This is a genomic window from Leptospira noguchii serovar Panama str. CZ214 (assembly GCF_000306255.2).
In the GTDB taxonomy this organism is placed as follows: Bacteria; Spirochaetota; Leptospiria; order Leptospirales; family Leptospiraceae; genus Leptospira; species Leptospira noguchii.
The window spans coordinates 185,515-227,896 of the sequence record NZ_AKWY02000024.1 but is presented as its reverse complement, the minus strand read 5'-3'; the positions used below and the strand labels follow the sequence as shown (position 1 = coordinate 227,896).

Sequence of the window (42,382 nt, the reverse complement as noted above, 5' to 3'; positions counted from 1 at the left end):
GACTAAAAAGCCTGTTTCAAAACCTCAAAAAATTTGTATGATCATTCTTTAGAAGTTTTTAATAAAATGCAATAGCTCCTACAAAAATTATCACATTTGGAAATTTTGGGATAAATTCTAATTACCCCAGTCAAATTGAAAAGACATCAAAAAAAGTGAATATTATCAAACCGAAAAAGAAACCTAAGAAAAGAGAACTTACCGCTACACAAAAAGCAAAGAATACAAGAATTAGTAAAAAAAGGATTTTCGTAGAAAATGCTTTTGCCGGTATTAAAAGATTTAGAATTACATCGGATGTCATTAGATGTTTTAGAAAAGACTTTAAACATCTCGTTTTTGTTTTAGCCGCAGGGCTTTGGAACCTTCATTTATTTTTTAATAAACGTTTTAATTACTAATTTTTCAACAACTCTAATGCTTGTAAGCTGCCTCTTCACTTGAGCCGCAACTTGGCCGCATTTTTAGTTTATACTAAAATTTCTGGTTAGTTTTAATTTTATTTGTTTATTAACTCAATGAGTTACTCCCTGAATGCCGATCCTTAGAGAGGCATTCGCTAAGCTTCCTGGATCGTAACTCATCTCCATACAACTTCATAAAGTTGTAATGGTTCTTGTTTGCCTTTAACTTTTACTCTAGGCATTCGATTGAGAGTGTATTTGCCGCCTAACAACTCCATAGTTTCTTTAGAAATCAAAAACGATTTTTTTAAAACCTTACAAATGGATTCGATTCTAGAAGCCGTATTGACTGCATCACCGATGACTGAATATTCTCTATGAAGATCGTTGCCTATGTTTCCTGCAAAAACTTCTCCAGTATGAATACCGATACCGATTGAGATAGAAATTTTACCTTCCGATTTTCTCAGTAGATTCCATTCTGAGAGTCTTTTTTGCATGATGACCCCACAGCCTACCGCATTTCTTGCATCCACTTCGGCGGAAGGAGAAGGGTGAGGGGTTCCGAACGTAGCCATCACTGCGTCTCCAATATATTTATCTAATGTGCCGTTGTGTTCAAAAATACATTCCATCATAATTTTACGAAATTCTGATAGAAAGGCGCTCAGCTCTTCAGGGTCCATGTTTTCAGACATTGCGGTAAAGTTACGAATGTCTAAAAAAAGAATACTCACGATTTGGCGATTTCCATTTTGAAGGGCTCCAGGATTTTCCACCATTTCGTTTACTATCTTTGGGGAAAAATATCTAGAGAGTTCCGTTTTTTGACCTTCTGCAATTCCGATTCTTCTTACCATAGAAATGGTTCGAAAGATTCCCATAGAAATCATCATTGCAAAACAAAAATACATGCCCGGTTTACCCGCAACGATGTCTTCGATCAGAACATCTGGTCCGTTGATATAATGTCCCCAGTTCTTAGTATAAGTAAGTTGATTTGTCGAAATCGCGATCCAAAGAATTGAAAAGTAAATTACGTAAAAAAGAAAAAGCCCAATAAAAACAAAACGAATCTTAAATTGTAAAAGAGAATAAATGATCGGGAAAAGAAAGAAAAGATTGATCGTATGTTTTAGAGTAAATCCTAAATTCACATCCTTTATAGTAAAAGTATAAAAAATGATAACACCTAAAATCAGAAGATATTCCGCAAATAAAGTAAAGTAATTGAAAACGGTTACGATAGAAATTGGACAAACTCGAATAACGATCGTATGCGAAAGAGTTAAAAAAAGATAAATCGAAAACGCGATGAAATTGAATTTACTGTTTCCATTATCTACGTTGACTGCTATTTGAACCAAAAAGAAAAGTGCAATCAGATAACGAAAATAATTGGTGATTATAATTCCGCTTCTTTCTTCTTTTTGGAGTACATCTAAAACGGAATCTGGCATGGACTTTCTGTCTAGAGTATGAAACATTTTCTGGATGGATTGGAAAGGATTCACAAAGTTCAAGTTAGAAATTTATGGATTCGAAATCAATTCTTTCCGAAAAGAAGGATCGATTTTGAAAAAAATTCTTTCATAAAAAAAGAAGAGAAACATTCTTTTATCAATCTTTTTAGGAGAAATTGATACATGTCTCAAAAAATTGCTTTGATCGCGGGCGCGACCGGATTGATCGGAAAATATCTTTTGGAAGAATTATCCAAATCCTCTTACTACCAAAAAGTTTATGCTCTTGTTCGAAAGCCTGGAAATACCACCGGGACCGAAGAAATCGTTTCCGACTACGAATCGTTAGTTGCTTCTTCTCTTCCCAAAGAAATCACAGATGTTTTTTGCTGTTTGGGAACTACAATTTCCAAAGCGGGAAGCCAAGAAAATTTTAGAAAAGTAGATCATGAATATGTTTTGAAGCTCGCAAAACTTGCAAAAGAAAAAGGAGCTAGATCCTTTCTGGTAGTCAGCGCTTTAGGTGCCGATCCGAAATCTTTCGTATTTTACAACCGAGTCAAAGGAGAAATGGAAAAGGATTTAGAAAAGATTGGTTTTTCTTTTTTAGGAATTTTTAGACCTTCTTTACTTGAAGGAGAAAGGGAAGAGATTCGTCCGGGTGAAGTTGTAGGTCATCTTGTTGCAAAGGTCGTAAATCCGTTTCTTTGGGGAGGGATTCGAAAGTATAGATCGATTCATGGAAGAACGGTCGCAAAGGCGATGATCCATATCGCAGAAAAAGAACCCAAAGGAATTAGAATTTTGGAATCGGATCGAATTGCGGATTTTTGGTCAGCTCTATAAAACCCAAAAAGAACAGTCTTAAAATAAAATTTTTTCGTAAAATTGTCACTCTACGATTGCCAATCAATTTTCTTACATCGAATTCACATTTTTTAAAATGTAGGAACTTTGAAAATCGAGATTTAGAGTTAAATTTTAAAAATATAGAAGTTCTTATTTATAAGTTTGTTTTGCAACATTGAGAAAAATGAATATCTAAATTAGAATATTTGTATTTTATTTTATACTGATTGATAGATACTACTCTGGTACATAAAAATAATACTTACAAAAAATCAAGGTTGAACTTCATTTTTTGAATGGCTTCCATATCTGTGGTAAAAATCGATTGTTAATTTTTGGTGCTGTTTTATACGTTCGAGTGGTGGTAATAAGTTAAATTTTATTTAAAATTTAGCACTCGCGGTAAATAGAAATTGTCTGGGTGGGCCTGGAGTTGGATTTGGGATAGAAGATATAAAAAATTTTTTATTGGATATATTGTTACAATTGATCTGGAAATGAAAGTGTTTATATTGATAATATAGGGATACGTCGTAGATTCCATAGGGTGGAATCGAAAAAGAATTTGCGTTATCACCTGCAATCGAATCTATATAACGTCCACCTAAACCAAATCCAAGACTGGAAGTAAAAGTATAAGTAGTCCAAAGATTGGCTGTGTTTCTGGGAACGTTAATCGGTCTATTCCCTTTGTAATCGATTTCATTCCCTTTTGAATCTACAAAACGAAAAGATTCCCACTCTGCAATTGTATGTGCATATCCGGACTTTAGATTCCATCTTTTGGTTAAACGTAGATTTATATCGAATTCGTAACCGTTGGTTCTAAGTTCCCCTGCCTGATCATACAAATCGGGTTTCGAATTGATTCTAACTGCGACGTCATATTTTTTTGCGGCAAAAAGTGCGCTCGTTAACTGAATCCTTCCTTTTGCAAATTCGATTCTTTGGCCTAACTCTATTTGTTCTCCCATTTCTGGTTTAAGCTGATTGCCTTTTATATTGATGAAAGTAACAGGAATAAACGCAGTAGAATAACCAAGGTAAGCGGTATAATAGTAAATAGGTTGATAGACCAGTCCTAGTCTGTAAGTAAACACTTTGGCATCAAATCGATTCGTGGTTCTGTCCTCTGGTTTAGAAACATATTTATCATTCCAATCGGATAGTTTTTCTGTTACGTTTTCTCTTGTCCAACTATCATATCTGCCTCCTAAAACGAACTTTATAAATTTTGAAAGTTCCATTAGATCTTGAAAATATAAAGAGTGCATTTGTTGGTATAAAATTTTTCTATCTCTAAAGTTTACTGGTAAAGGTTGGGCTGTATCTACTTGGGGATACAGAAGGTTTATATTTGTACTACCTACTGGAAAATATCTTTGTCTATGTCTACTTACCATCCAGTGATATTCATAACCAGATAGAAGATTGTGTTTAAACCCTGTTTTAAAAATACATTGTAATTCTATTGTACCTTGTAGAGGGGATCTTTTTGTTTCAAAATGAAGATGATCTCGTTCGATTGTATTTTCATTTGTGGAAGAAAGAATCAAATCTTCTGCTGAAAAATAATAGTAAGTCTGAGGTAAGTAAGAAATAAAAGATCTCATCGAAAACTTATTAGAAAACTTACTGTCCAGTTGAATTTTAAAATTACCATTTTCGTTTTTAAGATAATCTTCCTTTGTATTGTAATTATTGTTTAGGTGTATTCCGGGCGTAACCAAGTCTATATTAGGATTTTTTGATTTTGGAAGTCCCGCGTCTGGTTTTGTAAAATCGAAAGTTTTTCCTGAAAGAATGGATAGGGTATGTTTTACGGAAATATCCCATTCAAAAGAAGTGGATATGTTATTTAAGTTGTAAGAATTTTTTCTGAAACCTTGGTACCTAGAAGTGGCTGCGTCTATTCTGTATCTTAAAGATTCGGTTCCAATAGGTCCGGTAGCCCCTACGTAAGCTCTTTTAGTATCAAAACTTCCTTTTGTAAGTGAAAGTTCATATCCAGCTTTTTTTTGGGGTTTTTTAGTGATAATGTGGATCACACCCGCCATGGCCCCTTGTCCATATAAAACTGAATTGGGTCCTTTCAGAATTTCAATTCTTTCAACGTTTGTTAGGTTGCTCATAGGAGAGCTGTTTTGAATGAGAAATGTATCGTCTCTTGCACCGTCTTTGAGTAGAAGAGTATTACGAGAATCTAATCCTCGAATTGTAAGAGTGTTAAATCCTCCATAATTTTGTATAACAAATATACCAGGAACATAAGATATAGCTGAAAGCCATTGATCCGCTGCACGGGCCTTTAGTTCTTTGTCGTCTATTATGTTTATGGTGGCCGGAATATCTTTTAGGCGTACGTTTTGTTTCATTCCAGTAAATCCCTTATCTGTATAACCTTTTACGAATATACCTTCTGGTCGTTTTTTACCCTCAGTCAATTCTTCCGTTTTTAAATTTTTGGTCTCTGTTGATTTTTTTTCGAATTGTAGATGTTCTTGAGAAAAAATCCGGATTGGAGAAAGGAAAATTCCTAAAGATAAAAAACTTAAAAAAAAGTAAAAGATAGTGTGACTTTTTAATGAGCTAAAAGCAATGAATGGTTCGATTTTTTCCATAATACGGTAACCTCTAAAAAAGAACGTTAACCGGAAGATGGCCCAACATAAACCGCAACCACTCAAGCTTGATTCATTTAACAAAATGATCTAATGAAACAATTCAAAAGAAATGAATAGAAAGCGAAAACACACCTTATCCTCGAGAGTGTTTTTAAAGAGGAGTATCCGACTTAGAGAATTCTAATACGATTGAAAGAATTCAAACATTACGGTTGCGGGCCAGCACTGGATTTGCACCAGTATTCCTCCGAATACAGTGTGTCATACTAGTAAAACGTAATAATACATGCAAGTTTTTTTATGTATTTTTAACTGGCCTTTCAATTGAGAAAAGAGATTTAATTACTAAAGTGTTATAATTTTAATAACAATAGACAACGCCTGAAAACAAAAAATTTTCGTAAAATACTTAACATGAGTTCGACGTAAAAAAAATTGGGCGAATACAAAATTCAATGCAACAATTTTCTAGGGACGTCGTTGTAGCTCGCATATTTCAAAGCTAAAATGGTTCGCGACCTGAAACGCGATCCGTAGAGAGCGTTTCACTGAGTTTCAAACACTTTCGTAGAGAGCGTTTCACTGAGTTCTTTTCGCTCCAATTCTTTCAGAATTTCCAAACTTAAATGCTGCTCTCTATGGATCGCAGCATAATAATCGCTTTCACATTAGTTATACTGAACTCACCTTACTTAAGGAATTAGAAGTGGGATTTTAATTTTGTATAGAGTTTAGGTATTACGTGTTATAAATAGTCTGAAGAAGATTTTATGCTTCCTAAGGAAATAAAGTATTATTTTGTAAAAGTTCATCTTAGTATAAGAAATAAAAATGAATGCGAAAATTCTCGTTTTAGTTTTCAGAAACTATAACATTAAAGTAGGCTTGCTCTATCACAGTTATAACAATTGCTACTTTAAAAAAATCTAATTTTTTTGCATCAAACACGTATTAGTTGAGAATTTTTCTAAGATCTATTTCTTTACAGTTCGATATTTGGATATCTTTGAGAAAGGTTTCTGTTTTGGTACTTTCTCTTAAAAAAGTTTCAAATATACCTTTAAATTCAACGATATAATCTAATTCGTAAAATTGTCTTTCTTTTCCGCGAGAAAAAGAAAAGTCACTTTTCCAATTGATTTTGATTCTAACTGGTGAGTTTGGACTTAGGCTGGCTATTTGAAAAGATTGTCTTTTAGGAACGCCCCAATTTGTTCCATTAAAAAATAAATTTACTTGATCCGAAGTCATTTTTTCAAATTCAAAAATATCAAATTTGAATCTACTTAAATTTGAAGAGTTGAATGAAACTTCGTCAAGATCGGCATAGAACTGGTTCTTGGGAATTTTAGTCTCTGGATGATAATCTAAAGCAACGAAAAATTCGGAATTTGCAAAAGATTCTGTTGTACTAAAATCTAGACTGGAAATAAATCGAACACAACTGTCTTCTATTTTAGCTGTGGAAGATTCAATATGATTCGGCCATTTCAGAACGGGTCTATTTTGAAAACCACGGTCTTCTTTTGATAAGACGAGCCTGCTTTTGTAGATTTGAATTGCTATTTTAGGTTTCAAATTGTAAGTTCCTTTTTGAGTAAATTCAAACTGAATTTTTTTATAGAGAAATAGTTTATCAAAGTGTTATCATATAACGAGTGTTAAGTTTGATTTACTATGCAAACGTTAGATCTATTTGACGGTTTTCGATTATAATTTGATTTGAAAGAAGGATGGCTTTTGATTCGAGATTATATTCCCTGGCGAGAATTTCTCTTTTTTTCTTTGTTTCACCGTTGAGTTTGAAAGTTCCTTTTTCTAAAAGCAATCCTATCAAAACTCTCGCAGTAGATTGAACTACTTCTAAAGCGACTTCGTCTCTCAAAGATGAGTTTGAGATCGAAGAATACAACTCTACTATTTTTGTCAAAGAATCCTTATTTTCGTTTAACAAAATAGAACCGCCGCCAATCTTAAAAAACTCTTCCTCAAAATACTGGCGTAAATGACCTTTGGGAGACATACCCGATACAATTCCTCCGATTGCTGCAACAACTTGAAGTTGGGTTGTTCCTTCGTAGATATTTGTAATTCGAACGTCTCTGTAAATCCTAGAAATGTCGTAGTCGTAGGTAAAACCCGCTCCTCCGTGAATTTGAAGTGCGTCGTAAGCTATTTTATTTGCAATTTCTGTAATATAATATTTTGATAATGGAGTGAAAAGATTGGCCAGTTTTTCCCATTTGCGGATTGTTTCGTCCTTTTTAATTACTCTTTCATCAATTTTTTGTTCTTTCATTCTTTCTGATTTCCAATGGTAGAGATCGATAGAACGAGAAGCTTCCAGTAAAATCGCTCTCATTCCTGCAATTTCTCTATCCATAAAAGATAACATTTTACGAACCGCAGGAATGTTTTGAATTGTTTTTCCAAATTGCTCCCTTTTAGAAGCGTATTTTTTAGCTTCCATATATGCGGCGGTTGCGATTCCCATTGCCTGTGCGGCGATTGAAAGTCTGGCACCGTTCATCATCGCCATAGAATAACGGACTAAGCCGTATCCTTCATCACCGATTAAGATTCCAGGGGTGTTTTCATAAACTACTTCACAGGTAGGGGAACAGTGAAGCCCCATTTTTTTTTCGATTCCGGCTATAAAAACGTCCGAACTTTTTACTAAGAAAAAAGAAAGACCACGGGCTCCGCTCGTAGGAGTTCCAGTTCTTGCGAGAGTTAGAATTACGGCTGGAATATTAGAAAATCCGCATCCATGTGTAATAAAACGTTTGGTTCCAGTGAGTTTCCACGTTCCGTTTTCGTCTTTTACTGCTTTGGTTTGTAGATTTGGAAGATCAGAGCCGTAGTTCGGTTCGGTCAAAGCCATGGCTCCAAAGATTTCTCCATTTGCCATTTTAAGAACGTATTCCTCTATCATTTCTTTTGAACCAAACCGTTCTATTGTTTCCGCCAAGTTGAGACATCCAAGAGCAATCGCAAAAGAACCATCTGCTCTGGAAAATAATTCTAACATCATAAATTGAATGGTTGCAGGAACTCCAAGTCCACCGTGTTTTCTTCCTATGCTGTAAGGAAGGATTCCGGCGTTTTTTACTTGTTCTATCCCCTTGATCATCGTTTCTGGAAAAGTAACTTTTCCTGAGGAATATTTTAAACCCTCCACATCCATATCTTTTGCAATAGATGCAATTTGTTTACCGGCTATTTCACCTCCGGATTCTAAAATAGATTTATAATATTCTAATGCTTCATCATAAGAACTGGGAGCCATGGATAGAGATTCGTTTCCGTTTTTTTTAAAGATTTTATGATCTGCAAAATTGTCTTCAAAACCATCTATGATCTCTTTCCAATCTATGATAAATTGAAAATTTTCCTGTAAGTCTTGGTTTTCTAAAAAATAATTATTTTCGATCATGTTAAACTCTTTTTGAATATTTTATAATTTCAGAATCTTTTTATGGTTTATAAAATTGAAATTTTTCTGGGACGAATTCAATTCTACACTCAAAATCGATATGGCTGCAAGTAGATTTAATGATGTTTTGTAGGAAATCTACAAATACAAATAAGATCTATTTTCAAAAATAGAGTCATGAATTCTCCATCTGCTTATGGAAACGGTCAATTGAAGCAGTTTTGTTGATCGGCACTATGAAATTTTTCAACAACTCTAGGATACTTTAAAAAGTTTCGATCGATTCTTTAAAACAAAGATGAAGCGTATTTTTTTAAAAGGGAAAATCGGAAATAAAAACTCAAAAGTAGTTTTTAGAAAAATCTAATGTTCGAGACTATAAAAGAATATCGAATATTTTACAACAAAAGTCTAAGAATATAGGAGAGATTGAACTTCTGTAGAGAATCGCAACTTTGTGATAGATTAAATTAAGAATTCATTTTATAAAGGTTTTTTGAAATAAAAAAGCCACCGAAAGGTGGCTTTTTACCTAAAAAACTGTTTTAAACAGATTACTTAGTCGCGTCAGAAGCGGCTTTTTTCAAAGACTCTTCGGCAGCGATAGCTTGTTTTTGCAATTCTTCAGGATTTGAGTGAATCAGCGGGCTCACACCTGGAATACCTGGTGGGAAAAGCAGACCAACAGATGCAACGAAAGATCCTTTCACTTCACCTGGTTTATAGGTAGTGAAAGAAATTCTGTAAAGACCTCTTACTAAAAGTTTTTTAGTATCGATGTTTTTCAGATCGTCAAAAGATTTTGGAGGATTTGGGATCTTGATTCTAGTAAGAGAGTTGTACTTATTGTGTCTCTCTTCTTTGTAAGTATCGTCACCGTCATCATCATCGTCCAATTTTTGAACGGGTTTTGCTTTCGCAGCTTTTGCGATTTGGTCAGGCATAATCGCAGACATTCTTTCTACACGGATCCAAGTATCAAACCAATGTGGCATTGATTTTTCTTCTGGGGTTGCCGCTTTGAAAGCGTCGCTTACTAAGTCTCCATCGCCTGGCTCACCGATTTCGCCTGTTGGGGAAATCATACGAACTCCCATTTCAGCGATTACGGCAGGAATCCAAACATAGAGATAGTATGCTTTTTTGTTTCCATCGACTAAACCGTCCGGCGCTTGTCCTGGCTTTACGTATCCGTAATAGTTGATCACAGATCCGTAGGGAAGTAACGTTTTTACGGTTTCGTTTGTCCCTGGGATTGTGTCCTCGCTCAGAACAAAAGAGCTTTTTAGGCTTGGCAGACCACCGAAAGCACCACAAGCGGTAATGCTTGCAAAGAGTGCAACGGAGATAGCCAAAATCGAAAGTTTTTTCATAGACTCTCCTTAGTTAGGAAAATCACGGTATGAACTTAGGAATTTTTTGTAAATCAATATTGAATAATTTTTTACCTGAAAGATTATAATTTAAGTATGAAACGAAAATTATAATAGTCTTAGAGAAAAATGGGAGATGATTTCTAAGTTTAAAATTTATAGACGACTAAACATCAGAAATTCTTAAAAAACTCTCAAACGAGTGTTTTCAAATCTCAGACACAAATTGATTATTTTTTTTGAAAAAATCGTTTCAACCAATCTAACAAATCTAAAATCCATGCGAAAATTCTTCCGAAGAGGGTGGTATAAGAGTATCTCTTCAATAATTCTCTGACTCTTTCTTGTTCTTCTGAAGTAAATTCTAGACGAATATTGTTTTCCTCCGCTTCCATCTGAACTCTTTCTTTTTTGTTTCGAATGTCTACGATTCGAACGTCTACGTATTCCCAACCTAAAATTTTTACGCTTTCCAGTCTTCTTTCTCCAGAGATCAAAGTATTTTCTAAATCAATTAGAATCGGATGCAGAAGTCCTAATTTTTGAATGGATTCTTTGAGAGGTTGAAGGTCGCCTAAATCTTTACGAATCCTATTTTTTACTTTGATGTCCGAAACTCGAATTTTCATGGTTTCTCAAAAATATCCTGGATGTATATGCTTCAATTCAATTCTGATTTCAGACGTTCAATTTGTTCAAAAGGAACATAGTTTGGATCTTCTTGACACCGAGGCAATCCGCAGGTTTTTGGGATCAAAGCGGGAACTTCTCGTTAATTTTTCACCTATCAGGAAGAACAGATGTCTTTAAAAGATTTTATTTTTACTTCGGAATCGGTTGGCGAAGGTCATCCAGACAAGGTCTGTGATCAGATCTCCGATGCGATTTTAGATGCTTATCTTGAACAGGATCCTAAATCTAGAGTTGCTTGTGAGACCTTAGTGACCACAAATCTAGTCGTGATTGCAGGTGAAATTACAAGCAAGGGAAAAGTAGACGCACAAGAAATTGCAAGAAATGTAATTCGAGATATAGGTTATAATGATATTACGATGGGATTTGATGCTGATTTTGCTGTAGTTTCTGCGCATGTTCACGCACAAAGTCCTGATATTTCTCAAGGTGTAACTGAGGGAGAAGGTCTTTTTAAAGAGCAAGGTGCAGGTGACCAAGGTTTGATGTTCGGTTTTGCGATCAATGAAACTCCGGAACTGATGCCTATGCCGATTTACTATTCTCATGAATTGGTCAAACATTTAGCTGGACTAAGACATAGTAACAAACTGAAATTTTTAAGACCAGACGCAAAGTCTCAAGTTACGGTAGAATACAAAGATGGAAAACCGGTTCGTATAGACACAGTAGTCATTTCTACACAACATTCTCCGGATGTAACTCATAAACAAATCGAAGAGGCTTTGATCGAAGATTGTATCAAGAAAGTAATTCCTTCCAATCTTTTGAACAATACGAAATACTTTATCAATCCTACCGGTCAGTTTATCATTGGGGGGCCTCACGGAGACGCGGGGTTAACTGGTAGAAAGATCATTGTAGATACCTACGGTGGATATGGAAGACACGGAGGAGGAGCATTTTCCGGTAAGGATCCTTCTAAGGTGGATCGTTCCGCAGCATATATGGGACGTTATATTGCAAAGAACGTAGTAGCTTCGGGTCTTGCGGACAAATGTGAAGTACAACTTGCTTATGCGATTGGAGTTGCAGAACCTGTTTCTGTTCATGTGGACACCTTCGGAACCGGAAAAATTTCCGAAGAAGAATTGGTAAAAAGGATTCGAGCCAACTTCAAACTGACTCCAAGAGGGATCATTGAATCTCTCAAACTTCTCGAAAAAGGAAGAAAGTATAGAGAGACAGCTTCTTATGGACATTTCGGAAGAAAGGGTTCTACTTTTACTTGGGAAGAAACTGACAAAGCTTCTGCTTTGAAAGGATAATATAATGGGGGCTCCAAGTACATCGACTACAACTGAAAAGGCTACTCGTGACGGTTATGGAGACGCGCTGCATGAATTAGGTGTTTCTCGTTCGGATGTGGTCGTTTTAGATGCGGATCTTTCTGGATCTACAAAAACAAATAAGTTTGCAAAGTCTTTTCCGGATCGTTTTTTTAATGTAGGTGTCGCCGAACAGAACTTAGTTGGTCATGCGGCTGGTCTGGCGCTTTCTGGACTCGTTCCATTTGCTTCTTCTTTTGCAATGTTTCTTTCCGGCAGAGCTTGGGAAATCGTTCGCAATAGTGTGGTTTATCCTTTTTTAAACGTAAAGTTAATTGCGTCTCATGGAGGAATTACCGTAGGTGAGGACGGGGCTTCTCATCAATGTATCGAAGACTTTGCGATCATGAGGGTTATTCCTGAAATGACAGTGATCTGTCCTTCGGATTACAACGAGTGTAAACAGGTAATTCATACAATTGCCGATTATAAAGGTCCGGTTTATGTTCGAGTGGGGCGTCCCAATGTTCCTGTAATCGAAAGAGAAAATTATAAGTTTCAAATTGGAAAAGCAGAGGTGATGAAAGAAGGTAAGGATGTACTCATCATCGCGAATGGGGTTCTTGTAAACGAGGCTGTCAAAGCATCGGAAGAATTATCCAAAGAAGGAATTCAGGTGACCCTTTTGAACATGGCTACGATCAAACCAATCGACAAAGAAACGATTTTAAAATACGCGAAAGAATGCGGAGTAGTAGTCACTTGCGAGGAGCATAACGTGGTTGGCGGACTTGGTTCTGCTGTTAGTGAGTTTTTATCGGAAGAATATCCGGTTCACGTTTTAAAGGTGGGTATGAAAGATCAGTTTGGAAAGTCCGGAACTTGGAAGGAACTTTTAGATTATTTCGGTCTTCGTTCTAAAAATATAGTTGAAACCGTAAAGAAGGCGAAGGCTCTCAAAAAATAAAAATTTAGATGAGTGGAAATGAAATTTTGTTTCATCTTTTTTCTTTTTCAAAGGGGGAAGATTTTTGTGAGAAAAGAAATTTTTCTTCCACTCATTTCTTGGTAAGATTTTTGGCGAGATGGCGAGTACACAAACTCCAGACTTAACTGAAATTACTGAGGAGTCCACGAAATTAACGGGAGGGCCTTGGAAAGTTGTACTTTGGGACGACAACGAACATACTTATGAATATGTAATTGAAATGCTCGTTGAAATCTGTATGATGACTGTAGAAAAAGCGTTTTTACATGCGGTTCAGGTAGATAAAGAAAAAAGAACCGTCGTTTTTTCGGGAGAATTGGAACACGCAGAACATGTTCAAGAGAGAATTTTGAATTACGGAGCCGATCCTAGAATGTCGAATTCGAAAGGTTCCATGAGCGCGACACTCGAAAAATGAGATTGCGGGAGTTCCCACAATCTCGATAAATGCCGATCCTAAGGGCTTGTGCCTGATTCGTGTTGGGAGGTGGATTTAGTGGGGAACCCCGGCAAATTTTCTTGGCCTACAGGTTCAAATTTATTTTTCCAAAAGGACCGCACGGTTTCTTTCGAACCAAATCTGAGTCAAAAATATAACGTCTTCGTGATTTTCCTTTTTGTCCCAAGTTTAGGAGATACTCAACTGAATTAGGCGAGAAGTCCTGAGCTCGTTCATGAAAGAAAAATAGATAATTTAAAATATTATAAAATTATACTTTTATAAATAATTGCTTCACTTGAAAATTCTCGTTGCACCTCCTGCCAAAAAAATAGGGCCTGTAAAGATCCTAAATCGAGTAAAGTGTTCCTGAATGACTTGCAGATGTAAAAAACGGAGGATCAGGATCGAATCGTAATCTGCAAAGTTGAGATCGATCTAAGACATCGGATCAAAATCGATCCATTTTTACGACGAGCTTGATCGCCGATTTGAATCTGGCTTTGGCAGTTTTGTGGAAAGGGACAGATTTTGATCACGATTTTTTTTGTTTAATTTTCTTTTCGGAAATCTTTTTAACGTAAGTTCGACGTAAGAAAATGAGAAAAGGTTTTCCAAAAATGTGAGTTTCTACAATTTTAGAATTAGTTCGTAAAATCGCGATTTGTGGTGGTTCTTACAAATTAAGTCACATTATTAAAAATTTTTAAATATTCCTTTTTGTATGAGTTCTCACAACTTAGGAATTGATCCATAAAATCCAACTTTTTTCAGAAAAATAAATTAAACCCACGTTTTTTTAGGACATGTTTTTTGGCTTACTTTTCAGATCTTATAGTATTATAAAAATATAAATAAAAAATTTATAATTTATTTATATAGAATATAAACGCATAGCTTTAACTCCTTTTCTAGGAAGAGATTTTAATACAAAATTATTTATTTCTTAAGTTCGTGATCAAAGGATTTTTTTTCAGGGCTTATGAAAGATTGGAATACAGAGTCACGGATTCTCCACAATTTTGAGTTTTTCGAATCGTTATCCAAGTGAAAAATTTTAAAATTTGGAAAAAATACAGATTAGAACTTAGAGTTTGCCTCAAAACCTCAAAGAATTTTATAAGATAGTTCTTTAGAAATTTTTAATAAAATACAGTAGTTCCTACAAATTAAGTCACAATTGGCAATTTGTAAACTTTCGAGCGGGTCTAGTCTCGTTAAATTTTTGTAGTTCTCACATTTTTTGGACAAGCTCTTAATATAATTCAAATTTAAGTCTAAAATAAACAAGTTATCAGTTTATTATGGTATTCTAAAGAATGAAAGTATTATTTTATTTGAAAATAAATAAGAAAAATCAAAGTGAAAATATATTTAGTGAATTGAATCGGTTGTTTGGATTGTTCGGGTATGAGAAATATAGTATCTAAAATTCTAAACTATAATCAATAGTTACTCTTACAATCTATTCTTTATAAATTAGAGGTTACTATGACATTGAGTGTTATAGTAACCTTTTACTCAATTGTAACAATTTGATTTTTAAGAGAACGAGTTTGTGTAAGTTGTAGCGTTTGTTTTAAAGACATATTATGGTTATTTAATTTTATAAAAGGAAAGAATGATGCGTAAATGGAAAGTGCTTTCGTTAGTTTTATTAATTTTTATTAGAGTTGAGCACTCTTATGGGGAGAATCCTACATTTACACCTATTTCATTGGGTGTTACTGGTTCGATTGTTCAAAAACCTACTGATCAGCCAAAAGACAAGTCGATCCAAGTAGTTGTGAGCGACGGAGGTAAGTTTTGCTATGGTCCCATTTTTAGCGGAGGTGAAAGTTATATTATAATTGAACAGTGTTGGGAACGGCACGTTATGAATGCAAGATACGACGTGTTTCAAAGAATTTCTTATTATATTGAAGACACGTGGTTATTTATTACAGCTCCAGAGACAGTCATTCATGCAGAGAAAAATTGGGACTATGTTCATCTTAGACCTTGTGCGATCAATGATCCTTTACAGAGATGGATTGTAAAAGACAATTCCTTTTGGACTGCAGATGGACTTTATCGTTTAAAAGATACAAATTGGTATGGTTATATTTCTAGAAACTCTGGAGATAAATCTGATCATACATTAGATTCTTCGATGGATGATTGGGTTAAAACAGTAGCCACTCCTGGAAACATCAGTATCAAAACTTCCATTGCTTGGGATTTACAAACTACTCAAGGAAATCAACGTTACTTCGTTCGTTGGGGAGGTTCGGATAAAAATACTACGCCTCTCTACTACAATCCTGAAAGTGGGCATATTGCACAGTATTATCCTTCAAGTGGTTCTCTCTATTGTATGTATTCTAAGATGGATGATAATGATCAATGGGACTGGGTGAAGTGATGCACCTATTAAAAAAGATAATCCAGCTTTTTGGAATGTATTTTTTGAAACCGACAAAGAAGGGACGATCACAGACTACAAAGGCAATGTGCTCAGAGTTACCAGATACGGATCTAATTGGGGTGTTGTCTATGCAGCCAAACCTTCTTATTTAGAAAAGGATATTACCCATAGTCCCACTTCTTTGTTTATAGTCGATAAAAGCTTACTGGATTGGACACGTTATGCCTCTTCTAATCTTGGCAAGACGGAACAGCATTGTCCGGCTGGTAATCAAGAAAGTCTTGGACGCAAAAGAGTAGTAAGAACCTTACCGCCTGATTTTCAATTGACTGAGGCTTGGATTCGAAGACTTTATCAGATAGCGATTTCAACTATAGATACGGCTGAGGGAAGTGGGATATGTGGTGTTTGTACGCTTCAAGCTTTCCAAATGTTAGCTGAACTTCAAGAGTATCATTCTCAAGAGCCTTTTCAGAGGGGAGGATATTTCTTCGATACAGCTCCGAATATTGATCCTTTTATCTCGTTTAGACAACGTTACCAATTTTTGGATAGATTGCTGACAGATATACCAAGAACGTATAGTAATCTTAATATTGTTCCTCCCGATGACAGAAACAGACTGATGACATTTGCATCTGCTAGGACTATTCTACCTCAGTACAATTGGGCTATATCTGCTGAATTCACTACTCGTTCCGAGATATTATCACACGTTAGTTCACTCATCAATTCTCCCCATGGAAGTCTTTGGATTGCGGCACTGGGACGAAGACGTCCAGATGGAACTTTCGGTTGGCATGCGGCTCCCATTCTTAGAACCTCTCAAGGATTAGTGGTAATGACTACTCGCTTAAGTAGTTCTACGCCACTTAGTCTTTACAGACAATCTTTAGCATCCACTATAGATCCTGCCCAAATAGTTGATAATCGCCTGGGAAGACCAGATAGAGTTCTTATGAGGCTTATAACAATACAGTTAGGAGGATATTATCAAAACTTTTTTGATAATATGATTTCTAACAGGAATTGCACTGGAGAAGGAGAGGACAGAAGAGGAACAGGAGAATATCCAACCAGTTCATTAGTAAATCAGTGTTTAGGAGGTAGATGTATTCTACAATGATTGAATTTGGAAAAATAAACCCTTACGTTGAATTAAAAAAAGAGCCGTTGACTGTAAGTTCAAATTTACGTTGTCAAGGCTCTTATATCGGATCGATATTTCAAGCTGTAGAAAGTTTATGTTTTAGTTCTAAAAAAATTAACCTTTTTTCTTAACTAGAATCTTTCTTTCGATTTCGAAAATTTTCTCTGCGAGTTTTTCTTTTCCGTGTTTTTTCTTATCGTTTTCTTTTAGAAATAGATCTTCGCCGAACTTTTCGAAAGCGTCATTTGCCTTGATGTTCTTCAAACCTATGATTTGAAGGTGAACCGCTCCCGCAGGAATTCCGAAATCGTTTCCACGATCTTCCACCGTAAGAACTCGCGTGATTGCAGTGACAGTATCTCCGCTGAAAGAAGGTTGTGTGTGATAACCTTCGGTGAATCCTAGATCCCAGATCATGTTTTCCGTAATATCTCTGGAAGCCATTCCGCATAACCACGCAAAGACGAGTCCACCGTAAACCACTGGTTCGCCTCCCATGGGTCCGGAAATTCCTGCTGAATACAATTTATCGTAGTGCAAAGGATGAGTGTTTCCAACTCTATAAGTCCAAGGAAAATGTTCGTCTGTGATTGTTCTTCCGTTTTGATGGATGTAGATTTGACCTGGTTGAAAATTTTCGAAATAAGTATCTGGCCAAGTAGAGGCTTTGAACTCTATCGGAAATTTAAGAGATGGAAGTTCGATTACTGGAGAATCCGTTTCTGGAAAAAAAGCGTCTTTGATTACCGGTTTTGGATTTCCTTTTGGTTTTCCATTAGAACGATAGATCATAATTTTTCTTTCATATTGTAGAACTAATTCTTTGTTTTGGTTCAAACAGATTGTACGAACGCTTACGATTCCAGGTTTCTCTGAACCTTTATCGTCTACTTTCAGAATTTTAGTTTTTGCAGAAAGTGTGTCACCTGGATAAACCGGTTTTAAGAATTGAACGTTGTAGTATCCTAAGTTTGCGAGCGCCTTTTCGGAATCGTTTTGTACCCCAAGAGAAAGAGCAATGTTAAAAACTTGAAGAGAGGAAACCAACATATCTTGGAACCCGTGTGCTTTTGCGTAAGGTGCAGATAAAAAAAGAGGATTTGCATCCATAAACGTCGTAGCAAATTCTTGAGCAAAGGCTCTATCAATTGTGATATCTCTAGGATGTTCGAAAATTTCTCCTTCTGTAAATTCTTCTAAATATCTTCCGTAAATATTCCGTTTTACTTGATCTTTAGAAACTGCGGTGTTTGGAGCCAACTCTGCAAAAGGTTTATTTGGAACTTTGGTCATATAAGCCTCGATTTTCCCAGTATTTTGTAGATAACCACATAGAAAAGTTTTTTATTATCGAACAATATAAGAAGAGAGACGGCCGAATTAAATCAGCGTTCTATATAGTAAAGCGTAGACTCTTTGCGTAGCAAATGAGTTTATTCTACGTTGCGACAACAGAAAACAACACACTGAGTTTTCAGAATTGTGAGATATGGATCGCGTTGAATAAATTGAAGTCTCTTGGCAAAGCTAATTCTATTTTTCTAAATAAAAAGAGTCTAACTTTTCTCTACTTCCGGTTCGGAGTTCAACAGAATTTAATTTTTTTTCGGAAAGTTCAGGGTTCATATTCGTTTCTGAGAACATATGATTCCACGTGTTTATAAATAAAACCGGTTTACCTTCTTCTTTCATAATTTGTTCTGATTTTAAAACGGAATCAAAATGGTGTACCGGGTCTGCTGTAAATCTTTGTTCTCCTGAGTAAACGTTTTTAAGATAAATATTGAGTAGTTCTCCTTTTTTTGAAAACTCAAGAAGAAGTGTTTCAATATCCTTATGTCTTCCGTATTTAAAACCTCTATAAATCCGATAGATCTTATCTTTCCAAATCGATGGATGTCTTTCGTCTTGAAAAACAAGACTCAGTTCAATTCTTTTTCCCAAAAGAGTTTCCATTTTGCTGCAATAAATAATTTCTAAACGGTTCCCAGCTTCAACGTCTTGGGCGGGTTGGATAAAAAGAGGAATTTCCTCTTTAGAACATTCTAAGTTAGAGGAAAAGTAAGGAAGTTCTTTCTTTATAGGAGAACATTCGCCTAATAAAAAAAACAAAAATCCATAAAAAAAAATAGCAAAGGCAAACATAGATTCGTGTTTTATAATTGAACACCTTATCGTCAAACTCGAAAAAAAATCTATGGATCAAGAATTCAATTTTATTTTTTAAACTGTTGAGATTAAATTCAAAATTGAGAGTCAATACTCAATTGATTTTATATGACTAGGACTATGTAAAAGAATTATACAGTCCAATCGTTTAGAGTCATTGAAAAATTCCATAATGGCGATTAAAAAAACTGCTTCAATTGATCGTTTTCGTTTTCACGAAACAGAAACAAATCTAGGATTCATTTTTCAAAAATGTTTAGAGTTTTTAAATGAAGGACTTGATCACGATTCTATTTTTGTATAAGCCAAAAAAATGGATGAAGTTTCGAAGGTGGGAAAGATATTGGAAGTATGTTTCCAGAATTCGAAGCAGATAAAGTAGCACTCACTAAAAACGAGATTTTAGAAAAAATCAAAAAGATTCGAAAAGAAATTCCAGTTTTACTTTCTCAAAAAGAAAGAACTTACGAGAACGTTATTCGTCCTTTGGACGATCTAGTGCAAGACATGCAGGTAGAGTTTACCGTTCTTGCTCATCTAAATAGTGTAAAAAATTCTAAGGAAATCCAAACGTATTATACGGAAATACTTCCGGAGATTACCGCTTTTTATTCCGATTTAGGACAAAACGAAGAACTAAATTCTGTATATCAGGAAATTCTAAAGAACGAAGAAAATACTCTGAGTATTCCTCGAAAAAAAAGTCTTCAAGATTCCATTCTACAATTTCGATTGAGCGGTATCGGTTTAAAACCGGAAATTAAAAAAAGAATCCAGGAGATTCAAATTCGGCTTTCCGATTTAAATAATCAGTTTTCTCAAAATCTTTTGGACGCCACGAACACATTTGAATTGATTTTGGATCGTCAAGAAGACGTTGAAGGTATTCCCGAATCCGATCTAAACGTTGCTAAAACAGAGGACGGTAAATATCGTTTTACTCTTCAGATGCCTAGTTATACGGCCTATATGACTCATGGTCCAAATCGGAATATTCGAGAATTATTATATAAGGCTTATACTACACGCGCTCCTCAAAACGGAAAACTGATTTCGGAAATACTTTCTTTAAGAAACGAACTTGCAAAATTTTTAGACTATTTTAGTTATGCGGAGCTTTCTTTAGCTACTAAAGTGGCCAATTCCGTTCCTAGGGTTTTAAAATTTTTAAGAGATCTGGCTAAACAAGTTAAACCGATTGCAGAAAAAGAATTTGAAGATCTTTCTAATTTTGCAAAAACTTTGGGAATAGATTCTGTTAAGGCGTATGATACTGCGTTTGTAAGCGAAAAGATGATGAAATCCAAATTCGATTTTGACGAAGAAGAAACCCGTCCGTATTTTGAAAAGAACAGTGTAATTTCCGGAACATTTCAATTTTTGAATATGCTTTTTGGAATTGAATTTCGCAAATCTTCCGCTAAAGTCTGGGAAGAAAAGGTTCAAGTATACGATCTATACAAAGAAAAAAAACTGATTTCTCGTTTATATTTGGATTTAGAAGCGCGTAAAGACAAACAAGGCGGGGCTTGGATGCACAACTGGCATTCCAGAAATAGAATTAAGGGTTGTGACGTTCTTCCGACCGCGTTTGTGGTCTGTAATTTTCCTGTTTCTACAAAAGATTCTGTTTCTCTTTTAAAACATAGGGACGTGGTCACTTTTTTTCATGAAATGGGGCACGCTTTACATCATCTTTGTACTAAAATTGAAGAACCTCCTGTAAGTGGTATTAATGGAGTAGAGTGGGATGCAGTAGAATTTCCTTCCCAGTTTTTGGAAAATTTTGCGACTGAAGCGAACGTTCTAAAGATATTCGGAAAACATTATAAAACCGGAGAAACAATTCCAGATTCTATGATTGTGAAACTCAAAGAGACTAAAAACTTTCTTTCTGCAATGGGAATCGTAAGGCAGTTAGAGTTTTCACTTTTTGATATTTTTATTCACTTAAAAAGTCATACGGAAGAAGAAGTACATTCTGTTCTTCATGAAATTCGTAAAGAGGTCGCGGTTGTGATTCCTCCGGAATACAATCGTTTTCAAAACGGATTTTCTCATATTTTTTCGGGAGGTTATGCCGCGGGATATTATAGTTATAAGTGGGCGGAAGTGATGAGCGCAGATGCATTTTTCGCTTTTGTGGAAAGAGGGATTTTTGATTCTAAACTTAGCGAAGTATACTTTAAAGAAATTTTAGAAAAAGGCGGAAGTGAAAATGCGATGATACTTTTTAAAAGATTTTTAGGAAGAGAACCAAAGATAGAATCTCTACTGAAATTGTACGGATTGGAACAAGTGGCTTAAACGTTGATTAGGAAAGACTTTTTCTGAAATTTTGGAGTAAAGATTCTTTTCCGGCTAAAAGTACTTCTACTTGATCCTGGTCTATGTTATAGACAACGTTACTTTTAAGAGCGTCTTTGAATTCGCTTTGGTCGATCGTTTTTTGATCGTAGCTTTCTTTTAGAAAATTATACCAACCTGCCAAAAGAACTTTGAGATGAGGCAGTTCCCGGATCGGGATGGAAATTACTTTTTCTGGTTCCATAAAGACCACAGTAGGCTATTTTATTGATTTAGAGAGTCAAATCAATTTTAAAATCAACCTAAGAATTTCCGTTGTTATTCGATTTTTGTTTTGGTTCTTGCTAAAATTTTCTTAAGTGTTTGTTTCTCTTTTTCTACAAGTGCAGGACCTGTTTTTGTTTTCATGAATGTAAAGTATTCTTTCCAACCATTTAACAGATCTAAGGGATGATTGTCCGGATAAAAGGGACGTAGTTCTTCGTCTAACACGGATAGGTGGGCAAAACCAGAACAGTCCGCCATCGTAAAAACTTCTCCCGCTATGTAAGGTGAAAATCGAACCACTCTTTGAAGCGCTTTGATTCCTTTGACTAAGATTGGATGAACCTCTTCTACTATTTCCGGAGATACTTCTTTTCCTCTAGTTGCAAGTAGATAGATTCTTCTGGCGGGTATATCTAAATAGGTTTCTATTATCGTAGAAATTTCCCTAACCCTAGCCGCTTCCCAGGAATCTTCCGGGATCAGTTTAGGGGTTTGTGGAAAAATCGTATCTAAAAATTCTAAAATAGCTCCTGACTCGAATATAAATTTTCCATCCATTTCCAGAACCGGAATTTTTCCCATAGGGCTGATCTTTAGAAATTCCTCTTCTTGAGAAGGTGCGATCCGAACTTGTTCATATTCTAAACCTTTTTCTAAAATGCCTAGTTTTACTTTATTAACATAATTACTGATACTTGCGCCGTGAAGTTTGATCATGAAAAAGAAAAATACAAATCTTACGTTTTTTAGGAAATCATTTTTCGATACAATTTTATAATTTGTTAGAAAAATAGGATTTCATCTAAAATGAAAACGTAATGTTCAATTGGCCCTGCAAAAAAAGTCTTTCACTCTTTTTTTATGGAATTAATTTCGACCGCAAAGGAAATGAAAAATGACAAAAACGGCAATCATTACGGGTGGTACGGTGGGGATTGGCTACGAGCTGAGTAAACTGATCGCAGCGGACGGTTACGATTTGATTTTAGTCGCTAGAAACGAAAAAACCTTAAAAAAGGTAAAAAAAGAAATTGAATCGTTAAACAAAGTAAAGGTGGACATTCTTTCTCTGGATTTGGCAGATCCTAAGTCTCCCAAGAAAATCTTTGACTTCGCAAAAAAAACAAAAGCAGTTGTGGAAGTTTTAGTGAACAATGCAGGTTTCGGAACGAACGGAAAATTCGATCGAATGGATCTCAAAGAAGAGCTTCAGATGATTCAAGTAAACGTGGCTTCTTTAGTAGAATTGACTCATCTTTTTTTACAAGGTATGGTAGAACGTAAGAATGGAAAAATTTTGAACGTGGCTTCCATTGCTGGATTTCAACCGGGACCGAATATGGCGAATTATTATGCGACAAAGGCCTATGTGTTATCTTTTACGGAAGCGGTTTACGAAGACGTAAAAAAAGACGGAGTAACCGTAACTGCACTTTGTCCAGGACCTACCAAGACCGAATTTTTTGAAAGGGCAGAGATTACAAAATCAAAACTTTTGGACAATCCGATGGCACCGATTATGGACGCAAAAGAAGTGGCTGAAATAGGATACGACGCTTTGAAAAAAGGAAAATCAGTCGTAATTGCCGGAACTTTGAATAAAATATTAGCTCAGAGTGTTAGGATCACTCCTAGATTTATTACACGTAAGATTACAAAATTTTTCAATCAAAACGGTTAAAACAAAATGCAAGGATCCGTTTTAGATCTAGCCGTACCATTTTTTCTAATATTGATCGGACTCGAGGTTTTGTATTCTAAGATCTCTGGAAAGATCGTATATCGATGGAACGATACGGTGGCGGATTTAAGCACGGGGGTTTTATTTTCTCTGACGGGGATTTTTGTAACAATCGTTTCTCTTTGGATATATGAGAAGTTTAGAATATTCTGTTCTTTGCAGACTTTATTTGGAGTTTCTGAGCTACCGCTCGGAGTTCCTGTTTGGCTGGATTCCATAGGTTGGCATATCGATTTTAAAAGTTTAGCTGGATGGATCTTTGTATTTTTGGCTGTGGATTTTGTGTATTACTGGTTTCATAGGGCAACACACGAAATTAATTTTTTATGGGCTTGTCACGTTACTCACCATTCTAGCGAAGAATTCAATCTTTCCGTTGCCCTGAGACAGTCTAGTTTTCAAAGAATTTTCGAATATATGTTTAATCTTTCGATCGCATTCTGTGGAGTTCCTTGGCAGGCGTTTTTGTTGGCTCATGGAATTTTAAAAATTTATCAGTTTGGGGTACATACTCGGTTGATCGGAAAGTTAGGATTTTTAGAAGAAATTCTAATCACACCTTCCCATCATCGTGTACATCATGGAAGAGATCCAAAATATATAGATAAAAATCACGGAGGAATTTTAGTATTTTGGGATCGAATTTTTGGTTCCTTTGCAAGAGAAGAAGAGGAACCGATTTACGGACTTACAAAACCGGTAACTACGTTTGATCCGATTTACACAAACATCCATGTTTACGAAGAAATTTTTTCATTGGCACAAAATACAAGTCGTTGGAAAGAAAAAATTTTACTATTCTTAAAACCTCCTGGATGGAGGCCTGAAAGTTTAGGACCATCGGTTTATGCCGAAGAAGTGGATCGAAGTAGATATATAAAATACGATCCGATTGTATCCAAACAAAGAATTGTTTTAGGTATTTTGGAATTTTTGGTTTTGACTGTTTTTTCTTTATTATTACTAAAATATTTTAAATCCGGGATTTTTGAACTATGGAAAATTTTCCCCGCGATTGTATTTTTCTTTTACGGATTTAGACATACCGGATTTGTTTTGGATGGAGATACAGTTGGAAAAGTTCGCACCGTTTTACTTCTTTTAGGAGGAGCGGTACTTTACTGGATTTTATTTTTTGTCTAAAGGTCTGTTTCAAAAATTCATACGAGATATTTTGTAAAAGATATTTAAAAATCTGCATATTGCTTCTCGTAAAAAGAATAGAGTTGTTGAAAAATGAATCGCCACTTCGTTTCTGTTTTATGGAAACGGTTGATTGAAGAGTTTTATTGATCGTTACTATGAAATTTTTTATCAACTCTAATATTTTCATTTTGTGTTATACATATTTGAGCTTTTTTAAAATTTCTTATAGGTTGGAGATTTTCAGATGGATGCGACCGTTTGACGAATTTCAACATTCCGTTTTTTTGTCAAATAGCTGCCTAAGAAACCGGATCGACTTTGACGGTCCAGATAAAAAATAAAAATTGAATATTCTAAAAAAAGAATTTAGAATTTCTGAGCAATTCCAAAAAAGAGGGTAGTAGTCAAAACCTGGAATTCCAATTTACGGGAAAATTGATTTGTGACGAGCATTGAAGTTTGATTGTCCGATTCGGTAAGAGGGGTAACACTTCCATTTTCTCTCAGATAAAAACTTGCAGATTCTCCGTTAAAGGTTCCGGATAAGGAAGGGATATTGATCCAGGAAAATGCAATTCCCACTTGAATACTTGCGGATTCTGTAATTCTTCTGCTGACAGTACCTTCTAAACGAAATTCAATACCGGTTCCATTGAGTGACCCTTCTTGGCGAAAGGTTTCTTTTCCGGAAGTCGCATAACCTTCCGAGTCCCAATATACTTGAGACATTCCGGCTCCTAATCCACCTTGGAAAATCCAACGTTTGTAATTCCATTCGTGCCAATACATAAGAAGTGCGTAAGGATTGGAAATTTTAAATTTTAAATCCGTATAAAAGGGTTCCGAAGAAAATTGTTTCAAGCCGAACCTTTGCCATTCTCTGTAACCTCCAATGAATCCTATCTGACTTTCGGAAGCGATTTTTTTACGAATGAAAAGTTCTACTTGAGAGGTTTGTTTGGGTGGATCTAGTTCTGTTTTAGAGGCAACTCCAGGATCGTATGTGTGTGTAAAACCTCTCAAAAAAGAATTCAATCTATCTTCTCCCTTATAACCGATGCCTGCTCTAAAACCCAATTCCCAGTTTTCTTCTTCTTGGTTTGGGATTTCCAGCGCTGGTTTAAAAGAATAGGTTTTTGTTTTAGTAGATTCTGCCTTTAAAATGGAATAAGGGCAAAGTAAAAAAAATAAAACACTCGATAAGATCCTGAAAATTTTGCTGGTAGCCCTCATAATTACAGGATTTATAGCAAGGACTTCTATAAAAAGCTGATTTTCTTTCCTACAGGTGGGCCATGTTGCAATTTCATTTTTTTCAATTCTTGGATTGGGATTTGCTCAAATTCTTTTTCTATTTTTTAAGTTTTATCGGAGTTTTTTTAACGATTCGTCTTCGATTTCCACAGCTTAGATTTTTGTTTTTAGCGATAAAAATTTTTTCGGGCAATATGGACTATAAAGGTTCTAGAGGAAGATTGGTTCATTCGCAGGCTTTTTTTTCCGGAACCGCTTCTTCTCTTCTTCCAGGTGCAGTGATCGGTTCTGCTTTGGCGCTGATGATCGGAGGTCCGGGAGTTTTATTTTGGATTTGGATTTCTTCTTTTTTTATCATGCCGCTTCGATTTGTTTCTTCCACACTTGCGATACGTTTTAGAACTAAAACCGTTTCTGGAAGGTATCTTTCTGGTCCTATGTATTTTATAGAAAGTGCTCTCAAAGCGAGATGGCTCGCGGTAGGTTTTGCAGCCATAGGACTTCTTACTGTGCTTGTAATGGGTGGCGTGGTTCCGATGTTATATGTGACTCATATCGCAAATCGGGTTTTTGAAATCAATGGAATGACGGTTCCTTTTTTATTGTCCGTAATCCTCGTATTTATTGTGTTAGGTGGAATAAGAAGAGTAGGAAAAATTTCCGCGTATCTGGCTCCGATTGGAATTTTTTTGTTTTTTATGGGATATTTCTTTTTATTCAAAGGTTCTCTCATGAACTTCAAGGATTTTATTTGGTTATCTTTTAAAGAAGCGTTTCAACCTACGGCGGCGATTACGGGGGGAGGTTTTGCTCTTGCAAGGATTTATAGTATGGCCTCTGGGATTTTTTTTGTTTCTACGGAAACCGGTATCGGTAAAAGCGCAGGTTTGTCAGGAGTTGTAAGAACGGATTATCCCGCCAAACAGGGATTAGTAAGTATGCTCGCCACTTTTTTTGAAGGATTTATCATATCTACTTTAGTGGTTTATGTACTTTCTTCTTACGGTGCTTTTAAAATGGAGGAACAACTCGTATTTTTAAACGCTTTGTTTCAGGGGAATACGAATCCAGTAAATATCGCTTTTTTCGGATCCTTTTTATTGTTTGGAGTGGTTTCTATTACCGGTTGGTTTTATACGGGAGAACAAAAAGCTCTTTATGTTTTCGGAGAAAAGTTTGCGAACTTTTTTAGGATACTTTTTCTATTTACGATTCTGGCTGTCGCATATCTTTACGTGAAAAATGGAGAACAGATTCTTTTTGAAGCTTTTGGATTGGGTTATTCTCTTTCGATTATAACTGCGGTGCCTGTTTTGATTTCTTTGGTTTTACTTGAGAAGATCGCCAGAACCGAGTTGAAACGTTTTTTAACCGAGAGTGGAGCGAGATACGAAGTATTAAAAGATTTTTATCTTCTAATATTGTCCATCGTTCCTAAAAATTTACTTTCGCGTTTATTTGGACTACTTGCTTCTTCCAGGCTTCCACGTTTTATTTTGATTCCGATTTTAAAAGCTTTTGCAAGAGCATATAAGATCAATGTAGACGAAGCTGAATTAGAAATTCAGGAATACAATTCTCTTAACGAATTTTTTACAAGAGCCTTAAAGGCCGAAGCTAGAATTATCGATTCCGCAGACGACGAAATGGTATCTCCAGTAGACGCAAAAATTACCGGATACGGAGACATCAATCAAAGAATCATCATCCAAGCCAAAGGAGTAGATTACAATTTAAAAGAACTTTTAGGCGGATCAAAATATTTAGAAGATTTTACGAACGGAAAATACATCACTTTTTATCTATCTCCTCAGGACTATCATAGAATTCATTCTCCGGCGTATGGAAAAATATTAGGATATTATTATGAACCTGGAAAGTTGTTTCCGGTGAACGAACTTGCCGTTTTTGGGATTCGAGGCCTTTTTCCAAAAAACGAAAGATTGATTACTTATCTTCAAACAGAATACGGAAAAGTCGCGGTTATAAAAGTGGGTGCTTCGAACGTTGGACGAATTCGAGTGACTTACGACAATAAGATTGTAACAAATACTCTCATCCGAACTACAAGGACGGTAGAATATAAGGAAGTTTCGATCATGATTGATAAGGGAGCTGAGTTAGGTAGATTTGAAATGGGATCTACTGTAATTTTACTGATGGAAAAGGATACTTTTCAGTTTAGTTCTCTTGTGGTGAATGAAAAAATTACTTATGGAACTACGATCGGAAAATTTAAAAAGAAAAAATGCAAACTTCCTAAATAATTAAAAATGATTTCAGAGATTATCTATTCGTTCTTGAAACATCGTTGTATTTAAATTATAGTTTTAATAGGATCAAATCAAATTTTTTCCGTCTTTGTTGAACGAAAATATTTGGAAATCTGAACTATGATTTTGAAATTATTTTTACTATTCATAACTATATAATAAAGTGCTTAATATTTTGTATGTAACCGGCGTTTTGTGATAAAGTTAACGGTGCTCAATTTTATAGAGATCAGTAATAGATAGTGTATATTAATGTATTAGAAGTTCAAATTTTACTTTCAGAAAATATGATCAATAACCGTTGAAAAATGCGAACTATAATTTTGAAATTACCTTTACGAAAATGGGAAAATAAAAAATGACTCAACTCAGTTTAAAAGCGACTACACCCGACCAAATTGACTTCGATGAAAATCATCTGAAAATCACATGGAAAGACGGTGTAACTTCTATTTTCGATTTATTAGATCTTAGAAAACGTTGTCCTTGTGTAGTTTGTAAGGGTGGGCACGGAGGAAAGATAGGAACTACTACTGGAACAATCCAATCAATTCGACTTTATTCAGTCAATAAAGTCGGAAGATATGCGATCAATTTGGTTTGGAGCGATAATCATCAAACTGGGATTTATTCTTATGATTCTCTGAGAATGTTTGCAGAAGGTCTCGGAGGGGAATTAAGCTAAAAGTAAGGCTTTGAAAGATCTTTGGTGAAATCCCAGAAATTTCTATATAATTTAAAAATACTAATTAGAGTTGTTGAAAAATTCCATAACAAAACTGCTTTAGCCGACAGTTTCCATAAAACAGAAACAAATGTAGAATTAATTTTTCAACAACTCTATTTTCAAATTAAATTTCTGTCTGGGATTCTGGGTGAATTAAAAAAAAGGTTGCTTATATTTTAATATTATAAAATTAAATTTTATTGAACTGATGGATTAACCTTGATGTTCGGTTTGTGGTTTTGAGTGAAGTCGTAATTGTTTGAATTTAAGTTATTCTTTGCAATTTTTTTTAAAATCAGTAGGTTCATTTTATTTGTTTGAATACGTTCGTATTCCCATGAAGTCTGTGTTTTTGCGAAAATGTAGGAACTACTGCAAAATTTGTATTCTCTCTGTTTCCAAAAAAAAGATTGTTTTCACTTAAAAATTGGGTGAAAACAGACTGGAAAGAAAAAAAGAGGTGACAAAAACTCTTTTCTTATGTCTCATTAACTAAAACTCCCGGAGAGTTCCCAAAATGGGTGAAGGTTCCCTATCACAGGAAGAAATAGACGCATTACTCGCCGGAGCAAGCGATTCGTTTGATCCGGGAAGTGTGGCGCCTGCAGCCGCACAAAAAGAAGTTCCAGGAATGTCCCCCGTGGATCGGGATATTTTATCAGATCTTTTAGCTTCTTGTTTTCAAGTAGCAGGAAATACGTTAGGCGCTGTTCTTTCTCGTTCTTCTGCATTTTTAAATCCAAATGTAGAAACCAAAGCCCGAAAAGATATAGAATCCGAATTAAAATCTGGATCTTTTCTTTTGTATTCTACGCTTTCCGGAAGCGTAAATGGAAGAGTCGTTTTAGCAATGTCCGCAGAGAATGCGGTAAAAATTTCCAATTCAATGATGGGCGGGTTCGATTCTGGGGAACTGGACGAAGCTCAGATGCAAACACTCCGAGACTCTCTAACTCCTGTAATGGGGGCTTTGATCTCTCAAATCAGTACAAAAACGGGCGGAGGAGTCAACGGCTCTCCTTCGGAAACTAGAAACGTAACCTCTCCTGCTGCCTTAGTTTTGCCGGACGGGGAAACTCTGATTCGAATTTTCTTTAATCTTACCATCGAAAACATACCTTCTTTTAGAGTTCAATTTTTACTCTCACTTTCTACTGCCTCGGATCTTTTGAATCTTTACCGCCGCTCCGGAAGCGCAGGTGGTGATATGAGTGGAATGGGAATGGGGGGCATGGGTGGAATGGGAATGTCCCCAGGTTCTATGTCCGTCAAGTCGGTTGCTTTCCCCAACTTAGGAACTGCGAGTGGTGCTTCTAATACCCCCAATTTAAATCTATTGATGGACGTTCAGATGAGCGTTACCGTGGAATTAGGAAGAACTAAGATGTATATCAAAGACATTTTAGGTTTAGGGGAAGGTTCTATCATAGAGTTGGATAAGCTCGCGGGTGAACCGGTAGATCTTTTAGTAAACGGTAAACTGATCGCAAAAGGTGAAGTCGTAGTCATCGACGAAAATTTCGGAGTGCGCGTAACTGATATAGTAAGTCCTATCGATCGAATCAAGCCGGAGGGGAAGTGAAATTTTTAGAAACTTCCCAAAGTAACGGAAAGAAAACGATTTCCGTTCTTTCTTTTTTGATTATATTCAATTTTACTGTTATTTCTTTATCGGCTCAATCTGAAAGAGAATTGATGGACGAGGCTCTCAAGAAAGAATTGGGGGATTTTTCCCAAAAGAAAAATTCAGACGGGTCCACTGGGAATTCTTCTACAGAAATTAAATCAACTCAAAGTGGAACTCCTCAATCAAACTCTTCTGAAACACAACAGGAATCCAATCCGGTAGAAGAAAGATATCGTCCCAAAGACGAAGGCCCCGGAATTGCAGGGACTCTCCTTAGGGTAGTTTTTATACTAGGGCTGCTTTGTGTAGCACTTTATTATATTCTAAAATACGTATCTAAAAATCGGGAAGGTAGACTTCCGGTTCGAGGTGAAATGAGCGTTCTTTCCAGTCTGATTCTTGGGCCAAACAAACAACTTCAGATTGTAGAAGTTTCGGAAAGATTGTTGGTTCTCGGAGTTGCTGACAATGGAATTAATTTGATCACAGAGATTTCGGACCCAGAAATAAAACATAGGATTTTACAAAAGAAAGAAAACTTTCAACCTCCAGAAGGTGGGTTTTTAGTTACTGTACTGGAACAAATTAAGGATTTAAATTCTAGAATTTCTGGAAACACAGAGGGACCTCCGGAAAGTGGGGGCGGGTCCACTCGGGAAGAAAAACGAAAACAGGCCCGAAAAAAATTAGAAGAACTCAAAGAAAAAACAAGCTCGCTCGAAGGCGGGCTTTTCGATTTGAGATAACCTTAGTTATTATGAGAGAATTTGTTTCTTAGGTGAAAATGAGACATAAAAAGTTTATCAAGAACATAACCTGGGTTTTCTTACTTTGGGTGAATTTATCTTTGGGTTCTACTTTTTTTCCCTTAGAAGCTCAGTCTGTAGGAACTAGAATTCCGATTCCGAATTTAAACATCAATGTAAATGAGGCCAAGAGTCCGAGAGAGACAAGTCTTTCTCTGATGGTTTTATTTTTAGTTACGATTCTTTCTTTGGCGCCAGCGATCGTGATGTCTTTGACCTCGTTTACTAAGATCGTGATCGTTTTGGATTTTGTAAGAAGGGCTCTATCGATTCAGAATCTTCCACCTAACCAGGTAATGATGGGGCTAGCTCTATTTATGACTTTTTTTATCATGGCTCCTACGTTAAACACTGTCAACGAGAAGGCTCTTGGTCCTTATTTAGAAGGTAAGATCGATACGAATTCTTTTTTTGAAAAAGGAATGATTCCTATTCGCGAATTTATGATGCGCCAGATTGGAACCTCTGGTGCAAAAGACGTGGCTCTTTTTTTAAAAATTGGAAAGGTAGAAAAAGTAGAATCTTTTGACGATGTTCCTTCTTACGTTTTGATTCCAGCTTTTATGTTAAGCGAAATCAAAAAAGCGTTTTGGATCGGTATAGTCATTTTTATTCCGTTTATCGTAATCGATTTAGTAGTGGCTTCGGCACTTCTTTCTATGGGTCTTATGATGTTGCCTCCGGTGATGGTCAGTCTTCCGTTTAAATTGATCTTATTCGTTCTTGTGGACGGTTGGAATTTAATCGTCTATGAACTCGTAAGGAGTTATAAATGACGGAATTAGACGTTATGACTTTAATTAGAGATTCTTTATATATTACTCTGAAAATTTCATCTCCTATACTTTTTACAGCTTTGGTTGTGGGTTTGATCGTAGGGATATTACAAACGACCACTTCGATTCAAGAACCTACGATCGCGTTTGTTCCTAAGCTTTTGGCAATTTTTATCGTAATCGTAATTTTTTCTTCCTGGATGATCCAGACGATGACAGATTATACCCGAAACCTTTTTTTGATGATCGAGAAATTTTAGTATATTATGGAATACTTTATCAATCATTTTCAGGTTTTTTTACTGATCCTTTCGAGGTTGATGGGATTGTTATCCGTTGCGCCTGTTTTTTCGTATCCTTCAATTAGTGTTCCCCAAAAGATGATTTTTTCCTTTTTAGTTTCAGTGATTTTATTTCCGGTGATTGCAGGTTTTTTACCTCCGGTTCCGGGAGACATGGGGAACTACGGACTTACGGTAATCGCGGAAGCCTTGATCGGAATCCTTTTGGGTTTTTTGATCAGTTTGATTTTTGCGGCCTTTCAGATGGCGGGTGAATTTTTTAACGTTCAATTGGGTTTTGGGTATGCGGAAATTTTAGATCCAGTGACTCAGACCAGTTTACCCGTGATCAGTACTTTAAAAAATCTTTTGGGGATGTTGCTTTTTTTGACGTTAGGCGCTTATCGAATCATGTTCGAAAGTCTTGCCTATTCTTTTGAAAAGATTCAGGTTTTACGATTTGTTCCGGAAATTCAAAACGGAATTTATAAGGCTATGGAGGACGCGGTGGGCGCGATGTTTTTTGTAGCGTTTCGTTTATCTCTTCCGGTTTTGGGAATCATACTACTCGTAACCGTTTCTGAAGCCTTGATGGGTAAGGCTGCTCCACAACTCAACATTTTGCAATTATCGTTTCCGATCAAAGTTACAATTGGTCTGATCGTGATGATTTTTATCACTCCTTACCTGGTCTCTCAGATGGGAGCAGCTTTTGATTTATCCTTTGATAAGATAAATCTAATGTTGCAGGAGTGGCCGAAATGAAAGAGACAATTTGGTTGAGAAAGAAAAAATTCAAGGCTGTTTTAGTGCAAAACCCTGAGATATTTTTTGTAAGAATTTTCTACACGTGTCTTTTTCTGATTTCTTGGATTTATGAATTGAATCCTGTTTCTTTCGCAAAGTCAGTGTTAGGCGTATTTTATCGTTTAGGGTTTTCTTGGAAACGTTTTGCAGAGTTTATCTTTGGGAAATTTTATAATATTTTTCCGGGGATCTATTTTGCTGAGAAACGTGGTAGTTCTCACAATTTTGTAAGATCACAAACTTTGTATGAGTTCCCACAATTCCATAAGATTATAAATTTTGTAAGAGTTCCCACAATTTACGTAAGATCGCAAGCTTTGTGTGAGTTCCTACAAATTATAGAAAATCACAAACTTTGTAAGAGTTCCCACAATTTACAGAACGTCGTAGAATCAGAATCCAACGATGATCACTTTTCTAATCTAAACGTTGTTTCTTTACAAAACAAAAAGGAACGTTTTATAAAACAAACTGGTATATCTAGGACATCTTTCATTCTGCAAACTTGGTGGGGACAAAACTCAACATCTTACACTCGATGGATGGCGGGAAAAATCAGTAGATTTTTTTCGATTTCACAAAGACTTTTTTTTAAAGAGAGATTTTCAGAAATTCTTTTTGTCGGAACTTTTTTATTTTATAAAAAAATTGTAAAAATGTTTCGAGATTATTCGGAGCCAATTGATTCTAAACGAATCGAATTTTTTAATTCCAATTTGTTTTTTTACTTTTTGCAAATTGATTTTATAAATTCAACGATTGAGGTCGTTCGAAACATCTGTCGATTTAACATTCTACCACCTAATATGTGTTTATCGACCGAGGTCGCCGATTTCAAAATTGATCTGCAGTTATTTGCCGCCGAAGACGAGGGAAGAACAGAACCCGGGTCAGAAAGAAGAAGAAGAGAAGAAAGAGAAAAAGGAAACGTCCCTAAGTCTCCTGAACTTCCCGCGGCGGTAGTGTTACTTGCCGGAGTCATTTTAGTGTATCTCATGGGAGAATATTTTTTCATGAGAACGTATTATATTTTACGCAAATACATTCACGGAGTAGGTCTTAGAACCGACATAAGTTCCGAGTCCGTGACAGAACTTTTAAAAAATGCTTCCACGGATTTATTTACACTTCTTTGGCCATTACTTGGGATCACATTAGTTGGTGCAATCATTGGAAACGTAGCACAGGTGGGTTTTATATTCACACCTCGTGCATTGAGTTTTAACTTCAGTAGAATCAGACCCAATTTTAAGAAAGTGTTACCTACACGTCAGACGCTTTTCAATTTGGGTAAGTCTCTGGCAAAAGTAGGACTAATTGCCTGGGTTTCTTATATCATTATCAGCAAAGATTTTTTTCCAATTCTTCTTTCGGGAGAAATGGGATTAGAACAAGCAGTCGCGCTTGTAATGAACAGTTCTTTTAAAATATTTTTAATCGTTGGGATTATACTACTCGCGATCAGTATCGTGGATTATTTATATCAAAGATATGAATATGAAGAATCTTTAAAGATGACTCCTTCCGAAGCAAAAAGAGAAGCCAAGGAATCCGACGGGGATCGTTCTCTTCAAGCCAGGAGAAGACAACTTGCTCGAGATATGATGAATAAAAGAAAAATGTTAGCTAAGGTTCCAGAAGCGGATGTGGTGATCACAAATCCCACTCATTTTGCGGTGGCCTTAGAATACAAACCTGGAATCCATAAAGCTCCGATTGTGATTGCAAAAGGAGTAGATGATTTTGCTCTTCTGATCATTCGAATTGCAAGAGAAAATGGAGTGCCTACCGTAGAAGATCGTATTCAAGCAAGAGGACTTTATGAAGAAGTGGAACTGGGCGCGGAAGTTCCGCAACAATTCTATCGCGCGATTGCTACCATTCTCTCTCGTTTGGAATCTTTCCGGAGAGCCGTGTAAGAGGAAGTTATGGAAAAGAAGTGGTGGAACCAGTCGGATGTAATTTTGGGAATCGGAGCAGTGGCGGTAGTGGCAATGCTCGTAATTCCTCTTCCCGGATTTATATTAGATATTTTGATTATTGTCAGTTTGGCGATTGGGCTTCTGGTTCTTTTGACTTCTCTTTCAGTCAACGAGCCTGCGGATTTTTCGATCTTTCCGAGTTTACTTTTGATTACTACTTTATATAGACTTGCGCTGAACGTATCTACAACCAGGCAGATACTTTCCAAAGGACCCGCGATGAATAGTCATGTAATCGACGCTTTTGGATCGTTTATCATAGGAAGCGAGTCCGGGCTTTCTAAGTATGTGGTAGGTTTTATCATATTCATCATTTTAGTACTCGTTCAAATTTTAGTAATTACTAAAGGAGCGACTAGAATTTCGGAAGTTGCGGCTCGTTTTACTTTGGATGCTTTGCCTGGAAAACAAATGGCGATCGATATGGAACTTTCCTCAGGGAATATAAACGAAGAAGAAGCCAAAAAAAGAAGAAAAAGAATCGAAGCCGAAGTCGATTTTTACGGATCGATGGATGGAGCGAGTAAGTTTGTACAAGGAGACGTTCGAGCTGGGCTGATTATTACCGCCATCAATCTGTTAGGTGGAGTGATTATTGGATCTTCAATTCGTGGAGAATCTTTTACACAAGCTATAGAAACTTATGGAAAGTTTACCATAGGAGATGGTCTCGTATCTCAGATTCCGGCACTTTTAACGACTGTGGCAACAGGTATCATTGTAACTCGTTCTGGGTCCGAGTCTGATCTTGCCACTCAGTTTAAAAATCAGTTATTTAGTAATTCAAAAGTTTTATATGTAGTTGCTGGAAGTTTAGGATTTGCTGCATTTATTCCGGGACTTCCGTTTATTCCTTTGGTTCTACTTTCTGCTGGAATTGCCTATTTAGGATATTCGCTAGAACAAACCGTCAAAGAACAACTCGAGTCGATCGAAAAAAAAGAAAAAGAGTCTGGTCAGGATCGTAAACCAAAAGATTTTTACGAAGAACTGAGAACCGATCCGATTGAAATTGAAGTTGGTTATCATCTTATACCGTTAGTCGACGTTTCTCAAGGCGGAGCGCTTTTAGATCAGATCAGTAATCTCAGAAAGAAGTTTGCACAGGATAACGGCGTGGTAATTCCTCCCGTGAGAATATTAGATAATCTTGATTTAAATCCGGATACGTATTCGATCAAAATCAATGGGACAGAAGTGGGAACTTCCACGGTAAAACCGGACAAATTGATGGCCCTCAATACTAACCCCGGAACTGCGGAGTCTATTTCCGGAGAGGATTTTTTAGAACCTTCTTTTGGTCAAAGGGCAAAATGGATTTCTGCCGAGGACAAATCCGACGCAGAAGCAAAAGGTTACACTGTAGTAGACGCATCTACGGTAGTTGTAACACACTTGAAAGAACTTCTTGCAACACACGCGTCTACTTTACTTGGAAGGGAAGAAGTCAAAAAACTTCTGGATCATTACAAAATAAGTTATCCAACTTTGATCGGAGAATTGGACGCGGATAAACCAGGTAACTTAGGAATCATTCAACAAGTATTGCAAAATCTTTTAAGAGAAGGGCTTGGAATTAGAAACCTAGTTCCTATTTTAGAATCGATCGCGAATAATTTGTCTAAATATCAAAATTCGTACATACTTACAGAACTTGTACGTCAGTCGATTTCAAGAACTGTAGTTCGGGATTATCTATCCATGGACGGAAAGTTAAGAGTGATCACTCTCGAAAGTAGAATTTTGGATCGACTCAATAAATCCATTACTCAGGACAGAATCGAAAACAGAGACGTTCTGTCTCTTGCACCAGATTTTTACAGAAGATTGATCGATAGTGTGGCTGAACTTTATAGAAATTTTAGGACCGAAGGAAAGTTTCCTATTTTTGTTGTAAATCGAGAAGTACGTTTGCCTTTTTCGTATATGCTCGCAAAGGAATTTCCTCCCCGCAATTTCGGAGTTCTTGCCTATGAAGAAATTCATTCTTCGGTGGACTCTGTGATCGAGGCTGAACTTAAACTTCCCCAAACCCAGACGGCGGGAGTTTCGGAAGAAACATGAAATACTTAGAATATTCTAACTTTATAAAGTGGAATAATTAGAGGAGTTGAATATGGAATTTGCTAAAATTCGGGGCAAAAGTTATCAAGACTGTTTGATGGAAATGAAAATGAAATACGGTTCGGAGGCTACCGTAATTTCTCAAACGGTTGTAACCGAAGGTGGTGTGATGGGCACTGGGCTTCTCGCAAAAAAGATGATCGAAATACAGATCGGAATTCCGGAGAAACAAGCGTCTCGAGAAAAAATAGAACGTAAACTTCAAGACCTAAAAGATCTTTTAAAACAAAAATCTTATACTTCTCCAGAAAGAAAAAAAACTCTACAAACTTTAAAACCTCTTTCTAAAACTTTAGAAGAAAAAGAAGCCATAATCGAAGAGGAAATTGAAGAAATAATTACCGAGCCGGAAAGAGTGGGGCTTTCTTTCGAAAAGGAACTTTTAGATAAAAATTCTTTTTCAAGAAGAGAAATTTCCACTGTTCGAAAGGATTCTCCCTTAATCCGATTAGGAGAAAAATTAGTTCGAGAAGGAATGAGTCAGTCCTATGTGGAAGAAATTATTTCTAAAGTAGAAGAGAGACTTTCTCCTCTAGATCAAGGACGCAATCACGCCGTTCTAGAAAGGACAATTGAAATCCTAAAAGAAAGGGTGAGTGTGGACTCGGATCTTTTTCGGGGCACCGGAAAAAACCAAAGAAAAGTGATCTTTTTTGTAGGACCTACCGGTTCTGGTAAAACTACAAGCGTGGCAAAATTAGCTGCAAAGTATTTTTTACATAAAGGGAAATCAGTGTCTCTTTATACTACGGATAATTATCGTATTGCCGCCATTGAACAGCTCAAACGTTATGCAGACACAATGGGAATGCCGTTTTATCCGGTTAAAGACATAAAAAAATTCAAGGAAACACTGGCGAGGGATGGTTCAGAACTCATTCTAATCGATACTGCAGGGTATAGTCATAGAAATCTAGAACAGCTCGAAAGGATGAATACTCTACTTTCTTGTTTTGGGGAAAAAGACTCTGTGGAAAATCTACTTGTCCTTTCGTCCACTTCTTCCTACCATCATACGAGCACTGTATTGAAAGCCTATGAGTCTTTAAATTACCAAAGAATTCTTCTCACAAAATTAGATGAGGCGGATTTTTTAGGTGGTTTTCTCGAACTGGCCGATACATACTCTAAGAGTTTCACATACTACAGCGTAGGTCAGGAAGTTCCTTTTGACATTCTTTCTGCCGAAAAAAATCTTATGGCTGAATGTGTGGTGACTCCGGAGAAAATTGCTGAGCTGAGAGGAGAAGTTTTCACCGTCACAGGTGACTGATTCGATCGGCTTTCGAAGAGGTAAAGAATGGATCAGGCGGCTCATTTACGGAAACTCACCGAGGGCAACACGAGTCTTAAAGTTCTGTCATCCAGAAAACCCACTACTAAGATCGTAGCGATCGCATCCGGGAAAGGAGGAGTGGGTAAAAGTACCATTTCCGTAAACCTGGCTATTTCTATGGCAAGGGCGGGACAAAAAGTACTCGTATTCGACGGGGATCTAGGGCTCGCTAACATAAACGTAATTTTAGGAATCATTCCTAAATACAATCTTTATCACGTAGTCAAAGGACATAAAAGCCTGAAGGACATAGTTATCCAAACTCCGGAAGGAGTGGATATTATCGCGGGAGCTTCCGGATATTCCCAACTTGCAAACCTAAACGACACTCAGAGAAATTCTCTGATCAAGGGATTTTCAGAATTAGATAATTATGATATTATGATCATTGATACTGGTGCGGGAATCAGTTCTAATGTAATCGGACTGACTCTGCCCGCAGACGACGTGATCGTAATTACAACTCCGGAACCGACCGCAATTACCGATTCTTACGGACTGATCAAGGCGATTGTATCTCAGAGTAGAGATAAAAATCTCAAAATGGTGGTCAATCGGGTTCGAAGCGCCATCGAAGGTAAAAAAGTAGCAGATAGAGTTATCGACATTAGCGGGCAATTTTTAGAAGTGAAGGTAGAAAACCTAGGATTTATCTTTCAGGATGAAGAAGTAGAAAAAAGTATTCGGGAACAAAAACCTTATATTATCAATTCACCTAAAAGTAAGGCAGCAGCTTGTCTAAATCGTATAACGTATTCACTTTTAAATCAGGATATAGAACCTTTGGAAGACTCTGGAATCGGAGGTTTTTTCAAAAAGTTTTTTAACTTTATGGACGTCCGAGACAAAGAATTTGATAAGAACGACGAAGAAGAATAGTCCTTGAATCTTCAGATTTTATTTATCGGGGTTTTTGTAGTAGTTGCTTTTGCCATCAGCGCTCTCTGCGGATTTTTAATTGGAAATTCTTTTGGTCATGTCCTTCTTGTAACCTTTCTTTCTATGATCGCGTTTGCGGTTTTAGGATTTGGAGTACACTCGATTTTAGAAACAAAAGTTCCAGAGTTTTTAGATTTTCTTTCCAATATAGGAGGAGAATACGTTCCTCCCGCTCATGCTACCGATTCGGAGAATGTAGTCAAAGGAAGAGATTATACGAGTAACGCAAGTGATACAGATTTTGCGGAAGGATCTTCCAACTCTGAAGTTTTTGCTTCTGCTGCTCCGAAACGTCAGAAGGATGGAAACTTTGGGGATCACATCATGGTCGAAAATATAGCGATCAAAAATGAACCTAAACTTATGGCAGAAGCGATTCGTACTATGTTGGCTCGAGACGATATGGGCGAAAAGTAATCGTTTGATCTGAGAAATTGAATGAGACAAAAAACTGCTTGATTTCCCCGTTTTTGCATTAAAAAATGCTATTGCAATTTTCTGAGAAGCTCGACACTTTAAATGAGGTCTTCCAGATCCGAGCTTATGTCCAAAAAATATGAGAAATATAACCAGCAGGATGAGACGGAACTATGGAAATCCTATCGAGAAACCAAAGATCAGGATATCCGTGCTTACCTTGTAGAAAAATATTCTCCGCTAGTCAAACACGTAGCAGGTAGAATCGCTATAGGCATGCCTCAAAACGTTGAATTCGACGATCTTGTATCTTATGGAGTTTTTGGACTTTTGGATGCGATCGAAAAGTTCGATCCGGAAAGACTGATTAAATTCAAAACGTATGCAATGACTCGAATTCGAGGAAGTATCTTTGACGAGTTGCGTTCCATCGATTGGATTCCTAGATCTATCCGTCAAAAAGCAAAACAACTAGAACAAATTATAGGAATGCTGGAAAACAAAGAGGGCCAGCAAGTAGACGACGACGCGATCGCAAAAGAATTGGGAATTTCTATGGAAGAATACAATTCCCTTCTTACAAAAATTAGCGGAACCTCTCTTGTTTCGTTAAACGACATCTGGTTTTTAGGAGATGAAAATGACGAGGTTTCCTTTATGGAAACTTTAGAATCTCCTATGAATATGAATCCGGATACGATTATAGAAAAAGAAGAAATTAAGAATGTAATCGTAGAAGCGATCAAAACTCTTCCTGAAAAAGAAAAAAAAGTAATCGTATTATATTATTATGAAGATCTAACTTTAAAGGAGATCGGTGAGGTGCTGGAGGTTACGGAGTCCAGAATTTCTCAGTTACACACTAGAGCCGTTTCCAGATTGAGAAGTAAACTCGGTAAAGTAAAGTCCGTCATTTCTCGTAAGTAATTTTTGATTTACTAGGACGGGGAGAATATGGGTTCTCTAATACCATTCTTACAAGACCAAAGCAAGGAACTGGATCGTATCCAGAACGAACAGGTGGAAGTTTACGGAGATACTCTGGAAAACTCTCTACGTCTCGCCGCAAAACATCTTAAAAAACAAGTACACGAATTGGACTATGTAGTTTTGAAACGTGGGAAGAAAAAGCTCTTCGGACACGAACCTTGGCACATTCGTGCTTCGATTCTTCCGGAAGATAACTTTTTGGATGAATTAACCGAGCTAGATCAAAAACTTACTGGCGGTTCGGGTAAACTCGTTTCTAAGGATCTCAAAGATCTCATTCAGCCCAAGGACAAAAACGGAAAGGTTCTGGTTCAAATCCTTCGAAACGGAGCGTATCTTACCACCTTTGCACCGTTAGGTGACGGTCATCCAGTGGATCTGGACGAGGTGTTTAAAAAACTTTCTTTAAAAGGTGTTTCCGGAGAGGACGGCAAACTGGTCCGCAAAATTGTAAAGGAAGCAAAAGGAGAGCCGGTTCTTATCTCACAACAGAAACCTAGACCAGGGATGGAAGCAAAACTAATCTTAGATATTTCTGCTGATAAAATGAAAGCTAAAGTTACAATTCTTCCTCCTAGACCTGGTGGAAAGGATTTTGAAGTTAGAGACGTAGTCAATCATCTCAAAAACGCAGGAGTAAAATACGGTTTTAAAGAAGAAGAAATTCAAAGAAAACTGGAAGAAGAATTTTATAATCAACCTTTTATCGGTGCTGAGGGAGACTATCCTATCAACGGTAAAAACGCTCAGATCATCTATCACGTTCGGACTTCTAAAAATATTTCTTTCCGTGAAGACGAATCTGGAAGAGTAGACTTCAAGGATTTGGATCTGATTGAAAACGTAGTAGTAGGTCAGTTACTCGCCGAAAAAATTCCTGCAGAAAAAGGAAAATACGGTCGTACTCTTTTTAACGAACTTCTTCCTGCAAAAGACGGAGCGGATACAGACTTAAAACAAGGAAAGGGAACTATTCTTTCCGAAGACAGAAGCAAGTTGACCGCGGAAGTAAACGGTCAGGTTGTCTATGCGACCGGAAGACTTTCGGTGGAAACCGTTTATCGAGTGAATGGAGATGTAGGAATCAAAACGGGTAACGTTACTTTTCTAGGTTCGATTGTAATTACGGGTAACGTGGAAGATAATTACTCAGTCAAAGCCGCCGGTAATATTGAAATTTACGGAACGGTTCAAAAGGCGAGAGTGGAAGCAGATGGAGACATCATCATTCGCCAAGGAATTTCCGGAAGAGAAGAGGCTCACGTAGAATCCACTGGTGGAAACGTGATCGCTAAATTCATACAAAGCGCCACCGTGAT

Annotated in this window: 32 protein-coding genes and 3 pseudogenes (1 of these 35 cut by a window edge); 24 read left to right on the top strand and 11 right to left on the bottom strand. The window is 36.6% G+C overall.

The features are described 5' to 3' along the window. Positions 1 to 134 precede the first annotated feature (134 nt). Together LEP1GSC059_RS24725 and LEP1GSC059_RS23745 are read left to right on the top strand one after the other, a co-directional pair. Positions 135 to 255 (top strand): annotated as a pseudogene (locus tag LEP1GSC059_RS24725) (transposase); the annotation flags it as partial. Beyond that, positions 222 to 401, top strand: a pseudogene (locus LEP1GSC059_RS23745) (transposase family protein); the annotation flags it as partial. The pseudogenes LEP1GSC059_RS24725 and LEP1GSC059_RS23745, both read left to right, overlap by 34 nt. A 179-nt stretch (positions 402 to 580) precedes the next feature. On the opposite strand, the gene LEP1GSC059_RS14665 reads toward LEP1GSC059_RS23745, so the two are convergent. Continuing rightward, complete coding sequence (locus LEP1GSC059_RS14665) at positions 581 to 1,864, bottom strand: adenylate/guanylate cyclase domain-containing protein (RefSeq protein WP_002177503.1); 1,284 nt, start codon at positions 1,862 to 1,864, stop codon at positions 581 to 583. 186 nt (positions 1,865 to 2,050) lie between these two features. Between LEP1GSC059_RS14665 and LEP1GSC059_RS14660 the strand changes: the two genes are divergently transcribed. Further along, positions 2,051 to 2,713, top strand: a complete 663-nt coding sequence (locus tag LEP1GSC059_RS14660) for an oxidoreductase (RefSeq protein WP_017214419.1) — start codon at positions 2,051 to 2,053, stop codon at positions 2,711 to 2,713. Between the two features lie 386 nt (positions 2,714 to 3,099). On the opposite strand, the gene LEP1GSC059_RS14655 is transcribed toward LEP1GSC059_RS14660, so the two are convergent. From LEP1GSC059_RS14655 to LEP1GSC059_RS14635, 5 genes are all read right to left on the bottom strand, one after another. Next, the gene (locus LEP1GSC059_RS14655) at positions 3,100 to 5,337 is read right to left on the bottom strand and encodes a TonB-dependent receptor (RefSeq protein ID WP_020980963.1); all 2,238 of its coding nucleotides are present in this window, start codon (positions 5,335 to 5,337) and stop codon (positions 3,100 to 3,102) included. 954 nt (positions 5,338 to 6,291) lie between these two features. Continuing rightward, complete coding sequence (locus LEP1GSC059_RS14650) at positions 6,292 to 6,918, bottom strand: hypothetical protein (protein ID WP_017214418.1); 627 nt, start codon at positions 6,916 to 6,918, stop codon at positions 6,292 to 6,294. A 97-nt stretch (positions 6,919 to 7,015) separates the two neighbouring features. Then, entirely contained in the window at positions 7,016 to 8,776 is a 1,761-nt protein-coding gene (locus tag LEP1GSC059_RS14645) for an acyl-CoA dehydrogenase family protein (RefSeq protein WP_020980958.1), read from the bottom strand. 554 nt (positions 8,777 to 9,330) lie between these two features. Further along, on the bottom strand, positions 9,331 to 10,149 hold the full coding sequence (lipL32, locus tag LEP1GSC059_RS14640) for a major surface lipoprotein LipL32 (protein WP_000736494.1): 819 nt from the start codon (positions 10,147 to 10,149) through the stop codon (positions 9,331 to 9,333). A 230-nt stretch (positions 10,150 to 10,379) separates the two neighbouring features. After that, the gene (locus tag LEP1GSC059_RS14635) at positions 10,380 to 10,778 is read right to left on the bottom strand and encodes a ParB N-terminal domain-containing protein (protein ID WP_002177551.1); all 399 of its coding nucleotides are present in this window, start codon (positions 10,776 to 10,778) and stop codon (positions 10,380 to 10,382) included. Between the two features lie 171 nt (positions 10,779 to 10,949). Here LEP1GSC059_RS14635 and metK point away from each other — a divergent pair, with 171 nt between their 5' ends. From metK to LEP1GSC059_RS23180, 4 genes and pseudogenes are all read left to right on the top strand, one after another. After that, the gene (gene metK, locus LEP1GSC059_RS14625; protein WP_002177462.1) at positions 10,950 to 12,110 is read left to right on the top strand and encodes a methionine adenosyltransferase; all 1,161 of its coding nucleotides are present in this window, start codon (positions 10,950 to 10,952) and stop codon (positions 12,108 to 12,110) included. Positions 12,111 to 12,114: 4 nt separating this feature from the next. Beyond that, on the top strand, positions 12,115 to 13,077 hold the full coding sequence (locus LEP1GSC059_RS14620) for a transketolase family protein (protein WP_017214416.1): 963 nt from the start codon (positions 12,115 to 12,117) through the stop codon (positions 13,075 to 13,077). A gap of 118 nt (positions 13,078 to 13,195) precedes the next feature. Further along, the gene (locus LEP1GSC059_RS14615) at positions 13,196 to 13,516 is read left to right on the top strand and encodes an ATP-dependent Clp protease adaptor ClpS (protein WP_002177561.1); all 321 of its coding nucleotides are present in this window, start codon (positions 13,196 to 13,198) and stop codon (positions 13,514 to 13,516) included. Positions 13,517 to 15,161: 1,645 nt separating this feature from the next. Next, a pseudogene (locus LEP1GSC059_RS23180) lies at positions 15,162 to 17,070 on the top strand (DUF1561 domain-containing protein). 138 nt (positions 17,071 to 17,208) lie between these two features. On the opposite strand, the gene LEP1GSC059_RS14605 reads toward LEP1GSC059_RS23180, so the two are convergent. Together LEP1GSC059_RS14605 and lsa23 are read right to left on the bottom strand one after the other, a co-directional pair. Then, the gene (locus LEP1GSC059_RS14605; RefSeq protein WP_017214411.1) at positions 17,209 to 18,387 is read right to left on the bottom strand and encodes a MaoC family dehydratase; all 1,179 of its coding nucleotides are present in this window, start codon (positions 18,385 to 18,387) and stop codon (positions 17,209 to 17,211) included. Positions 18,388 to 18,627: 240 nt separating this feature from the next. Then, positions 18,628 to 19,239 carry a surface adhesion protein Lsa23 gene (gene lsa23 / locus LEP1GSC059_RS14600; protein ID WP_002177576.1) on the bottom strand — a complete coding sequence of 204 codons (612 nt, stop codon included), beginning with the start codon at positions 19,237 to 19,239 and terminating at the stop codon, positions 18,628 to 18,630. 375 nt (positions 19,240 to 19,614) lie between these two features. On the opposite strand from lsa23, the gene LEP1GSC059_RS14595 reads away from it, so the two are divergent. Then, complete coding sequence (locus LEP1GSC059_RS14595; RefSeq protein WP_017214408.1) at positions 19,615 to 21,570, top strand: M3 family metallopeptidase; 1,956 nt, start codon at positions 19,615 to 19,617, stop codon at positions 21,568 to 21,570. A gap of 7 nt (positions 21,571 to 21,577) precedes the next feature. Here the strand turns inward: LEP1GSC059_RS14595 and LEP1GSC059_RS14590 are convergent, their stop codons facing one another. Beyond that, a complete protein-coding gene (locus LEP1GSC059_RS14590; RefSeq protein WP_000433088.1) occupies positions 21,578 to 21,814 on the bottom strand; it encodes a hypothetical protein in 237 nt (78 codons plus the stop codon). A gap of 74 nt (positions 21,815 to 21,888) precedes the next feature. Next, positions 21,889 to 22,554, bottom strand: a complete 666-nt coding sequence (locus LEP1GSC059_RS14585) for a glutathione S-transferase family protein (protein ID WP_017214407.1) — start codon at positions 22,552 to 22,554, stop codon at positions 21,889 to 21,891. A 178-nt stretch (positions 22,555 to 22,732) separates the two neighbouring features. Between LEP1GSC059_RS14585 and LEP1GSC059_RS14580 the strand changes: the two genes are divergently transcribed. Both LEP1GSC059_RS14580 and LEP1GSC059_RS14575 read left to right on the top strand, forming a co-directional pair. Next, positions 22,733 to 23,518, top strand: coding sequence for an SDR family NAD(P)-dependent oxidoreductase (locus LEP1GSC059_RS14580; protein ID WP_002177481.1), 786 nt, complete (start codon positions 22,733 to 22,735; stop codon positions 23,516 to 23,518). 6 nt (positions 23,519 to 23,524) lie between these two features. After that, the gene (locus LEP1GSC059_RS14575) at positions 23,525 to 24,721 is read left to right on the top strand and encodes a sterol desaturase family protein (RefSeq protein ID WP_017214406.1); all 1,197 of its coding nucleotides are present in this window, start codon (positions 23,525 to 23,527) and stop codon (positions 24,719 to 24,721) included. A gap of 369 nt (positions 24,722 to 25,090) precedes the next feature. On the opposite strand, the gene LEP1GSC059_RS14570 is transcribed toward LEP1GSC059_RS14575, so the two are convergent. Further along, a complete protein-coding gene (locus tag LEP1GSC059_RS14570; RefSeq protein WP_004443479.1) occupies positions 25,091 to 25,957 on the bottom strand; it encodes an LIC_11366 family protein in 867 nt (288 codons plus the stop codon). 62 nt (positions 25,958 to 26,019) lie between these two features. Here LEP1GSC059_RS14570 and asd point away from each other — a divergent pair, with 62 nt between their 5' ends. The 14 genes from asd to LEP1GSC059_RS14495 form a co-directional block, all read left to right on the top strand. After that, on the top strand, positions 26,020 to 28,245 hold the full coding sequence (gene asd / locus LEP1GSC059_RS14565) for an archaetidylserine decarboxylase (RefSeq protein WP_017214404.1): 2,226 nt from the start codon (positions 26,020 to 26,022) through the stop codon (positions 28,243 to 28,245). Between the two features lie 364 nt (positions 28,246 to 28,609). Then, positions 28,610 to 28,936 (top strand): DUF971 domain-containing protein, encoded by a 327-nt coding sequence (locus tag LEP1GSC059_RS14560; protein ID WP_017214403.1) that lies wholly within the window; start codon positions 28,610 to 28,612, stop codon positions 28,934 to 28,936. 559 nt (positions 28,937 to 29,495) lie between these two features. Further along, a complete protein-coding gene (fliN, locus tag LEP1GSC059_RS14550; protein WP_002177564.1) occupies positions 29,496 to 30,560 on the top strand; it encodes a flagellar motor switch protein FliN in 1,065 nt (354 codons plus the stop codon). After that, on the top strand, positions 30,557 to 31,351 hold the full coding sequence (gene fliO / locus LEP1GSC059_RS14545; protein WP_017214401.1) for a flagellar biosynthetic protein FliO: 795 nt from the start codon (positions 30,557 to 30,559) through the stop codon (positions 31,349 to 31,351). The genes fliN and fliO overlap by 4 nt, the downstream gene beginning before the upstream one ends. Before the next feature lie 38 nt (positions 31,352 to 31,389). Further along, positions 31,390 to 32,187: a flagellar type III secretion system pore protein FliP gene (gene fliP, locus LEP1GSC059_RS14540; protein ID WP_002177445.1), complete on the top strand. Its 798-nt coding sequence runs from the start codon at positions 31,390 to 31,392 to the stop codon at positions 32,185 to 32,187. Next, positions 32,184 to 32,447, top strand: coding sequence for a flagellar biosynthesis protein FliQ (gene fliQ, locus LEP1GSC059_RS14535; protein WP_000137385.1), 264 nt, complete (start codon positions 32,184 to 32,186; stop codon positions 32,445 to 32,447). Before fliP ends, fliQ begins: the two co-directional genes overlap by 4 nt. A 6-nt stretch (positions 32,448 to 32,453) precedes the next feature. Then, on the top strand, positions 32,454 to 33,233 hold the full coding sequence (fliR, locus tag LEP1GSC059_RS14530; protein ID WP_002177474.1) for a flagellar biosynthetic protein FliR: 780 nt from the start codon (positions 32,454 to 32,456) through the stop codon (positions 33,231 to 33,233). Continuing rightward, on the top strand, positions 33,230 to 35,194 hold the full coding sequence (locus LEP1GSC059_RS14525; protein ID WP_020980966.1) for an EscU/YscU/HrcU family type III secretion system export apparatus switch protein: 1,965 nt from the start codon (positions 33,230 to 33,232) through the stop codon (positions 35,192 to 35,194). The genes fliR and LEP1GSC059_RS14525 overlap by 4 nt, the downstream gene beginning before the upstream one ends. A gap of 9 nt (positions 35,195 to 35,203) precedes the next feature. Further along, entirely contained in the window at positions 35,204 to 37,321 is a 2,118-nt protein-coding gene (flhA, locus tag LEP1GSC059_RS14520; protein ID WP_002177534.1) for a flagellar biosynthesis protein FlhA, read from the top strand. 52 nt (positions 37,322 to 37,373) lie between these two features. Beyond that, positions 37,374 to 38,654 carry a flagellar biosynthesis GTPase FlhF gene (gene flhF / locus LEP1GSC059_RS14515; protein ID WP_017214400.1) on the top strand — a complete coding sequence of 427 codons (1,281 nt, stop codon included), beginning with the start codon at positions 37,374 to 37,376 and terminating at the stop codon, positions 38,652 to 38,654. 27 nt (positions 38,655 to 38,681) lie between these two features. Continuing rightward, positions 38,682 to 39,596, top strand: coding sequence for a MinD/ParA family protein (locus LEP1GSC059_RS14510; protein WP_002177574.1), 915 nt, complete (start codon positions 38,682 to 38,684; stop codon positions 39,594 to 39,596). A gap of 3 nt (positions 39,597 to 39,599) precedes the next feature. Beyond that, the gene (locus LEP1GSC059_RS14505) at positions 39,600 to 40,073 is read left to right on the top strand and encodes a hypothetical protein (RefSeq protein ID WP_017214399.1); all 474 of its coding nucleotides are present in this window, start codon (positions 39,600 to 39,602) and stop codon (positions 40,071 to 40,073) included. Positions 40,074 to 40,199: 126 nt separating this feature from the next. Next, positions 40,200 to 41,000: an RNA polymerase sigma factor WhiG gene (whiG, locus tag LEP1GSC059_RS14500; protein ID WP_002177507.1), complete on the top strand. Its 801-nt coding sequence runs from the start codon at positions 40,200 to 40,202 to the stop codon at positions 40,998 to 41,000. A 27-nt stretch (positions 41,001 to 41,027) separates the two neighbouring features. Further along, positions 41,028 to 42,382, top strand: partial view of a FapA family protein gene (locus LEP1GSC059_RS14495; RefSeq protein ID WP_017214397.1) — the 5' portion only. The gene runs 631 nt beyond the window's last position; only the first 1,355 of its 1,986 coding nucleotides appear in the window; the start codon lies at positions 41,028 to 41,030; its stop codon lies off the right edge, out of view.

Coding starts and splice junctions, on each gene's coding strand:
- LEP1GSC059_RS14665 (WP_002177503.1), bottom strand. CDS start 1,864: ATGCCAGATTCCGTTTTAGATGTACTCCAAAAAGAAGAAAGAAGCGGA.
- LEP1GSC059_RS14660 (WP_017214419.1), top strand. CDS start 2,051: ATGTCTCAAAAAATTGCTTTGATCGCGGGCGCGACCGGATTGATCGGA.
- LEP1GSC059_RS14655 (WP_020980963.1), bottom strand. CDS start 5,337: ATGGAAAAAATCGAACCATTCATTGCTTTTAGCTCATTAAAAAGTCAC.
- LEP1GSC059_RS14645 (WP_020980958.1), bottom strand. CDS start 8,776: ATGATCGAAAATAATTATTTTTTAGAAAACCAAGACTTACAGGAAAAT.
- lipL32 (WP_000736494.1), bottom strand. CDS start 10,149: ATGAAAAAACTTTCGATTTTGGCTATCTCCGTTGCACTCTTTGCAAGC.
- LEP1GSC059_RS14635 (WP_002177551.1), bottom strand. CDS start 10,778: ATGAAAATTCGAGTTTCGGACATCAAAGTAAAAAATAGGATTCGTAAA.
- metK (WP_002177462.1), top strand. CDS start 10,950: ATGTCTTTAAAAGATTTTATTTTTACTTCGGAATCGGTTGGCGAAGGT.
- LEP1GSC059_RS14620 (WP_017214416.1), top strand. CDS start 12,115: ATGGGGGCTCCAAGTACATCGACTACAACTGAAAAGGCTACTCGTGAC.
- LEP1GSC059_RS14615 (WP_002177561.1), top strand. CDS start 13,196: ATGGCGAGTACACAAACTCCAGACTTAACTGAAATTACTGAGGAGTCC.
- LEP1GSC059_RS14605 (WP_017214411.1), bottom strand. CDS start 18,387: ATGACCAAAGTTCCAAATAAACCTTTTGCAGAGTTGGCTCCAAACACC.
- lsa23 (WP_002177576.1), bottom strand. CDS start 19,239: ATGTTTGCCTTTGCTATTTTTTTTTATGGATTTTTGTTTTTTTTATTA.
- LEP1GSC059_RS14595 (WP_017214408.1), top strand. CDS start 19,615: ATGTTTCCAGAATTCGAAGCAGATAAAGTAGCACTCACTAAAAACGAG.
- LEP1GSC059_RS14590 (WP_000433088.1), bottom strand. CDS start 21,814: ATGGAACCAGAAAAAGTAATTTCCATCCCGATCCGGGAACTGCCTCAT.
- LEP1GSC059_RS14585 (WP_017214407.1), bottom strand. CDS start 22,554: ATGATCAAACTTCACGGCGCAAGTATCAGTAATTATGTTAATAAAGTA.
- LEP1GSC059_RS14580 (WP_002177481.1), top strand. CDS start 22,733: ATGACAAAAACGGCAATCATTACGGGTGGTACGGTGGGGATTGGCTAC.
- LEP1GSC059_RS14575 (WP_017214406.1), top strand. CDS start 23,525: ATGCAAGGATCCGTTTTAGATCTAGCCGTACCATTTTTTCTAATATTG.
- LEP1GSC059_RS14570 (WP_004443479.1), bottom strand. CDS start 25,957: ATGAGGGCTACCAGCAAAATTTTCAGGATCTTATCGAGTGTTTTATTT.
- asd (WP_017214404.1), top strand. CDS start 26,020: ATGTTGCAATTTCATTTTTTTCAATTCTTGGATTGGGATTTGCTCAAA.
- LEP1GSC059_RS14560 (WP_017214403.1), top strand. CDS start 28,610: ATGACTCAACTCAGTTTAAAAGCGACTACACCCGACCAAATTGACTTC.
- fliN (WP_002177564.1), top strand. CDS start 29,496: ATGGGTGAAGGTTCCCTATCACAGGAAGAAATAGACGCATTACTCGCC.
- fliP (WP_002177445.1), top strand. CDS start 31,390: ATGAGACATAAAAAGTTTATCAAGAACATAACCTGGGTTTTCTTACTT.
- fliQ (WP_000137385.1), top strand. CDS start 32,184: ATGACGGAATTAGACGTTATGACTTTAATTAGAGATTCTTTATATATT.
- fliR (WP_002177474.1), top strand. CDS start 32,454: ATGGAATACTTTATCAATCATTTTCAGGTTTTTTTACTGATCCTTTCG.
- LEP1GSC059_RS14525 (WP_020980966.1), top strand. CDS start 33,230: ATGAAAGAGACAATTTGGTTGAGAAAGAAAAAATTCAAGGCTGTTTTA.
- flhA (WP_002177534.1), top strand. CDS start 35,204: ATGGAAAAGAAGTGGTGGAACCAGTCGGATGTAATTTTGGGAATCGGA.
- flhF (WP_017214400.1), top strand. CDS start 37,374: ATGGAATTTGCTAAAATTCGGGGCAAAAGTTATCAAGACTGTTTGATG.
- LEP1GSC059_RS14510 (WP_002177574.1), top strand. CDS start 38,682: ATGGATCAGGCGGCTCATTTACGGAAACTCACCGAGGGCAACACGAGT.
- whiG (WP_002177507.1), top strand. CDS start 40,200: ATGTCCAAAAAATATGAGAAATATAACCAGCAGGATGAGACGGAACTA.